The sequence below is a fragment of the Nostoc sp. MS1 genome (assembly GCF_019976755.1).
GTDB lineage: Bacteria > Cyanobacteriota > Cyanobacteriia > Cyanobacteriales > Nostocaceae > Trichormus.
The window spans coordinates 576,714-634,384 of sequence record NZ_AP023441.1; the positions used below are offsets into that span (position 1 = coordinate 576,714).

The 57,671-nt window shown below is 40.8% G+C and carries 53 protein-coding genes, 1 other RNA gene and 2 pseudogenes (2 of these 56 cut by a window edge); 20 read left to right on the top strand and 36 right to left on the bottom strand.

Annotated features, from left to right (window positions below):
- Together NSMS1_RS02450 and NSMS1_RS02455 are read right to left on the bottom strand one after the other, a co-directional pair.
- A protein-coding gene (locus tag NSMS1_RS02450) for a prohibitin family protein (RefSeq protein ID WP_224090653.1) crosses the window boundary here: on the bottom strand, positions 1-748 show its 5' portion. Its footprint begins 62 nt before the window's first position; 748 of the gene's 810 nt are visible here — the first part of the coding sequence; it begins with the start codon at positions 746-748; the stop codon falls past the left edge of the window.
- Between the two features lie 133 nt (positions 749-881).
- Entirely contained in the window at positions 882-1,616 is a 735-nt protein-coding gene (locus tag NSMS1_RS02455) for a hypothetical protein (protein WP_224090655.1), read from the bottom strand.
- 395 nt (positions 1,617-2,011) lie between these two features.
- On the opposite strand from NSMS1_RS02455, the gene mnmA reads away from it, so the two are divergent.
- A complete protein-coding gene (mnmA, locus tag NSMS1_RS02460) occupies positions 2,012-3,067 on the top strand; it encodes a tRNA 2-thiouridine(34) synthase MnmA (RefSeq protein ID WP_224090657.1) in 1,056 nt (351 codons plus the stop codon).
- Between the two features lie 177 nt (positions 3,068-3,244).
- Here the strand turns inward: mnmA and NSMS1_RS02465 are convergent, their stop codons facing one another.
- The 3 genes from NSMS1_RS02465 to NSMS1_RS02475 all read right to left on the bottom strand — a co-directional run bounded on the left by NSMS1_RS02465 (position 3,245) and on the right by NSMS1_RS02475 (position 6,792).
- A complete protein-coding gene (locus tag NSMS1_RS02465) occupies positions 3,245-3,430 on the bottom strand; it encodes a hypothetical protein (RefSeq protein ID WP_224090659.1) in 186 nt (61 codons plus the stop codon).
- A gap of 843 nt (positions 3,431-4,273) precedes the next feature.
- Positions 4,274-5,245, bottom strand: coding sequence for a DUF362 domain-containing protein (locus NSMS1_RS02470; RefSeq protein ID WP_224090661.1), 972 nt, complete (start codon positions 5,243-5,245; stop codon positions 4,274-4,276).
- Positions 5,246-5,382: 137 nt separating this feature from the next.
- A complete protein-coding gene (locus NSMS1_RS02475) occupies positions 5,383-6,792 on the bottom strand; it encodes an aspartate ammonia-lyase (protein WP_224090663.1) in 1,410 nt (469 codons plus the stop codon).
- Between the two features lie 169 nt (positions 6,793-6,961).
- Here NSMS1_RS02475 and NSMS1_RS02480 point away from each other — a divergent pair, with 169 nt between their 5' ends.
- Positions 6,962-7,525, top strand: a complete 564-nt coding sequence (locus tag NSMS1_RS02480) for a Uma2 family endonuclease (protein WP_224090665.1) — start codon at positions 6,962-6,964, stop codon at positions 7,523-7,525.
- A 21-nt stretch (positions 7,526-7,546) separates the two neighbouring features.
- Entirely contained in the window at positions 7,547-8,065 is a 519-nt protein-coding gene (gene pgsA / locus NSMS1_RS02485) for a CDP-diacylglycerol--glycerol-3-phosphate 3-phosphatidyltransferase (RefSeq protein ID WP_224090666.1), read from the top strand.
- On the opposite strand, the gene rfbA is transcribed toward pgsA, so the two are convergent.
- The 10 genes from rfbA to NSMS1_RS02535 all read right to left on the bottom strand — a co-directional run bounded on the left by rfbA (position 8,012) and on the right by NSMS1_RS02535 (position 20,215).
- Positions 8,012-8,965, bottom strand: coding sequence for a glucose-1-phosphate thymidylyltransferase RfbA (gene rfbA / locus NSMS1_RS02490; protein WP_224090667.1), 954 nt, complete (start codon positions 8,963-8,965; stop codon positions 8,012-8,014). The genes pgsA and rfbA overlap by 54 nt on opposite strands.
- A gap of 42 nt (positions 8,966-9,007) precedes the next feature.
- Positions 9,008-9,430 (bottom strand): hypothetical protein, encoded by a 423-nt coding sequence (locus NSMS1_RS02495; protein ID WP_224090668.1) that lies wholly within the window; start codon positions 9,428-9,430, stop codon positions 9,008-9,010.
- A 1-nt stretch (position 9,431) separates the two neighbouring features.
- Positions 9,432-10,598 carry a GNAT family N-acetyltransferase gene (locus NSMS1_RS02500; RefSeq protein ID WP_224090669.1) on the bottom strand — a complete coding sequence of 389 codons (1,167 nt, stop codon included), beginning with the start codon at positions 10,596-10,598 and terminating at the stop codon, positions 9,432-9,434.
- A 229-nt stretch (positions 10,599-10,827) separates the two neighbouring features.
- On the bottom strand, positions 10,828-12,618 hold the full coding sequence (locus tag NSMS1_RS02505; protein WP_224090670.1) for an HTTM domain-containing protein: 1,791 nt from the start codon (positions 12,616-12,618) through the stop codon (positions 10,828-10,830).
- 161 nt (positions 12,619-12,779) lie between these two features.
- Positions 12,780-13,712 (bottom strand): hypothetical protein, encoded by a 933-nt coding sequence (locus NSMS1_RS02510; RefSeq protein ID WP_224090671.1) that lies wholly within the window; start codon positions 13,710-13,712, stop codon positions 12,780-12,782.
- Positions 13,712-15,175 (bottom strand): MBOAT family O-acyltransferase, encoded by a 1,464-nt coding sequence (locus NSMS1_RS02515; RefSeq protein WP_224090672.1) that lies wholly within the window; start codon positions 15,173-15,175, stop codon positions 13,712-13,714. Before NSMS1_RS02515 ends, NSMS1_RS02510 begins: the two co-directional genes overlap by 1 nt.
- A gap of 91 nt (positions 15,176-15,266) precedes the next feature.
- On the bottom strand, positions 15,267-15,653 hold the full coding sequence (locus tag NSMS1_RS02520) for an acyl carrier protein (protein ID WP_224090673.1): 387 nt from the start codon (positions 15,651-15,653) through the stop codon (positions 15,267-15,269).
- Positions 15,622-17,430, bottom strand: coding sequence for an acyl-CoA dehydrogenase (locus NSMS1_RS02525; protein WP_224090674.1), 1,809 nt, complete (start codon positions 17,428-17,430; stop codon positions 15,622-15,624). Before NSMS1_RS02525 ends, NSMS1_RS02520 begins: the two co-directional genes overlap by 32 nt.
- 10 nt (positions 17,431-17,440) lie before the next feature.
- The gene (locus NSMS1_RS02530) at positions 17,441-19,246 is read right to left on the bottom strand and encodes a fatty acyl-AMP ligase (protein ID WP_224090676.1); all 1,806 of its coding nucleotides are present in this window, start codon (positions 19,244-19,246) and stop codon (positions 17,441-17,443) included.
- 633 nt (positions 19,247-19,879) lie between these two features.
- Positions 19,880-20,215 carry a hypothetical protein gene (locus NSMS1_RS02535; RefSeq protein ID WP_224090678.1) on the bottom strand — a complete coding sequence of 112 codons (336 nt, stop codon included), beginning with the start codon at positions 20,213-20,215 and terminating at the stop codon, positions 19,880-19,882.
- 133 nt (positions 20,216-20,348) lie between these two features.
- Between NSMS1_RS02535 and NSMS1_RS02540 the strand changes: the two genes are divergently transcribed.
- Both NSMS1_RS02540 and NSMS1_RS02545 read left to right on the top strand, forming a co-directional pair.
- Positions 20,349-21,332, top strand: a complete 984-nt coding sequence (locus NSMS1_RS02540) for a YgfZ/GcvT domain-containing protein (RefSeq protein WP_224090679.1) — start codon at positions 20,349-20,351, stop codon at positions 21,330-21,332.
- A gap of 143 nt (positions 21,333-21,475) precedes the next feature.
- The gene (locus NSMS1_RS02545) at positions 21,476-23,161 is read left to right on the top strand and encodes a M14 family metallopeptidase (protein ID WP_224090680.1); all 1,686 of its coding nucleotides are present in this window, start codon (positions 21,476-21,478) and stop codon (positions 23,159-23,161) included.
- Between the two features lie 201 nt (positions 23,162-23,362).
- On the opposite strand, the gene NSMS1_RS02550 is transcribed toward NSMS1_RS02545, so the two are convergent.
- The 4 genes from NSMS1_RS02550 to NSMS1_RS02565 form a co-directional block, all read right to left on the bottom strand.
- Entirely contained in the window at positions 23,363-23,689 is a 327-nt protein-coding gene (locus NSMS1_RS02550; RefSeq protein ID WP_224095433.1) for a DUF952 domain-containing protein, read from the bottom strand.
- Between the two features lie 140 nt (positions 23,690-23,829).
- Complete coding sequence (locus NSMS1_RS02555) at positions 23,830-25,347, bottom strand: thioredoxin-like domain-containing protein (protein ID WP_224090681.1); 1,518 nt, start codon at positions 25,345-25,347, stop codon at positions 23,830-23,832.
- A gap of 157 nt (positions 25,348-25,504) precedes the next feature.
- Positions 25,505-25,987, bottom strand: a complete 483-nt coding sequence (locus tag NSMS1_RS02560) for a cupin domain-containing protein (RefSeq protein ID WP_224090683.1) — start codon at positions 25,985-25,987, stop codon at positions 25,505-25,507.
- A 152-nt stretch (positions 25,988-26,139) separates the two neighbouring features.
- Entirely contained in the window at positions 26,140-26,691 is a 552-nt protein-coding gene (locus NSMS1_RS02565; RefSeq protein ID WP_224090685.1) for a 2'-5' RNA ligase family protein, read from the bottom strand.
- A 79-nt stretch (positions 26,692-26,770) separates the two neighbouring features.
- On the opposite strand from NSMS1_RS02565, the gene NSMS1_RS02570 reads away from it, so the two are divergent.
- From NSMS1_RS02570 to acsF, 6 genes are all read left to right on the top strand, one after another.
- Positions 26,771-27,037 (top strand): YciI family protein, encoded by a 267-nt coding sequence (locus tag NSMS1_RS02570; protein WP_224090687.1) that lies wholly within the window; start codon positions 26,771-26,773, stop codon positions 27,035-27,037.
- 37 nt (positions 27,038-27,074) lie between these two features.
- An RNA gene (ffs, locus tag NSMS1_RS02575) (signal recognition particle sRNA small type) lies at positions 27,075-27,171 on the top strand.
- Positions 27,172-27,196: 25 nt separating this feature from the next.
- Entirely contained in the window at positions 27,197-27,610 is a 414-nt protein-coding gene (locus NSMS1_RS02580; protein ID WP_224090688.1) for a phasin family protein, read from the top strand.
- Between the two features lie 232 nt (positions 27,611-27,842).
- Positions 27,843-28,238 (top strand): hypothetical protein, encoded by a 396-nt coding sequence (locus NSMS1_RS02585; protein ID WP_224090689.1) that lies wholly within the window; start codon positions 27,843-27,845, stop codon positions 28,236-28,238.
- 115 nt (positions 28,239-28,353) lie between these two features.
- Complete coding sequence (queF, locus tag NSMS1_RS02590; RefSeq protein WP_224090690.1) at positions 28,354-28,764, top strand: preQ(1) synthase; 411 nt, start codon at positions 28,354-28,356, stop codon at positions 28,762-28,764.
- Positions 28,765-28,931: 167 nt separating this feature from the next.
- Entirely contained in the window at positions 28,932-30,008 is a 1,077-nt protein-coding gene (acsF, locus tag NSMS1_RS02595) for a magnesium-protoporphyrin IX monomethyl ester (oxidative) cyclase (RefSeq protein ID WP_224090691.1), read from the top strand.
- A 112-nt stretch (positions 30,009-30,120) separates the two neighbouring features.
- On the opposite strand, the gene glgA is transcribed toward acsF, so the two are convergent.
- Positions 30,121-31,539: a glycogen synthase GlgA gene (gene glgA, locus NSMS1_RS02600; protein ID WP_224090692.1), complete on the bottom strand. Its 1,419-nt coding sequence runs from the start codon at positions 31,537-31,539 to the stop codon at positions 30,121-30,123.
- 401 nt (positions 31,540-31,940) lie between these two features.
- Between glgA and NSMS1_RS02605 the strand changes: the two genes are divergently transcribed.
- Positions 31,941-32,804: a sulfurtransferase gene (locus NSMS1_RS02605; protein ID WP_224095039.1), complete on the top strand. Its 864-nt coding sequence runs from the start codon at positions 31,941-31,943 to the stop codon at positions 32,802-32,804.
- A gap of 89 nt (positions 32,805-32,893) precedes the next feature.
- Here the strand turns inward: NSMS1_RS02605 and NSMS1_RS02610 are convergent, their stop codons facing one another.
- Positions 32,894-34,132 (bottom strand): tetratricopeptide repeat protein, encoded by a 1,239-nt coding sequence (locus tag NSMS1_RS02610; protein WP_224090693.1) that lies wholly within the window; start codon positions 34,130-34,132, stop codon positions 32,894-32,896.
- Positions 34,133-34,623: 491 nt separating this feature from the next.
- Between NSMS1_RS02610 and NSMS1_RS02615 the strand changes: the two genes are divergently transcribed.
- The 7 genes and pseudogenes from NSMS1_RS02615 (at position 34,624) to NSMS1_RS02645 (ending at position 42,610) form a co-directional block, all read left to right on the top strand.
- On the top strand, positions 34,624-35,367 hold the full coding sequence (locus NSMS1_RS02615; protein ID WP_224090694.1) for a DsbA family protein: 744 nt from the start codon (positions 34,624-34,626) through the stop codon (positions 35,365-35,367).
- A gap of 433 nt (positions 35,368-35,800) precedes the next feature.
- A pseudogene (locus NSMS1_RS02620) lies at positions 35,801-36,124 on the top strand (heme NO-binding domain-containing protein); the annotation flags it as partial.
- 76 nt (positions 36,125-36,200) lie between these two features.
- Positions 36,201-37,255 (top strand): IS630 family transposase gene (locus NSMS1_RS02625; protein WP_224085966.1). Its coding sequence is split into 2 segments (ribosomal slippage): positions 36,201-36,593 and positions 36,596-37,255, totalling 1,053 coding nucleotides; the frame shifts between segments, so codons are not numbered across the junction.
- A gap of 21 nt (positions 37,256-37,276) precedes the next feature.
- A complete protein-coding gene (locus NSMS1_RS02630) occupies positions 37,277-37,528 on the top strand; it encodes a heme NO-binding domain-containing protein (protein ID WP_224095042.1) in 252 nt (83 codons plus the stop codon).
- 5 nt (positions 37,529-37,533) lie between these two features.
- Complete coding sequence (locus NSMS1_RS02635; RefSeq protein ID WP_224090695.1) at positions 37,534-40,281, top strand: ATP-binding protein; 2,748 nt, start codon at positions 37,534-37,536, stop codon at positions 40,279-40,281.
- 27 nt (positions 40,282-40,308) lie between these two features.
- Entirely contained in the window at positions 40,309-41,391 is a 1,083-nt protein-coding gene (locus NSMS1_RS02640) for a response regulator (RefSeq protein ID WP_224090696.1), read from the top strand.
- Between the two features lie 34 nt (positions 41,392-41,425).
- On the top strand, positions 41,426-42,610 hold the full coding sequence (locus tag NSMS1_RS02645) for a SpoIIE family protein phosphatase (RefSeq protein ID WP_224090698.1): 1,185 nt from the start codon (positions 41,426-41,428) through the stop codon (positions 42,608-42,610).
- A 66-nt stretch (positions 42,611-42,676) separates the two neighbouring features.
- On the opposite strand, the gene NSMS1_RS02650 is transcribed toward NSMS1_RS02645, so the two are convergent.
- From NSMS1_RS02650 to NSMS1_RS02700, 11 genes are all read right to left on the bottom strand, one after another.
- Positions 42,677-43,000: an STAS domain-containing protein gene (locus NSMS1_RS02650; protein ID WP_224090700.1), complete on the bottom strand. Its 324-nt coding sequence runs from the start codon at positions 42,998-43,000 to the stop codon at positions 42,677-42,679.
- 79 nt (positions 43,001-43,079) lie between these two features.
- The gene (locus tag NSMS1_RS02655; RefSeq protein ID WP_224090702.1) at positions 43,080-43,550 is read right to left on the bottom strand and encodes an ATP-binding protein; all 471 of its coding nucleotides are present in this window, start codon (positions 43,548-43,550) and stop codon (positions 43,080-43,082) included.
- On the bottom strand, positions 43,551-44,543 hold the full coding sequence (locus NSMS1_RS02660; protein ID WP_224090704.1) for a sugar transferase: 993 nt from the start codon (positions 44,541-44,543) through the stop codon (positions 43,551-43,553).
- Entirely contained in the window at positions 44,540-45,049 is a 510-nt protein-coding gene (locus NSMS1_RS02665) for a glycosyltransferase (protein WP_224090707.1), read from the bottom strand. The genes NSMS1_RS02660 and NSMS1_RS02665 overlap by 4 nt, the downstream gene beginning before the upstream one ends.
- Positions 45,046-45,501: a PssD/Cps14F family polysaccharide biosynthesis glycosyltransferase gene (gene pssD / locus NSMS1_RS02670; protein WP_224090708.1), complete on the bottom strand. Its 456-nt coding sequence runs from the start codon at positions 45,499-45,501 to the stop codon at positions 45,046-45,048. The genes NSMS1_RS02665 and pssD overlap by 4 nt, the downstream gene beginning before the upstream one ends.
- A gap of 22 nt (positions 45,502-45,523) precedes the next feature.
- Entirely contained in the window at positions 45,524-46,531 is a 1,008-nt protein-coding gene (locus NSMS1_RS02675) for a glycosyltransferase family 2 protein (protein WP_224090710.1), read from the bottom strand.
- A 26-nt stretch (positions 46,532-46,557) separates the two neighbouring features.
- Positions 46,558-47,556, bottom strand: coding sequence for a glycosyltransferase family 2 protein (locus tag NSMS1_RS02680; protein ID WP_224090712.1), 999 nt, complete (start codon positions 47,554-47,556; stop codon positions 46,558-46,560).
- Complete coding sequence (locus NSMS1_RS02685) at positions 47,553-48,830, bottom strand: lipopolysaccharide biosynthesis protein (protein ID WP_224090721.1); 1,278 nt, start codon at positions 48,828-48,830, stop codon at positions 47,553-47,555. The genes NSMS1_RS02680 and NSMS1_RS02685 overlap by 4 nt, the downstream gene beginning before the upstream one ends.
- The gene (locus NSMS1_RS02690; RefSeq protein WP_224090722.1) at positions 48,827-49,699 is read right to left on the bottom strand and encodes a glycosyltransferase family 4 protein; all 873 of its coding nucleotides are present in this window, start codon (positions 49,697-49,699) and stop codon (positions 48,827-48,829) included. The genes NSMS1_RS02685 and NSMS1_RS02690 overlap by 4 nt, the downstream gene beginning before the upstream one ends.
- A gap of 113 nt (positions 49,700-49,812) precedes the next feature.
- On the bottom strand, positions 49,813-50,982 hold the full coding sequence (locus NSMS1_RS02695; RefSeq protein ID WP_224090724.1) for a glycosyltransferase: 1,170 nt from the start codon (positions 50,980-50,982) through the stop codon (positions 49,813-49,815).
- Position 50,983: 1 nt separating this feature from the next.
- Positions 50,984-52,042, bottom strand: a complete 1,059-nt coding sequence (locus tag NSMS1_RS02700) for a polysaccharide pyruvyl transferase family protein (RefSeq protein ID WP_224090733.1) — start codon at positions 52,040-52,042, stop codon at positions 50,984-50,986.
- 434 nt (positions 52,043-52,476) lie between these two features.
- On the opposite strand from NSMS1_RS02700, the gene NSMS1_RS02705 reads away from it, so the two are divergent.
- The gene (locus NSMS1_RS02705) at positions 52,477-53,505 is read left to right on the top strand and encodes a polysaccharide biosynthesis/export family protein (protein WP_224090734.1); all 1,029 of its coding nucleotides are present in this window, start codon (positions 52,477-52,479) and stop codon (positions 53,503-53,505) included.
- A 73-nt stretch (positions 53,506-53,578) separates the two neighbouring features.
- On the opposite strand, the gene NSMS1_RS02710 is transcribed toward NSMS1_RS02705, so the two are convergent.
- The 4 genes and pseudogenes from NSMS1_RS02710 to NSMS1_RS02725 form a co-directional block, all read right to left on the bottom strand.
- Positions 53,579-54,690, bottom strand: a protein-coding gene (locus NSMS1_RS02710; RefSeq protein WP_411908649.1) for an IS630 family transposase whose coding sequence is annotated in 2 segments (ribosomal slippage) — positions 53,579-54,270 and positions 54,270-54,690 — 1,113 coding nt in all. Because the reading frame shifts where the segments join, the coding sequence is not laid out codon by codon here.
- Positions 54,691-54,762: 72 nt separating this feature from the next.
- Positions 54,763-56,487, bottom strand: a pseudogene (locus NSMS1_RS02715) (polynucleotide kinase-phosphatase); the annotation flags it as partial.
- Positions 56,488-56,531: 44 nt separating this feature from the next.
- On the bottom strand, positions 56,532-57,290 hold the full coding sequence (locus tag NSMS1_RS02720; protein ID WP_224090737.1) for a tRNA(His) guanylyltransferase Thg1 family protein: 759 nt from the start codon (positions 57,288-57,290) through the stop codon (positions 56,532-56,534).
- On the bottom strand, positions 57,280-57,671 hold the 3' portion of the coding sequence (locus tag NSMS1_RS02725; protein ID WP_224090739.1) for an ATP-binding protein. Its footprint extends 58 nt past the window's final position; the window shows 392 of its 450 coding nt (coding positions 59-450); its start codon lies off the right edge, out of view; the stop codon is at positions 57,280-57,282. The genes NSMS1_RS02720 and NSMS1_RS02725 overlap by 11 nt, the downstream gene beginning before the upstream one ends.

Genomic DNA, 57,671 nt, shown 5'->3' on the forward strand with positions numbered 1-57,671 from the left:
TAATTAAAGGTAAACTGCCATTCCATTTTTCTATAGCTTGTTTTTGCAGCAACTCCGGTGTTAAACCATCACGTAACAAACCATAAGCCTCAGCCTCACCCTTAGCGATATTCACCTTAGCCTCAGCCTCTTTTGCTGCCTTCAAAGCAATAAATTCAGCGCGTTTTGCCTCTTGTTCTGCAATCTGTTTTGCTTCCACAGCTTCCCCAAATCTTTCGGAAAAATGTACATGAACTAGAGAAATATCATCCACAGCAATATGATAACTCCCAAGTCTTGTAGAGATTGCTGCATCTACATTGGATTTTACCTCTCCTCTTTTGGTGATAATTTCTTCTGCTGTATATTGAGCTATCACAGCCTTGAGAACTTCTTCTACGGCTGGGTTAATAATTCGCTCAACTATATTTGGTAAATCTCCAATTTGTTGAAAAATTAAATTTACTTCTTGGGGGATAATATGCCAATTAAGAGCTACATCAGTGAATACATCTTGCAAATCTTTAGAAGATGCTTCCGCAGATATTTGTTGCTTTTGGACGCGCACACTTAATTTTTCTACTGTATTAACTACAGGAATAATCATGTGCAGACCTTCTCCTAATATTTCCTCCTGAACTTTGCCAAACTCCATTAATACACCGCGTTCCCCTGCGTTGACAATAACAAAAGGTGTGAGAAATATAGTAATCAAACATAAAAATGCAGTGAGTTTACCAGCATTATTCAAGGTTCTATTTTTATTCATAACTAGCTCAAATATAGAGGCTAGGGGCTAGAGAAAAACCAGATATTTTGATATAACCACTAAGGTTATGCTCAAGAGAATAGATATAATTTACCTTCACCAGCCTCTAGCCTTTACTCTCTGTTCCCTTAAATTACTTCCCGTAGTAAACCCTAGCATTACTAAATCCCATATTTCGCAGATAGCTGTTCCATTGGTCTGCTTGCGTCCGTTGTGCAAAAGGCCCTACTGCTACGTGTGGCCCTAGTGGTTGGCTTCTTTCTCTAACGAAACCATATCTTCCTACGGCTACTCTAATTCTGCTGGCAATTCCCGGAAGTTCTTCCGCTTTCGCCGGAATCGTCACATAATACCTAGAGCGATCGCTGCTAGAATTATCTCCACCAGGATAGTTTGGTGTTCCATCCCCATCACCGCCGATTCTAGCACCATAAATTCCCGCGTATTGTAATTCTCTGACTCGTTGTTCAGCATTCGCCTGTCTGGAAAATACTCCCGCCTGGACGACAGAACGACCGTTATATTGCCGGATATAAGCACTAGGTTCAATTCGTTTTACTTGTCGTAGAGTCTGGTAACTATTATTTTCTACATAGACAAAATAACGTTGAAAGTTTTGCCCATTTTGATACTGTACTGGTTGTTGATAGGGCTGATAATCTTGTTGATATTGGTTAAATTCTATTCCCTGCGTTTGGGCGTTGGGAGGTGGCGGTAAAGTTTCAAATACTGCTTGAGTTAGCAAAAGTCGCTCATCATTTTTAATTTGTGCTTGCGCTGGACTACTACCAGCAACTAGTGTTAGCCAACTGCCTAATAATAAAGGCATTATAGGTAAGGCGATATATTTTCCAATCTGATTGAGCATAGTAGATACAAAATTTATAGATGATTAACCAACACAATTAATTATCTTTAGCTAGATTATCGCGCCTTGGTGCGAAACAAAATTTATCCCATCAATCAGCAACACCGATGATAATTCTCTTATAACTCTTTTGCTGAGTTGCCAATGCTATGGTTTCCGACCAAAGCGCTTAACTAATAAGGCTTTGAAGGAATATGTGCTACAATTGAGCAGTTAAAAATTTACTAAGGTATGGGTGGAAAGTAAAACTGTAAGAAATTGGTATAAATCCTGTTGGGGAATAGCCATAATCTACAGTTTGGTTATCTGCTAAAGAAAAAAGCAAAATTATTATATAGCGTAGATTTTTAAATTGGAAATTCCGCAAAGCGGTATCTTGTGCAAAGTTCAAAACTATGAAAAAAGTTGTCGTCGGTCTTTCTGGTGGCGTTGACAGTTCCACAGCCGCCGCTATTCTCCATAATCAGGGCTATGATGTGATTGGTTTGACTCTTTGGCTAATGAAAGGCAAGGGTCAATGTTGTTCTGAAGGGATGATCGACGCGGCTTCTATCTGTGAACAGTTGGGCATTCCCCATGAAGTTGTGGATATGCGGGATGTGTTTCAAACTCATATTGTCGATTATTTAGTAACTGGTTATGGTGCGGGGATCACGCCGTTACCTTGTTCTCAGTGCAATAAAACGGTGAAGTTCGGCCCAATGGTAGAATATGCCAGGGAAAAATTAGGGTGCGATCGCATCGCTACAGGTCATTATGCCCGTATTAGCTACGACGAAGCAAGCGGACGTTACCAACTGTTAAGGGCTGTTGACCGCAACAAAGACCAGACTTATTTCCTATATGATTTGTCTCAGGATTTACTCGCAGCGTCCCTATTTCCTCTAGGGGAAATGGAAAAGGCTGATACTCGCCGCATTGCTGCGGAATATGGTCTAAAAACAGCCGATAAGCCAGAAAGCCAAGACTTATGCTTAGTAGAAAGCAATGGTTCCATGCGAGCTTTCCTAGACAAGTATATCAGCCCCAAAAAAGGCGATATCGTTGACACCACAGGTAAAGTTATAGGTCAGCATGATGGTGTTCATCATTACACCATTGGGCAACGTAAAGGCTTAGGTATTGCGGCGGCTGAACCACTTTATGTTATTGCCTTGGATGCAGTTAATAATAAAGTAGTTGTAGGCGATCGTACTAAAGCAACTCAACCAGAGTGTACAGTCAGCCGCGTCAATTGGGTTTCCATTGCTGAACCATCAACCCCAATTCGCGCAGCCGTGCAAATTCGCTATCGTTCCGCACCTGAACCTGTGACAATAATTCCTCTAGAAAACTCCCGCGTTCGGTTGGTGTTTGATGAACCCCAGTTCAGCATTACCCCAGGACAAGCGGCTGTATGGTATGACGGCGATAACGTTCTAGGTGGGGGAATTATTGACCAGTTTAGTTGAATCTCACCTGGTTTTGCCTGATCCCTTGATTCATCATTAGATTCGCAAAAGATATTTGGGTAGGAGCGTACATCTGTACACCCCTACCCAAATATAGTATGCAGACTTGTTGAAATTAGCTGAGTACTGGGTAAATTACAAGTTTTTTACTCGTAAACTTTCATAATTCCACTAGGTTTAATCCTCCCCTTGTGGGATTTTATAAGTCACGGGTTGTCGATTATTTGAGACATCGGTTGAATAGTGTGCAATCACAAACACAGGTAGGGTTAGAGTGATTAAAGCGATTAATGTTCCCACAATATCTGCCAAACGATGGGAGTACGTATCGGAAGGACTGGCAGCCTGGCTATCTGAGTTCATACAAAGTTTAGAATCAATCACGTCTCTTAATTAAATTTGCTCTCTTGTGGAGAGTCTCTATACTATTTTAACGATTTTTTACTGTCAAAGGTATAGGCGTTAAAAACATGAACCGATTTGCTAGGCATCATATTTGTCGTTTCTTACCTGCTAATTTCGACACAAAGTTGATGATAAACATTTTCTAGTTATTCTAGTGACCGATTTGTTATGATTCCTAGATATAAATTGTTGTCATTGAGTTAATTTTTGGTTAAAGAACCAGAATCGAAAGTGATTTACAAGATATTTATACATATTAATTATTAACCTCAATATTAAATAATTGTCAATATTGTAACATCTCGAAATAGTCTATTTAAGGTCTGTCTAGCGATTTCACTTATTAGGAATATATAATAAAAATACGAAATCCTACTGAAGATATAAAGTGAGTTTTCAGTACTAAACCGATACACAACTAAAGATATAGGAAAATTTAACTAATTAAATGGGTATGATTTGCATTATTATTTTGCTAATTAGAAAAAACACAGATAAATTCGTCAATTTTACTGGTAATTATTTAGCGATCCCTCCAAAAAGTTTGCGTTCTCAAATTAATTAATGTTCAACGGTAATTGTCAATCTGTATAAAGATAGATATTAGAAAAAATAATAACTAATGACTAATGACTAATGACCAATAACTAAAAAAACCGCCACTAGGTTAGGGCGGTCTGGTTAAGCAATCGGAGGGTAATCTATAGCCTACTTCGCTAATCCAAATATTGTTGTAACAGGCTTTGCAGTTGTTTTTGCTCAAAAGCTCAGGATAAACTAAGCTGTCACACAGCTTATAGCTTACTGTCTACCATAAGCACTCATTGGCTCTTTAATAAAGCGGATATAAAAATGCTTAAACGTAGATTTAATTACACGGGGCATAGCAAAATCGATAGGCATCAACTTGTCTGGAAGTCGCCAATCATCAATTTTTAATAAATCAGGATGTAAGTTAGGAAACTCGATATCTGCAAGTTCTGGGCAAACCCCTAATCTTTGAGATGCAGCAACAGTAGGTACTTGATGGGGTGGGACGTTAAGAATCTCAACCATTGCCCTATCTAGGGCGAATACATCTGATGCCGCCGCCAATACACCCAAAGGACGAGGTTCGCCACCACTAGGCCCATTACCTTCGTGACCGATGATCCCATCTAATATAGTTAAGTCTGGGTTAATTGCCCTAGCTGTTTCCACCAACATTTCCCCAAAACGGTTAGCATCTTTGCCTGCTTCCATGTGCCACCATGCCTTCATCTTGCCAGGAACGCAACCAAAAAGATTTTTTACCCCAAGAGTTAAAGTTAACTGCATATGCGATTTAACTTTGGGTAAGTTAATTACCACATCGGCTTCTATGGCCTCCTTACTCAGCAGCAGGTGATTAAAGTTTTCGCTGACAGTTTGGTAACGCTTGCCGTGAAAATCGATGATTGGTAAATTCAGTTCTTGGATAAGCGGTTGATAACCATTAGCAATAGCAACACCTTTGGCACTACCAAAAGCTGGACTATCGCCCAAGAAAGGCTGTCCACCAGCCTCTAGTACCATCTGGGCAACCGCATACACTAGTTCGGCACGGGTAGTACATTCCTTAGTTGGGCGTGAGCCTGTAAGTAAATTAGGCTTAAGTAAAACACGCTGTCCTGGTTTGACAAAAGCACTCATTCCCCCAAAAGGTTCTAGCAAGGTAACTAGAGATTCCCGCAAAGCCTGCCGTTCGTAGGAAGTAGCCCGGATGAGGCTGACAGATGATTTTTGATTCTGCATGAGTGATAGATAGCGAGTGATGAAAATGGGATCAAAACTATTTTCTATCTTTGTATCTCATATGAGGGAGTAGAGGGAGATGAGGGAGATGAGGAAGTGGAGGGAGTAAGGGGAGAATAACAACTGTCAACTGTCAACTAACTAAGCGGCAAAATACTACTCATCTGCTCTAAATTTAATACTGTGGCTAATTCGGCTTCCGTCATTAGTCCTTTTTCTAAAACAATTTGTCGCAGAGATTTCCCTGTTTTTAATGATTCTTTGGCGACATCTGCCGCGTTGAGATAACCGATGTGGGTATTGAGTGCGGTGACTAGGGCTAAACTTCCTTCTGCATAGGCTAAACATCGTTCCTCATTGGCGGTAATTCCTTGAATACAGCGTTCTGTGAGAGCGGCAATAGTATTACCAAGAATTTCGATGCTGTGAATCAAATCATAAGCGATTAATGGCATCATCACGTTTAATTCTAATTGTCCAGCTTGGGCAGCAAATGCGATCGCCTGATCATACCCCATCACCTGAAAACACACCATTGATGTCATCTCTGCCATCACTGGGTTATACTTACCCGGCATAATTGAGGAACCGGGTTGTACGGGTGGTAGTTGAATTTCTTTTAAGCCGGTTTTTGGCCCGGAGTCCATTAGCCGCAAGTCATGAGAGATTTTCGCTAAATCTTGGGCTAAGTTGCGTAACGAGCCGGAAACGTTAACAAAAGGCGACATACTCTGCATTGCAGCCATGAGATGAGGTGCGGGTTGCAGTGGGAAATTAAGTAATTCTCCCAATACTTCCACCACACGGGCGCGGTATTTTGGATGGGTATTTAAGCCTGTTCCCGCCGCACTACCACCTAAACCTAACACCATTAAGTCTCCAGAGGCGGTATAGATGCGGTTTTGGTGTTCTGCTAAGATTTGCGCCCAAGCCGCGAAATTATCGCCCAAACGCACAGGAACGGCATCTTGGAGATGGGTTCTACCAGATTTGACGATATTTTGAAATTGTACAGCTTTGCTTTCTAAAGCTGCGATCGCTTTTTCTAAAGCTGGTTGTAATGTGTTAGTCAGTGCCAGTAAACCACCGATGCGAATTGCTGTGGGAATGACATCGTTGGTGGACTGACCGTAGTTTACATGATCATTTGGGCTAACTCGTTTGTAATTGCCCTTCTCCTCACCTAAAATTTCTAAAGCCCGATTTGCTAAGACTTCGTTAACGTTCATGTGGTGAGAAGTCCCAGCACCAGCTTGATAGACATCAACAACAAACTGATCTCTTAATTTTCCTGCCAGAATTTCATCAATTGCTTGGACAATTGCCTGACTAATATCTTGGGGAATGCACCCTAGTTCTCCGTTAACAATAGCTGTAGCTTTTTTAATCCAAATACAAGCATCTACGTAAGTAGGTAAGGGCTTAAGTCCACTAATGGGGAAGTTTTCGATAGCGCGGAGAGTTTGAATACCGTAATATACATCACTAGCGATTTGGCGATCGCCCATTGAATCGCGTTCAATACGAAAATTTGTAGTGTTAGTCATAATTTTGGTTTAGATCATTCCAAGATCCAGATCATGCCATGCAGGCAGACTAAAGACAAATTCGTAATGGGCTAACGCCCCGCTCCGCTAACGTAATTAACAAAGCTAGTATAGTCTGACTTTTCGATTTAGGCTAAACTTAGGGGTAAATACGAGCAGGGAAAATATTATGATAAAAACACTAACTCGCCGTATCACTTTAGAAGAATTTTTACAGTTACCGGAAACAAAACCAGCAAGTGAATATAGCAACGGCGAAATTATTCAGAAACCTATGCCTCAAGGTAAACATAGTAGACTACAAATTCAATCAGCTAATGCAATTAACAATGTAGTAGAAAGTCGTAAAATTGCCTTAGCTTTACCAGAATTACGCTGCACTTTTGGAGGACGTTCTATTGTGCCAAATGTGGCGGTGTTTGCTTGGCAGAGGATTCCCGTTGATGAAAAAGGTAATATTGCCAATGCGTTTAATACATATCCAGATTGGACAATTGAAATATTATCACCTGAACAAAGTACAACCAGAGTCATTCGTAATATTTTACATTGTTTAAATCATGGTTCTAGTTTAGGATGGTTAATTGACCCAGAAGAATCTAGCGTTTTGGTTTATCCTCCAAATCAACAACCAATATATTTAGAAAATGAACAGGATATATTACCTGTACCCGATTTAGTTAAAGATTTACATTTGACATTGGGGCAATTATTTGATTGGTTGAAATTATAGAAACTTTCTCAACCCAAATTCATGACTTTACCAAACTGGATTACCTTCTCTCGCCTTCTTGGTGTACCATTTTTACTATACGGTTTATACGACTCTACACCGCAGGCTAGGTGGGTGTGTTTGGCTATTTTTTTAGTTGCGGCATTAACTGATTGGTTAGATGGTTATTTGGCAAGAAAGCTCAACCAAATTAGTGATTTAGGCAAATTTCTTGACCCATTAGTAGATAAATTTTTAGTATTAGCGCCGTTGTTGGTTTTGGTGGAACTGGGGAAAATTCCAGCTTGGGGAGTGTTTTTGATTTTAGCGCGGGAATTGGCGATCGCCGGTTGGCGAGTCAATCAAACGCAGATTACCGGGGCGAACATTTGGGGTAAGCTGAAAACCGTAAGTCAGATAGTTGCGATCGCACTACTAATTGCACCCTTATCATCAGAGTGGCAAATCGCATCTTTGATCGCCTTTTGGGTTTCTGTTGCTTTAACTTTAATTTCTGGGGTAATTTATCTTTGGCCGCAGAAAGTCAGCACTGTGGAGTAATTTATCAGGAGGGAATTTTCTCCCACCAAAATAGTCATCTTCTAAAATTGACATTAAGTAATGACCATAGCTACTCTTTGCCATTGGGACAATTAATTGCTGTAACTGTGCAGAGTCAATATAAGCATAATTATAGGCAATTTCTTCAATACAAGCTATTTTTAATCCCTGTCTTTCTTCCAAAGTTTGGATAAAATTACTTGCTTGATGCAAAGATTCATGAGTACCCGCATCAAGCCAAGCGTAACCTCTACCTAAAATCTCTACTTGCAATTCCCCTTGTTGTAAATAAGCTAAATTCACATCAGTAATTTCTAATTCATTACGTGCAGATGGTTGTAGACGGGATGCAATTTCTACTACCTGATAATCATAAAAATAAATTCCAGGAATAACATATTTAGATTTGGGAAATTGAGGTTTTTCCTCTATACTAATTACTTTACCATTAGTATCAAATTCTATCACTCCATAGGGTCGGGGATCTTTTACCTGATAACCAAATACCAAACCCCCTTTATCTAAAGTTGCGGAACGCAATAATACTTCTATTAAGCCATTACCATAAAAAATGTTATCACCCAAAATTAAGCACACTGGCTCGTTAGCAATAAATTCTTTACCTAACATGAAAGCTTGAGCCACTCCCTCTGGTTGTGGTTGAGCAATATAACTAAACTTTAAACCCCATTGACTACCATCTTTTAAAAGTTGTTCTAATAAAGGTAAATCATGGGGTGTAGAAATAATGAGAATTTCTCTAATTCCAGCCAACATTAATACAGACAAGGGATAGTAAATCATCGGCTTGTCATAAATTGGCATTAATTGCTTACCCACAACATTCGTGATTGGATAAAGACGTGTGCCAGCACCACCAGCTAAAATAATACCTTTCATTTTGCTATGTTTTTAAACAACCATAAATTCAAAATAGTCTAATTATTGTATAAGTTGATTGCTGTTGGGATTTTCTATTTGAGTCTGAGGCGTGAGTCCGAAGTAGACTTGAGCCAGTTGAAATAATGGCGCGATCGCATATATTAAAACGATAATAACGGCAATGCTAATCAATTTTCTAATACGTAGGGGTTGAATTTTTAGATTCGTACGTTGAGATACTATCGTTTGCGCAGAAGAACTAGATTCTAGACTTTGAGCTAATTTTACAAATAATTCGGCAGCCGTTTGGGTTGACAGCTTTAGAGGTATTTGATTACTAAACTGAAGAATTTTTAATTCCCAAGGTAGCTCTTGGCGGCTAGCTGGCGTAAATCCCAGATTAATATAAAAATCTCTAGCAATACGAGGACAATGAAAGTATAAAGGTAATGTGATTTTCCGACTGAGATAGGCTAACAACAACCTACTTACTTACTTCTTGTTGCTGATATTGCGGTTCTATATGGATATTGTATAATACAGAGCATTTTCCTTGGTTGGAGAAATGTACGTAAGCGATCGCATTACCATCCTGTTCCACCACCAACTCCTTCCAGCACACAGCAAACGAAGGCAGAAAGTAAGACAAACATACCAACCATACGGCGATACTAATTCCAGACAGAGGCATACCTAATAGGGAAAAATCGAATCTAGCTAACCAAGTTAAACTAAAGATAGCGCTGATAGTAGCAACGATGATATTTACCAAAATAAACGTACTACTTGAGATTAAAGCGACTAATGTGAAAACATAAAGCCGAGATACTCTAAATCGCTTCCTGTGCCAAAATTGTCTGTAAACCTGCCATTGCTCATGCAAGTTTCGGAAGGGGTGAATTGAAATACCCGGTGGCAGAGGTAAAGTAGTTAATGGTTGATTAGTAGTTGATATAGATTGATTGAATAAACCCATCCCAAGTAATTTATAGGATTGAAATTCTCTAGGCATTTGCTGCTGAGAAAGAGGAATAAACCCAAATCGCGCGTAAAATTCTTTTAAATGAGAATCACAGATAAGAAGATAGATTGGTCGTTTAATATTCTGGAGACAATGCCAGAGTAAATGTGAACCAACTCCTTGCGATCGATGCTTAGGAGTGATGTAGAGTATATTAATTATGCTGTAGTTTTTATGTAGCGAAAGCACTGCCCAGCCAGCAATTTTCTGTTGATATTCAGCAACCCAAACAACGTTATTAGGAGGTTCTGGTACTAACCAAGATAAGATATGTTGCATTCCTACAGGAATTACGCCTGCAAGGCCAACCATAGCACCAAATGTGAAAATTAGCGGCAACTCAGATTGGCTTAAACTTGGCAAAATATGCTTTAAATCTTCCAAGAAGAGATTGTTAGGTAACTTGCCATACTCATATAAATATGCTTGATGGAGAGTAGGCAGTCTGTTTAGCCATGCTTTCACAACTATGCGGATACTAATGATTGCCCAAAAGGTTCGTATAACAATATTAATCCAACGTGAAAGCTGAAGGTTATGTGATTGGATCTCTGATAAAGTGCCACGCCGCAATGAGTATCCTGAAGGGGGATGTTGATATTTAACAGGTGGTTCTTCCGATGAGGACATTGATTAATTAGTATATTGGTGTAGCAAAAGCACAAGTGTTTGCTTATACTCTCAGCTTTTCATGAGGCGCAGATTCTTGATAACCGTAATGACACTGAAAAAATTGGTGTTGCTTAATAAGGGAATAATTCTTGTAAGACAGATATTTTCTCTATCCCATAAACATAAAGGATGGGTATTTTGCCCATCCTCCAAAATCATCTAATAAGTATAGAGCGTCTGTACAAAATTATGAAGAACAAGACTGTTGCCAAGTCTGCTTCTTCTCAACTGTTTGCTGCTGACCAGGAGGTACAGTACGCTCACTCATAAAATAGATATCAAAGCTTTTCAGCTTCTTACCATCAGTATGTTGAGCGTTCCAAGTGCGGCAAAGATATTGAGCATAAAATGGATAAAGCTTTTTACCTATTGCTCTATTCAAGTTAATGAAATAAGTCCGCCATTGCATATTCTTGTAAATGGCACTGCGTAAACCCAAGTCTGGTTTATCCCAGTTGACTGGACTGCCTCCTCTAAAGATATCTACTTCTTTGCCATCTTCTAGGCGACCAGGAATTACATACCAGCCATCATCTCTAGGTGGTGCAGGTGCAAAAATACTCCAAGACTGGTCTAGGCGTGTAGCTTGTCCTATGAATTGTGTACGTTCCCAAGCTTTGCGTTTGAAGGCATCAGGCGAATAACTGCTAATATTCCAAACAAAAGTATATAACAGCAATACAAGTGCCAGAATATTGAGGATTCGTGATGAGCGAATCTGTATAGGTCGAAATTTAAAGGGTTTGGTGAAATTACCAGCGATTTTGCGATTAGAAGCTATTGTTTCATAAAACTTTGTACCCACTGCCATAACTGGCTGCCATCTCAAAACAGGAACGAGAAAGCGAAATACAGGAGAAAGACTAACTATATAAGCAATTCCCTCAAATTTGAAATGTCGATTTCCCTGCCAGTCTTCCACCACCCAGGAATTGTAGGTTTGCATATCAGTGTGGATATCTGGATACTCTTGTGCCATGAGTAAGGGTGTTCCCGGCAAAATCAATAGTGTCCGCAACAGATGCACTACTTTTTTACAGAAGCCACAGTCAGCGTCGAAGTAAATTGTTAAGCCTTGACGTTCTGGTGTTTCTAAAAGCTTGTGCAAACCATTCCAAAAGGAACTGGGGAGGAAAGCTAACCAACTAAAAATACTTAAGAATGGGAAAATACCCAAGTTCAACGTCAAACCAAATCCGGCGTGCAGCGAAATGAAGGTAATGATAGCGCACATCCGAAAGAAGCTATTACGGAAGGGAACGAACAGTAACAAAGGCCCTACCCATTCTAGCACCAGAGTAACGTGGGTAAAAAGGGTTAAAAGTGGTGAGAAGTTGAGTAAAAAATGACCGAAAGGCGTGACGTACTGGTCAAAACTGAGGGAATAGTAAACTGCACTCCCATCACCCCATATAGGACTTTTGGTTTTGAAGGCGGCGGAAAATATATAGATAAAGCATTGCTGGCACATCAAGGCAAAAGTCGCCCCAGACACCACTCTTTCCGGTAACTTACGAGTGGCAGTATTAAGAGAGCTTTCAATGGAGTAGCTAGCACCCCAAGGTAAAAACATTGCCCAAAACATCAGCGCCCGTAATACGTCATCGGCAGCAAAAATTAGTGCTGGGTTGCGGTTATGGAGAGAGATAAGTAATACCCAAGAGGCGATGGTTACTATGCGGGTACGATATCCCACCAGCATGAGAAGCGCCATAACAGCCGCAATGCCAAACAACACAGCTTGGAAGGTGGGTTCTCCGCTTAGGGCGTGGAGTGACCAATGCCAAGGTTTGCTGATGTCTTTTAGTAGGGCGAGGGGCATAACGCCTGCATCGGTGTAGTGGGCGATGTAGTCACCAAAGCGAATACCCAAATCAGCCAACAGCACCAACGATATACCGATGCGAAAAGCTGCTAGCGATCGCAAATCCAGCCCTAATACATCATCTAGTTGCTTTGTCAATATTTTTCTAACCATAAGAATTAAAAAGGGAGTAGGGAGTGGGGAGATGGGGAAAAAGTTCTCTCTACATTCAGCTCACTCATCCCCCTAATGTTTTTTTGAATTTTGTAGCTTGCTTCTCCGAAGGAGTATTTTGAATTTTTAATTTTCTGTCTCCCTCATCTCCTGACCTCTGGCTAATTACGAATAATATTGAGTGCTTTGAGTTGTTCTACTAACTCCGTCGTACGGGTGCGACGACCTGATGAATTGAGATGATAGTGGGTGTCGGCAAATAAACTAGAGTCTGTCTTTACGTTCAAGGTTTGTTTGTCATAAAGTACAGGGGCAATTTCACTTAACTTTTCAGCAGTTTTACTGATATTACCAAGGGTTTGACTATCTGTACTCGCATAAATCCAAGAAAGCCCCAAAACTAAAGTTGCGCCTTTGGCTTCGACTTCTTTTTTAAATTGCCGAATACGTCGTAAGGCATGAGGAGAAACTGGATCTTTAATTTTTAGTTGCCACCAAGCTGACTTGAGGCGCTTTTTCAGGACGGTGGGATCTCCATTAGCAGTGATGGGATCGGAGTAGTACCCAGTAAAGCGCCCTTTCTCTACTAAATCTACAGATGACTTGGTGACAGCTTTTAAAGTGGGAACACCAAGTAACATAATATCTTGGGCTAGTTGTTTGGCGGGTACACCCCCAAGTCCGGGTTTACCTATAGCAACACCAAACTGACCGGAGCGATCGCCAAATCCATCTTTTGCTTGTAATATTAGATACTCTGGAATCAGGACAACTATATCGCCTTTCTTAATAGCACTACTAACGCTGGGTAGGATAACATCTAAGCCTACTGGGCCATCCGTGGCCATGTTAATGGTTGGGATGCCTAGTTGTTGCTGCATCAATCCTGCATCTACAGTGTAGTGCGCCCCAGAACCGCCAAGAATCAAAACACGTTTGGGAGCTTGAACTTCACTGGCGAGCGCCATTTTCTGTTCATACATGATTCGCAGCCAACTGAGTTCGCCCCCATAACGGGCATTGTACAAGTAACCAACACCCCAAGCTAAAGCAGCGATCGCAAACCAACTAGAGAATCTCAAAAACTTGTGCATTAGAACTCAAAGTAGATGAATGGAGAAGGTTGATTAGCAGCTAACAAGATAGTGAGTGCAAGCAGCGTCCGTGCTATCCAGGGAGAGCGCAACAAATCATACTCTGATTCACACTTTCGCCAAATAGCAATGTGTTCCATTAGTAAAAAACCTATGGCTAGTACCAGCGTCACCGCCAGGGCAACTCCACTATTGCCATTAAATAGGCTAATTGTATTAAATAAATTCGATGGTGAATAAGCCCAAGGAGTTACTAATGTTTGCAGTTTGCTTACTAGACGTTCTGTGTTATTTTCCATGAAAAACAGACATCCAAAAACTACCGAGGTAAAAGTTAATGCCCAAGAAATAAACTGTGGCATGAAAAATTTTTCACCTACAAAACGGTAGAAAGGTCTTCCTGCATAACGTAGCACTAGTAGCAAAAACCCATGATAAGCTCCCCAAAGAATAAAATTCCAAGCAGCCCCATGCCAAAAACCGGAAAGAGTAAAAGTCACAAATAAATAGAAAGGAGCTAACTGATTTTTGGAACCCATCAAAGGCAAAAATACATAGTCGCGGAACCAATTACTAAGAGTAACGTGCCACCTGCGCCAAAACTCATTAATACTTTGAGATGTGTAAGGAGCAACAAAATTGAGTGTTAGCCTTACACCCATACACCTTGCCAATCCCAAAGCAACAAAACTGTATCCGGCAAAGTCAAAATAAATTCTTAAAGTAAATAAAAAAGCATTGAACCATACAGTCCAAGCATTACTAAATTCTTCTAATGAGATAAAAGGGGTAATATTATCTGCTAGGACAAACTTCATGAATAGCCCTAACGACAACCAACGAAAACCTTCATCTAAATTTTCTAAGGTAAACTTAAAACGAAACGATTCCATTTGAGGGAACAAGCTAGACTTGCGCTCAATTGGGCCAGCAACAACGTGTGGGAAAAAAGAAACAAAGTTTAAATAGTCAAGAGCTTTAATTGGTTTTTTCTTGCGGCTTTTATATGAATCTACTACAAACGACACCATTTCGAAAGTGTAAAAGGATAAACCAGGAGGAATCGCACTGCTTCCAGGGGCTTCTCCGTTGGCAATCCAAGCCTTTGACACTGTTGGAAATGCCATTCCTATAACGTTTTCTACAAAGAAATTGATGTATTTAAAGTATGCCAATATAGCCACATCAATAACAATTACGATAGTGGCGATCGCTTTAGCTTTCCATCCTTCTTGCCGCAGCATCCACCACACCATTACATAATTGAAGATGATTTCACAAATAAAGATGGCAAAACTAGAACGAGAAGCATTGACAAATAACAGCAAAGACATCGCCGCCAAGCCGACAGCATCAAAAGAACCTCTCCAGAGATTCAACGACTTGGCAATATAACGGACGGAAAAATAAGGGATGCTAAATAGTAGCAATACCCACCAGAACCCAAAATCTGAAAAGTTCAATTCACCACCCTCATGATAATTAATAATTACTAATTCGTAACTCGTAATTGAGCCTAGAATTACGAATTACGAATTACGAATTACGAATTAATTAACTGCCACTAATTTTGTTCCACAAACCGCCCCAAGCTTTTTCTTTAGGTGCTTCTTGAGGCTTGGTTGTAACTTCTGTTGCTTGAGTTGCTGTTTCCGCAGGGGTGACACCAACTTCATTCACTAGATATTGAGAGGCTTTTTCGATGGTGGGGTAGTCCCAGAGTAGGGTGGGGGGCAATTCTGCATCGAGCCAGTCTTCTAATTCACCGACGATAGTAACTGAATCGATAGAATCTAGCCCGTAGCGAGTTAAGGGTTCGGTAATTTTGATGGTTTGGGCATTAATTCCCAATTGTTTGGCAATTTGATTAACTAACCATCCTTGAATGGTGTCAACGGCGTTGCTGCTGCTAGGCTTGGAGTTGGAGTCTTTGAGTTGCATCGGTCGTAATCTCTTCTTGCTGAGGTTGTGCTAATTGGAATGGAACGATAGAAAACATCCGATTGTGGTTGTACAACCGGACTAACTCTTGGCTAACTGCCTCGTCGCTTAGGCGCGTTGGCAATGCTTTGGCAGGGCGGAAGGTTAGCAGCAGTTTGCGGAGGCTTAGAGCCAACCACTCACCGCTAGCAAAGAAGTCTCCTAAATGATGACGGTTGTAAAGCCACATATAAACACAGCTAGAAGCCGCGTGCAGAACGCAGTATTGTTTTGCTATGTCGAAGACTTCTGGTGCTTGTTCATGCCCAAACTGGAAGGTAGACTCTGTAATCTGATGATCAAGAGTCTTCAACTCTTCCTGCACCATCTGGAGCAGTTGGATAATTTGCTGCAACACCTCACTATTGAGGTGGGAGTCTGTTTGTAAATCAGATAGGGATGTCAGCGCTAGTTCTAGTCCTTGCAGCACATCATCTCCACCCCGGTTGACTAGTTCCAGTTTCTTCCCATCAAAAGCAGGTAGGGGCTGGGTTAAATCAAAGGTGGCTTGTAAACGTGCTTGTAAGGTGTCTTGGTTGCGTCCCGCGTTTTTGACGCGGGACTTGGTTAGCTGACGTAGTTGCAGCAACAGGGCATGGAGGTTAACTACAGTACTGCCATCAAACATACTGATGATGGCGTTATCCCGCAGTACTTTTTGGAAAATGCCCCAGTCGTGTTCCTCACGCATGTAAAAGCGTGACCCCAAAACGACAGAGACATTCTGCACGACTGTTTCTAAGGTGGTGGTGACGAAGTATTTCACCACGGCTGACCAAACGCTGATTTGCTCTGGCATGGTGTTAAAGCCACGGGCAACGCCAATGGTTGCACAGTCACAAATCAGGATATCTAGAAACGCATCTGTCAATGTGCGTTTGGGTTGGGGCATATCAAAGACGGTTTTCCCATATAACTGTCTTCCCAAAGCAAACTTGAGGGTAGTCCGCAGGGCGGTATCAGCAGCTCCTTGGGAAAAGGCAGCACACAAGGCGCGAGTGATTTGGAAGCCTTTGAGTGCCAGTTCTAACCCTACACCTTCTGCACCTAACCGCATAGATTCGGGGATGAAGCAGTTCTCAAAGCGGATACCGCTCATATCAGAACCGCGAATGCCGTGGGTGTAGATTTTTGGTAGGTGGGTGTAGTTGGCGGGGTCAATTTTGCTCTTTTCTACCATGAATAGAGAAAGGCTACGCGCACCGCCTGCTTCGTCGGTTTTGGCTAAGACGAAGGTAACACCGGAGATGGTGGCGCGGTTAATGGGCCATTTTTCGCCGTTGAGGATGTAGCCACCGGGAACTTTTTTGGCGCGGACATCACTAGCTAGCAAATCGCTACCGTGGGCTTTTTCTGAGTAGGCGAGGCACATTGCCCCGTTAGCATCTTTCATAAAGCTGGCCAAGGTGCGCTTCTGCTCGTCTGTGCCTGCCATCCATGTCAGGTATGACCAGAACATGGTGGTAAAGGCGATCGCACTTGTTTGGTCACGACGGGAAAGCACCCGCACAAAGGCGATAAACTCATCGAAGGAGGTAAATTCACCACCGCACTCTGCGGGAATGTAGTAGTGCTGGAGTTTCCAGTTGTAGAGCCAGTTGATGATCTCATGGGGAAACTCTTCTTTTTCATCCAGGTCAATTACCTGTTTGAATGACATTACACTATCTGGGTTGGTGGGGTCGCCTAAGTCCTTCTCTAATGCTTCAGCGATCCAATATTGCTTGAGTGGCTGCATAATTTCCTCCTTAGTGAGCAACTTGCACTTTTTGGAGCAAGGAATCTACTTCCCCTTGTAGTCGCCGATAACTGGCTGTATATTTGGGGTTTTCACTCCAGTCAGCTAAAACTTCCAACTCACCACCGAGGAAGCTGGCTTTGCAAGCCCGTCGTTGAATTTTGCCACTGGAAGTCTTGAGGACATTACCGGCCTTGACAAGCACTACAGCATATGCTTGTAATTCATGAATTTCGGCGATCGCTTGCTTAATATTGGTCAAAACCTCGTCTGGATTAAACTCTTCGGCATTGCGTTTCACTTCTTGAACAACTACCAGTTGTTCGACTCCATCCACATCGATAGAGAAGGCTGCGCCGTAGTCTGGGCGTAGGGCTGGGTGAATTTGCTGTACAGTCCACTCCAAATCTTGGGGATAGTGGTTAGTACCCCGGATAATAATTAAGTCTTTGATCCGTCCGGTAATAAATAACTCGCCACCCCACATAAAGCCTAAATCACCTGTACGCAGGAAGGGGCCTGCTTGTGTATCGGCAATCTGAGCGCGGAAGGTGCTTTCGCTTTCTTGTGGGCGTTGCCAATAACCACCTGCCACGCTGGGGTCTGCTACCCATACTTCACCGACTTCATCAGGCGCACAACGTTGTAAAGTATCTGGGTTAACAATTGCTACCTGTGTTTCACAAACTAAACGACCGCATCCAGGTATAGCCCGGACTCCATCATGCCAGTGAGTCGCTTCCACAATTTTGTTCTGCTCAATTTGCGATTTTTCTACCAAGCAGAGAACAGGTGGTTTGTTTCTGGAGCTTGTGGACACCAACAGGGTATTTTCTGCCAAACCATAAGCAGGGGCGAAGGTTTCCCACTTAAAGCCACAGGGGGCAAACTTCTCAAAAAATTCTTCCAAAACTTTGGGGTTAATTGGTTCTGCGGCGTTACCAGCTGCCACCCAACTGCTCAAATCGAGGGTAGCTAATTGTTGATCGCTGACGCGGCGAATACACTGTTCATAAGCGAAGTTCGGCGCTTGGCTATGAGTACCACGATAGCGAGAAATTGCTTGTAACCAACGTACTGGCTGTTTCACAAAGGACATGGGAGACATGACATAGCAGGGATGTCCGTTGTAGATTGGCACGGTCAGCCCTTCTACCAGTCCGTAATCATGGAAGTATGGCATCCAGGTGATGGAAACACTCTCATCATCATAACCACAGGCTTTTTGTAGGCAGGAGCAGTGGTGCATGATGTTGTGGTGACTAATCATCACACCTTTGGGTGTAGAAGTGGAGCCGGAGGTATATTGCAAATATGCCAAAGTATCCGGCTTAATATCTGGGTATTGCCATTGGTCTGCTAGTTCTAAGTCGATTTCTTCACTGGCAAACCAAGTCATTTCCTCAAATTCGGGAAAGTCTAGTTTGGCTGCTTGCAGAACACTCAATAAGTGCTGGTTGGTGAAAACAAATTTGGCATTTGCATCCTTGACAATTGCCCTTAACCGAGGCAAAGCACGTTTTAATCTACCAGCATCAGGAGGGGGGGCTGGTATAGCGATGACTCCGCCGTAAAGACTTCCCAGAAATGCTGCCATGACATCTAATCCCTGTGGATAAAGCAGCAAAATACGTTCTCCTTGGGCATGATGTTTCTGCAACAATGCACCAATGGCACGGGCTAGACGATCCAGTTCTTGGTATGTTAATTTGGGGCCTTCTGTTTTCCCGTCAACGAGGAACGTATAGGCGAGCTTGTCCGGCTGATGAGTAGCACGAGCGCGTAGTAGTTCAACGAGGGTAGAGACGTTTGTCATTGGCAACTCTAGGGATAGTTAGGCGGTGAGTCATTTACTGTTTCTGAAGGATTTTCAGAAACTAGGTCATCTTATACCTGAATCTTTTGGCAGATTCGCTGCTTCAGATATAAGCTAGCCAGGGATTTTTTTACCTATTAATTCAGTAATATTGACACAACCAATCTCTATATAGGAAGATGTTTTCGGTATTTTCACTAAAAAAATAAATTTACACTGTCACTCAATCTACCCTATTAAGTATCATACTGTTACCAAAAGTCTTGATTTAATCAGCTTTTAAATTACTTGTTAGGATGTAGTACTGTGAGGGGATTATAAATTTCTTATGAAAATTTTTAATTATTTAGTACTACTCATTAGTTATTTTGTAGTGTAGTGATCAAAAATTTAAAAGCGCGGAGTTACGTCGAGGATGATCTGAGAACGGAATGTTATAGTTATGTAACCAAGTAAGCTGTTATTATTGTGCTATTCGCGTGTCATCATTTTGATTTCATTAATGTCCTGTTTCTTTATAAGCAATTTAAAAAAATCAAAAGCCCCTGACAATTGACAATTGGCAGGAGTTTCATTCACTTCATTCACAAGGTATGGAGTTTTTTATTTCGCACTCACTAGCAAGTTTTGCTACTAAGCATTTTGCGAAATATTCTGGTGACAAAAGTAGCGTTTGTGCAGAATTACAGAGACGAAGTTAGTTAGCAAACAAGTAATGGCTAAAGCTAACAAAATATACGTAGGGAGCATAACTACGCCAATCATAAACCATGTATATACGTGGTAAATCATGAATGTAGCAAAAATACTTGCAAGGCTGACACTCCGCCAAATTTGATGACTTGAGCGACCAAGTATAGCCAGAATAACTGTCAACAATGTAGTGAGGAGGTTGGCTGGTACAAGAAACGCACAAATACCAATACAGTTGGTACGGGAGAACTCAGCGAAAGTGGAAAAATCGAGCATTAATTTTTTGGGGATAATGTTAGCATTTAATGGAAAAAATATGTTTTGCGATATGTCAACATAACATAGGATATATCTAAAGCAATTACTTCTAGAGTTATTTAACATAAATTAAATTTAACGCTTGACTATCATGCCAACATCTGCAATTGACGGTAAAGACGCAGCCGCTATCCAAGCTGCAACAGCAGGAGTTGCTGTATGCGATCGCTCTCATTGGGGACGTATCCGTGTTGGGGATGATGAGCGTCTGCGGTTTTTACACAATCAAAGCACTAATGATTTCCAAAAGCTGAAACCAGGACAAGGCTGTGATACGGTGATGGTGACATCAACAGCCCGGACTATAGATTTAGTAAGTGGCTATGTTCTCGATGATGCAGTATTATTGTTAGTTTCACCAAATCGCCGCGAATTTCTGCTGCAATGGTTAGACCGTTACATCTTCTTTGCTGATAAGGTGCAGTTAACAGATATTACAGAGGAAACTGCAACCTTCAGTATTATTGGGGCTGGTAGTGATGCGGTAATGGAAAAGTTAGGTGCTGGCGCAATTATTGATCAAGCATACGGCAATCACATTACCCTTGATGGGGGCGTTATCGTTGCTGTGGGTAGTGGTTTGGCTTCTCCTGGATATACATTAATTTTACCAGTAGACCAAAAGCAGCAAGTGTGGCAAAAAATTCTAGAACTAGGCGCGGTAGAATTGAGCGATCGCGCTTGGGATACCCTACGTATATTACAAGGAAGACCAGCACCAGATGCAGAATTAACTGATGATTACAATCCCTTGGAAGTAGGATTATGGCAGACTATTTCTTTTAACAAGGGTTGTTATATTGGGCAAGAAACTATCGCCAGATTAAATACATACAAAGGTGTCAAACAATATCTCTGGGGTATTCGCCTCAATGCCCCAGCACAAGTAGGTGATACTATTACTATTGGTGAGGAAAAAGCAGGTAAACTCACCAGTTATACAGAAACTCCCGATGGTCATTTTGGGCTAGGATATATTCGCTCTAAAGCTGGTGGTGTAGGTTTAAAAGTACAAGTAGGAAATGTTGAGGGAGAAATAGTAGAAATTCCTTTTGTTTCTCATGAGTATCCATAGAAAGGTTAGTTGACAATTGACAATTGACAGTTGACAGTTGACATTTGTTTATCTCCTTTGTCTTCCCCCTCTCCCCCACTCCCTCATCTCCAACAACAGTGGTATTGTAGATTGATGACAACGGGTGGAGCAGAGAGTTCATTATGCCAGATGTTCGCTTTGATAAATATTACCGTTACGAGGAACTGACAACAATTCTGCATGGATATGCACAGGAGTTTCCTCAACTCATCAAGATTGATAGTATCGGTAAGAGTTATGAAGGTCGGGACATTTGGTTGTTAACAGTTACCAACTTTGCTACAGGTGCGGATGAAGAAAAACCAGGATTATGGGTTGATGGTAATATTCATGCGATTGAACTCGCACCTTCCAGCGTTTGTCTCTATTTTTTGCAAACTTTAGTTACAGCCTACGGTACACACCCAGATATTACTCGTTGTTTAGATAGTCGCGTTTTCTATATTTGTCCCCGCGTTAACCCCGATGGTGCGGAGTTGGCGTTAGCGGATAAACCAAGGTTTCTGCGTTCTTCTACCCGTCCCTATCCCCATGATGATGATTACAACGAGGGGTTAGTGATGGAAGATATGGATGGTGATGGTCGGGTTTTACTGATGCGTATTCCCGATGATAATGGAGCTTGGAAAATATGTCCTAGTGAACCGCGTTTATTGGTGCGTCGTGAACCTACAGAAACGGGTGGTCAATATTACCGGGTGTTACCGGAAGGATGGATAGAGAATTACGATGGGGTAGAAATTAAGGTACAGCGTCCCAAGGAAGGGCTAGATTTGAACCGCAATTTCCCAGCTTTGTGGCGACAAGAATCTGAGCAGCCTGGTTCTGGGCCTTATCCTACATCTGAATCGGAAGTGCGATCGCTCGTCCAATTTGTAACCACTCATCATAACATAACCGGGGCTATCACTTTTCATACTTATAGCGGCGTTCTCATCCGTCCTTACACAGATAGGAGTGATGATGAGTTTCCAGTCAATGACATCCGCACTTATCAAAAAATTGGTGACAAGGGTACAGAAATTACTGGCTATCCGGCTATCTCTGCGTTTCATGATTTCCGCTACAATCCCAAAGATTGTATTACAGGTACATTCGATGATTGGGCTTATGAGTATCAAGGTTTATTTGCTTGGACTGTAGAAGTGTGGAGTCCGCAGCGCCAAGCTGGAATTACTGATTACAAGTATACAGACTGGCAACGAGAACATCCTTTAGAAGATGACTTGAAATTATTGCGTTGGAATGATGAACAGCTTGGGGGTAAAGGTTATGTTGATTGGTTTCCTTTTGAACATCCCCAACTTGGTAAAATCGAATTGGGTGGATGGGATACCATGTATGCTTGGGCAAATCCACCTTCAGATTTTTTAGAGAAAGAGATAGCCACTTTTCCTGAGTGGTTGGTTTGGCATTTGTTAATCTCTCCGCGCTTGGAAATTTACGATGCTAGTTACCAAGGTTTGGGGAACGATTTGTATCGTGTGCGTTTAGTTGTGCAAAATACAGGTTGGCTACCTAGTTACATCACCCAGAAAGCTTTAGAGAAGAAACTTGTGCGGGGTTGTATTTTTGAGATTGAATTACCAAATGGCGCTAGTTTGGAAGTAGGTAAAGCACAAGAGGAACTAGGCCAATTAGAAGGGCGTGCTTACAAACCCTCAACCCCTACCAGAAGACAAAGTGATCCAACAAGCGATCGCCTCAAGGTAGAGTGGGTAGTACGAGCGTCTTTGGGTACAAAAGTAAAACTCTTAGCCCGTCATCAACGCGCTGGCGTTGTCCGTACTGAATTGATATTAGTTTAGCTACTGGCTACAAAGACTCACATTATCTTCGGGTAATAACTTACAATTTCTAAGTGTTGGAACTGTTTTTTAAAAGGCGATCGCTAATATATAAATTGAGGCTATATTAATAAGCATCATTCAAAGTAACTTATTTCAACAAGCACAATCATTAAACTTTAATCTCTGTGCCTCCGTGCCTCTGTGGTTATTTTAAAACCCTCATTGCAACTCAAACAACCCATCTTCTCCTGGCTCAAAGTCAATCACTTGATACACAGAATCAAGATTTAATTCACCATAAATGTGAGGAAACAATTCTCCATCAGCCATCTCATAACGGATTTCAGATTTAACTTTATCAGAATCTATAAAAAGTAATATGACTTCTGTTTGATTCTGAAAAAATCTATTAGCAACCTTAGTTATTTGCGTTGCGTTAGAACAGTGAATAAATCCCTCAGTCTCAAGTGATTCAGCACGATAAATACCAATATTTTTGGCTTGTTCCCATTGTTGGCGTTTGGTAATGTGGAGGATGGTATTCATTAAGTAATGACTTTTAATATTTTGTAGGGTGGGCATTGCCCATCACTTCTTTAAGGAAAACTGCCATATATATCTCAACAAAATTTCCTTTGCGTCTTTGCGCCTACCCTGCGGGTTTCGCTTTAGGGGTATACGTAAGCTTAAAAACCTTTCGGAATACAAATATCAGGCGAACACAAACCATTAAATTCTACTGTTTTTACCTCCAACGTCTGCAAATCCACACGCCGAATTACATGATTATTTGTATCAGCAATAAATAAGTAGGAATCTATCGCACTCAAGCCTGATGGTTCAAAAAAGCTAGTATTTTTCCCTTGACCATCTTGTAACCCAGCAGAACCATTTCCCAAGACTGTTTGACAATTACCACTGTGAGGATTAACCATTTTGATTTTGTGGTTATATGTATCTGCTACCCACAAATAATTTTGAAAATATTCAACTCCTAAACAATGCTGTAACCGGACATTTTCCCCTTGTCCATCCACATCACCAAAACCAAATAAATCACCGCTACCACAAACAGTCCTGACTTGTTGAGGTTCTACCAGCCCTACACCACGAATAGAACTAATTTCACTATCAGCAATGTACAATTCATTTCCATTAGTAGTAATGCCACTAGGTTGAGCAAAAGCTGATTCTGTTAAGGAACCATCAAAACAGCCTTCTGCACCAGTACCAGCATAAGTTTTGATTATGCCGCTTGCTAAATCCATTTGCCAGATTTGATGCGGCCCAGCCATTGCAATATACAAGGTATTTTCTACCTTTACCAAATCCCAAGGGGAATTTAAAGCGGTTGTTAAACCAGCACCCCCATGTGGACGAATATTACGACTTTGTTCGCCTGTTCCTGCAATGGTTTCTACTGTTTGCTGCTTGATGTCTACTCGTCGCAAAGCATGATTTTCAGTATCAGCGACGTAAAGAATTTGCTTCTCCTCATCAAACGCCATACCTTGGGGTGCAGAAAATTGGGCTTCCTCAAAATTACCGTCAGTTAAGCCTGATTTTCCATTACCAATTAAATGCAGAATATCACCGTTGAAGTTACTGAAGACTATGCGGTGATGTCCAGAGTCAGCGACGAATAACCCGGCTGGAGTAGCTAAGACTTTACCGGGAAAGGCTAGAGGAGTGATTAATGGTTGATGTTGTTTTTCTAAAGTTAGGCTAAGTTCTTGAAAATTAATTGTGCCTTGGTTTTTATGTTCCTGAATTATTTGGGTGATGAGTTCGTCTAAAACATCTCGATTTCCTTCACCAGAGACGGAACCAACTACATAGCCTTTTGGGTCAATAACCATTAATGTAGGCCAAGCACGCACAGCATACTCTTGCCAAATACGAAAACCCTGATCTACTACTACAGGATGTTCGATATCGTAGCGTAATATAGCTTGGCGGATATTTTCGGTTTCCTGTTCATTGGCAAATTTGCCAGAATGGACACCAATAACTGTCAAACTGTCTTTATATTTTTGTTCTAGATACTTCAATTCTGGTAAGACATGCAGACAATTGATACAACAGTAAGTCCAAAAGTCTAAAATCACGACTCTACCCTTTAATTGCTTCATAGATAAGGGATGGTCAGTGTTTAGCCAAGGATAATTTTGTGGTAGTTCTGGCGCTCTTACACGAGGAGTCATAGATATTTTTAGTTGATTAAACTGGCTATCAACAGCTAGAGCTTTAATATCCTTGATTTGCTTGCTGTTTTAATTATATGTAGATAAAATTTGCAAGAATAACAATCCCTAGAATGTGGGTTTTACTCATGACAAAAGTCGAAGTTCTTCATCAACTTTACCTATTTTGAGGATTGCTTAAAATAGCTTTTGGTTGATTGGCATCAAATAGAGAAGCTGACAAAAGAATGACTGGTTTATTTGTCTGGTTTTCTCCGTAATGAATCATGCCAGCAGGTTCAACAAAGGAATCTCCTACAGTTAGTTGTGTAGTTTTTCCTTTTTTAAGAATTAATTTTGTACCGTTAGCTTTTGTAACTTGAGCTTCTCCTTCTACAACAGTATAAGCTAAAGTTCCTGCCTCTACTCTTACAATCTGCATCCCAGGATGAGTATGAGTAGGCAATTTTGTTCTGGGTGCGATCGCATATCGTACCAGTTCCATAATCTGTTTTTGATCTTGAGTGGGATAACCACTGGCTAAAACATCACGGGTAACAGATTGAGTATAAGTGTTGGGTGAGGAAGTTTGCTGGCTATTAGCAACTACGCTGCCAAAAGCTAACATTGCTAAAGTGAGCAGCAGAGACATCTTTTTCATAGGAAGATTTATATAGTATGTAATAAATATTACTTGTAATGTAAACTAATAAATAGATAAGCATGGGATTTGTAAATAAAATAGTCAAATTTGCTCATCTATTGCTAATAAAAGGCAGAGTGTAGATCAAAATCTGCGATCGCATTATCAATCTATTGAAAATCTAACTCTGATTGAATCTGCCAACGTCTACCATCGTGAATCAACAATGTGAGTTTGTTGGCGGTAAACTCAAAATTTAGCTGACGCTGGGCAAATTCTGGCCAAGCAGCGTGAAAGTTTTGTTTTTTTAAGTCTCGAAATGCCACAGTCATGTGTGGGGCAAAAGGTCGTTGCTTGCCAACTCGGTCTACAATTTGTAAGTTAGCTTCCATCTGTGCAGATAAATTTGCTTGCAAACTCAGCAATTTTGGACTCCTCACCACATTAATATAGATGACGCGAGGCGCAAAAGCAGCGAAATTATTAAGTGTAACTGGTATTGAATGTTGCTGGCTGGCAAACTCTCTCAAGGATGTTTCTAAAACTGATAAGTTATTATTTGCCCACTCAAAAGGCGGTTGCAGCGTAATATGTGGTGGCGACTTTTGCGCGTGGCTACTAGCGTAGTTGTCGGCAAAATATTGTTTGATTTGGTTAGCGTAGTCTTGGATATCTTGCGGCGGTAGCAAGGCGACGAAAAAACGGCTGTGGGAATGGTTCAAGATTTCATCAGGGGAAACTAGTTAAATTAGTTGGTAATCCACCCTATAGAACATATCATTTCCAAAGGTTGTAAGTAAAATGCCGATTTTCGTCAAAATAGAAGAGGGTAAGGTTGACAAATCTATTTTTGATCAATACGTACCTGCTCACCACGCCTACGTAAAAGATTTAATTGCCAAAGGACACAAAGCTAAAACAGGTTATTGGGCGCAATTTGGCGGCGGGATGTTGCTATTTGAGGCAGAATCAATGGCAGAAGCCCAGGCAATTATTGCGGCTGATCCTTTGGTCAAGAACGGTTGTGTTAACTATAAACTTTACGAATGGAAAATTGTGGTTGAGTAACACCCAGTTACAGAAAATTGGTGTTATACTATAAACAGACCTGGATCTATGCGGCTGCAACGCCTAAACCTTGTCAGGACCGGAAGGTAGCAGCAACACGGGATGCTTGTGGTAGGCGTAGTCTCCGGGTCGCCCTATTTCTAGGAGCTATCAGCAGCAATGCCTGGTTTTGGAGATATTGTTCAAAAAGCTTTTTACCTTGGTGTCGGGTTAGCTTCTTACGCAGGTGAGAAAGCTGTTTCTGCATCTGGTAAACTAAGTGAAATTAAATTAAGTGAACTGCGATCGCAAATCCAAAAACTGGCAGATGACATGGTTGCCAAGGGTGAGATGACCACAGAAGAAGCTCGTCGCTTCGTGGAAGACATGATGAAGCAAGCCCAACAACCACCAGCACCAGCTGAATCTCCAGAAAACTCACCAGCTTCTGAACCTCGTCGCATCGAAATTTTAGAGGAAGACGAAGAACCAACGGTGAGAGAGGCATCAACAGACAATGTAGAAAATGTAGATCAACTCCGTCAACAAGTGCTAGAACTGCAAGAAGAGTTGAAAAGATTGCAAAAAGATTAACTGAGTGTTGGGTGCTGAGTAATGAGTGCTGAGTGAAAAATTATTGCTTTTTCCTCTGTGCTTCCTCTACTCTTACTACTTCCCAGACAGGAATTAGCATCAGCACAATGTTAGCTTGATGTGCTACTACTAAGTTAAAAATCTATAATATATGTGATCTAGGGTGTACTTTAGTGCTTTCAGCCAAGCAGCACTAAGCGTCCTATTTTATTTAAGCCAGGGCGTTAAGTTTATGGATCAATGGCAAAAAGATTTGATGGAAATGGTAGAAACCGTGGCCGATGAAGTAGAACGCTTCCTCTTGGGAATGGGTGAAATGGTAGATGCCTTTTTTGAGCTAACAGAAGACTTTACCGAACAAGTGCAAAACACTTTCGCTAATGAAGTAGACCAGTATTTACAGGATATCACTGAGCCAATTCTGGATATTTACTGGGAACTAGAGGATGTTGTAGCAGATGTTGATCCAGGATTTCCTTACTCTGTGGAAGCTACAGCAGAAAAAAATGCCGCCTGTATAGGTTGTAGTAATTACCACGGTCATGTTTATGGTGGTAACTTATTAGTCTGTGGAATCCATCCTCATGGGTGGGATGATGGGAATTGCCCTGATTGGGAAAAGGAGTAGTAAGTGATGAGTGCTGAGTGCTGTTAGCGCAAGCGGCACGTTTAGCACGTGCTGCGTGAGGGGTGGTGAATGTTAAGTTATTAGTAGTAGTATTTACATTTTGGACTAATAATTTATGAGTAATTCTTCACCAGAGATTGTATCTCAGCCTAACCAAGAGCTTAAGTACGGCGAACGTAACATTGCGGAAGGGCAACTAATTACTTTTCCTAATCCGCGTGTAGGTAGAAGATACAATATTGAGATCAGTTTGCCGGAATTTACCTGTAAGTGTCCATTTTCCGGTTATCCTGACTTCGCAACAATTCATATTAACTATGTGCCTGATGAGCGTGTTGTGGAGTTGAAGGCGCTTAAGCTTTACATTAACAGTTACCGCGATCGCTATATTTCCCACGAAGAATCTGCTAACCAAATTCTCGATGATTTTGTTGCAGCGTGTGATCCCTTGGATGTGACTGTCAAAGCCGATTTTTCTCCCCGTGGAAACGTTCACACAGTCGTAGAAGTGCGACATAGTAAATAACAGGGAGTAGTGAGTAGGGAGTGGGGAGTAGGAACTAAAACGCCATTACCCATTACCCATTACCAAATTTCCAATTTTTATTTTGTTTTAAATTATTTAACTGTTTTGCTAAATAGGTTTTATATGATTATATAACTATAGAGAGATTTAATACGTAAAGGAGTCTCATGGTTAATTCGCTTGCAACTCCAGAACCGCAAACGCTAAAGCCGGGTGTGAAAGCGCCAGTGCAGGAGACATTACTCACGCCTCGGTTTTACACCACCGACTTTGATGCAGTGGCGAATTTAGATATTTCCGCCAATGAGACTGAGATTAGAGCGATAGTTGATGAATTGCGTGCTGACTACAACCGCCATCACTTCGTGCGTGATGAAGAATTTAAACAATCTTGGGATCATATTACCGGGGAAAAGCGCCGCGCCTTTATTGACTTTTTGGAGCGTTCTTGTACCTCGGAGTTTTCGGGATTTCTGTTATTTAAGGAGTTATCTCGCCGCATTAAATCGCGTAACCCTTTGTTAGCGGAAGCTTTTGAATATATGGCACGGGATGAAGCACGCCATGCGGGATTCTTGAATAAATCAATGTCCGATATGCGGCTGTCCCTAGACTTAAATTACCTCACCAAAAGTCGCACATATACCTTTTTTCCGCCGGAGTGGATTATTTATACAGTCTACCTATCGGAAAAAATAGGCTACTGGCGTTATATTTTGGTGCATCAACACATGCAGGAACATCCTGAATATCAGTTTTATCCACTGTTTAGGAAGTTTGAAAGCTGGTGTCAGGATGAAAACCGACATGGGGATTTCTTTAAAGCATTATTGCGATCGCAGTCTTCCCTATGGAAAACTTGGAAAGCACGGCTATGGGTACGCTTCTTCCTGTTGACTGTGTTCGCTACCCATACCATGACAGTATTTGAACGCGCTTCATTTTACGAATCGATTGGTATTCATCCGCGCAAATACAACAACAGAGTGATTCAAGAGACAAATAACACCTCAGCTAGAGCCTTTCCTATCATCTTGAATACCAACCACCCGGAATTTTTCTGGCGCTTAGAACAGTGTTCAGTCAATAACCTCAAACTGGCAGCTATTAACAATAACAAGCTACCCAACTTTATCAAATTTTTCCAGAGAATACCGCCGGCGATCGCTATTTTCTGGAATATGCTGAAGCTTTACCTCATCAAACCTATCGACACCGAAGCCACACGCGGCACAGTCCTTTAATTCTCTTTAGTCGGTAATGGGTAACAGGTAATCGTCGGTAATTGCCTGTTACCATTACCAATTACCAATTACCAACCCCCAAGATATGATAAGTGTTTAAGCAGACATAATATTATTGAGTTAAGGCTAACTCTGGTTGTGAGGTTTCTGGTTCTTCTGGTAAGCCGAAAATGGAACGATAGAGTTTATCGTATTCCTTAGCAGATTTGTACCAGCTAAAGTCTTGACTCATCCCCCGCTTTTGTAGTTCTTGCCATTGGGGTTTAAAGCGGAAACCTTCCCAAGCGCGAATCATACAGGTAAATAAGTCTAGAGGTTCGTAGCGGTCGAAGCAATAGCCTGTACCTGCGCCGTTGGTGGGGTCGTGGTGGGTTACAGTGTCTACTAAGCCACCTGTACGGCGGACAATGGGTACGGAACCGTAACGTAAAGCCATCATTTGGCTAATACCGCATGGTTCAAAGCGGCTAGGCATGAGGAAGGCATCGGAACCAGCGTAGATACGGCGGGATAAGGCATCGTTATAGAGGAGATAGGTAGCCATGCGTCCAGGAAAGCGGGAGGCTAGTTGCCACATCTGGGTTTCGTAATAGCGATCGCCTGTTCCCAACAGCACAAACTGAGCATCAGTATAAGCCATGAAGCGATCAAGCATTTGGATGACTAAATCCAAACCTTTTTGCTCGACTAGCCTTGTCACCATGCCGATTACAAAGGCATTGCGGTTAACTTCTAACCCCATTTCGTCTTGCAAAGCGATTTTGTTGGCTTTGCGTTTATCTAAAGTATCACTCGTAAAAGTTTGTGGAATATATTTATCTGTTTCTGGATCGTAGACTTCCGTATCTATACCGTTAACAATTCCCGATAATTTGCCACTGATAAAAGACAACAACCCTTCAATTTCTTCACCGTAAGCTGGAGTCTTGATTTGCTCGGCGTATGTGGGGGATACTGTATTTACTCTGTCAGCAAACTGCACAGCCGCAGCCATCGTATTATGCCCCTGCATATACCAAGGACACCAAGTGATTTTCTCTAAATACCAACGCCAAGGGCCTTGATAAGCTAAGTTGTGAATTGTAAAAACTGTACTAATATCCGGTGATTGGTGCATCCATACAGGAATCATTCCTGTGTGCCAATCGTGACAGTGAATAATCTCTGGTTTCCAGTAATTCCAGCAGAACTCAGCCGCACCGTTGGCAAAGAAGGTGAACCGCCAGTCTTCATCATCTCCCCCATAAATCTTGCGGGGGTCGAAAGCTGGATGCCCAAATAAATACAAGGGAACATCAGTACCAGGCAGAACTGTTTCGTAAACTGCAAAGTCCTGAAACATGGCGTATCCCTTCCAAATCGGTTCTTGGGGAATTTCCATCTTGTCTGGCAAAAAGCCGTAATAGGGCAAGAAAATTCTCACATCATGCCCCATTTTTCTCAAGACTTTAGGTAATGCACCCACAACATCACCCATTCCCCCTACTTTGGCAATGGGTGCTGCTTCTGCTGCTACAAATAGAATCCGCATGGTATTTTTTGTTTCCCCGATTCTGCTTAATTCGTAATTTATAATTCTTAGTTCGTAACTAATTATAGGTTACATCTTTTACTATTTTTTCATGTTTTGCAGCAATATTTTCAGCCCTCCTGATTTTATGTGTTAGTCTCCGTGGATGTTTGGAAATCTGATAAGTATAGGGAAAGGAAGCCTCAAGAGCTTGGGGTTTTCAAATTCTAATGTTAGCAATAATACTTTTAAAACATTTCTTAAGTACAAAATTTCCAGTTTAAGTATAGTTCAAAAGTTAAGTATGAATCCTCTAACTAATTCGTTAACCTTAATATTTACGTTTCTGTAATCTTCACTTCAAAGTAAAAAATCTCTCAAGGCGATAATGATGAATGAGACGATTACAAAAATATGAAAGCGTGAAAACAAAACTCCTCATTTCTCCTCAAGAACTCACGTCTTTATTAGCAGAAAAATCATTAAGAACAGCCATTATCGATACGCGCAGTCCTGAAAATTATGCTGTTGCTCACATTCCGCAATCTATAAATATTCGAGATTTTTTCACCTATCTTTTAGAAGATTCTTCACCTATAGGTTTAAAGAACTTGCAAGAGCATTTTGCAGAGATTATGAGCAAGTTAGGAATATTTAGTGGGGAAAAGATTATTGTCTATGAAGATGCCATAAATAACGGTTATGGGCAATCTTGTCGAGCCGCTTTTTTACTCAAGTATTTGGGTTGCGCTCAAGTTTCGATTCTGCATGGAGGATATCAAGCTTGGTTGGCGGCTGGTTTACCCACTACAGATGAAGTTCCTGAAAGAGAAAGCTGCATTTTTAGATTGCGTCCTCAAGCTGAAATGATGGTGACTACGAGCGAGATGTTAGCAGCACTTGATAACCCAGCAATTATAAAATTAGATGTGCGCGATCGCAACGAATGGCAAGGGCTAATTTCTTCTCCTTACGGTACTGATTTTTGCCCCCGCAAAGGCAGGATACCCAATGCTATCTGGATAGAATGGCATCGGTTTATGAAAACTGATTCTGGCATACCTATGTTCCGTTCGCCAGTAGAAATTTTAGAGATTTGTCAATCAGTTGGTATTACTTCTGAGTCTACAGTGTATGTATACTGCTTTAAAGGTTCTAGAGCAGCTAACACACTAATTGCTCTGCAAGAAGCTGGAATAAACGCTAGAAATTATTTTGGTTCTTGGAATGAATGGTCACGCGATTTTACTTTACCCGTTGATAGTAATGTAATTAGTAATGTATAACAAAAATTATCAAACTCAAATGTTACATTTGGTAATTCTTGAGATCAAAATAGATATACCTATGCTTTTCTTAAAAGTAAATAAGAAAGTTATGACATACCAAAATGGTTTGTTTTCTTTAAAACATGGTCGAATAATAGTTTATATTCGCTAGACTTCAAGTCTTTATTATTAATAATTTTTTGCCAATATTTTTGAGATTGCTTTTTATCACCTTTAAGATAGTAAGCATAGGCTAAATATAAAAAACCCATCACCGAATTTGTAGTTTCATTAACGGCTCGATTAAGATTAACCCGCCCTTTTAAAAGTTTAATGCCTTCATCAACTTCTCCAAGCTCAATTAACACGCAAGCTCTAGTGCCAACAACATACGCAGATTGATTACTAATCTTAATGGCTTTTTCAGAATACTCATTAGCTAAATTAAGAAGCTCTGGTTGATTTAAACCTTTTAAGAGATAAATCCAAGCTAAATTATTAAAGATGAATAACTGAAATGGATTTTTTTCTAAATCTTTAAGCAGAGCAGATAGCAAGGTGATCGCCTCATCTAATTTTTGTTGGCGGATGAGTGCAACGGAAAGATTTATTTTAGGGATTAAATATGTAGAATTACTAGCAATACATTCACGGAAAAGTAATTCTGCCTGGGTAAATTTCTTTTCTTCTATATATTCTAATCCTTCTAAAATCTTGCCAGACAATAAAATTTCTTGGATTTTCTGTTGATTCATGAAAAAGATTGTTAGAAGCTGTAACCCATCGGTAGGCATGGGAACACCCATCATATTTGCCTTGAAAGGAAGCAGGTTGATAACAATCAATATCCAATTAGAAACGAAGAAACTATCTACTATCGACGAAAGCAAGGAATCATTACTTAAAGCCTGGGGATAAATGCTTTCTATTGCTGAAGTTATAGCCATCACTAAACCCATTGCGATCGCCTGCAATCCAACTCCACCTAAAATGAAGAAAAAGTAACGCAATCGCAAGAAATCAGGGGAAATTGTCCCAGGATGAGTTAAACCACCTTGTAGCCCTTGATTAACTACTAAAGTTGTTTCTTTAAATTTATATTTAAAGAGATTATGTCCTAAACCAATGGTAATTTTTTTGATTGGGAATTTGACAATCCAACCCGCGATCGCGTGACCAAACTCATGAATAATAATATCAATATAGAGGAATAACCAGAAGCATAAAAGATTGATTAAAAAGCCTAAAAATCTTAATGATAAATAAAAATCATTTGTTAACAAAAAAGCAGTTAGACTTGCAAATACTATGGTAATAGTTATATATTGTGTAAAATTATTTCTCATTGCTATTTTGCTTTATAAACTTTTAGATAATCGTTGATAATAGGCAAAAAAATTATTCTGTTTTAACTGGCTTAAAATACAAGTTATAGCACACTTGTAAAAAATGTCACACAAGTTATCAAGTTTTATTTAATACGCAATACTTTAAATCTTTCTCAATAACTCACTATTTGCTTTGGTCAACAAACTCTGGAATACTTAACAATTCAAAATTCAAAATTCAAAATTCAAAATTAAAGACATTTTCAGTCGGGGCTTAAATCCCCGACTGAAAATATACTACGTATAGACGTAGGGGTCTTAAACCCTCGGATTTACGATAAACCAAGAAGGAATTTGAATACTTACAACTCTATACCTTTGTTCAAACCCTTGATTTTAGTAGTCATGTGACAGCCTACGAATTTAGAGACTTTGGATTTTTGCAACAAGTTTATCGCTTTGATAAATTCCAGGGAATACTAGTGAGGTGTTGTTTACTCACAGTTTCTATGCGTCAATTATTTCGACATCTACGTAATTGGATGATATTCAGCTTACTGTGCTTAGTTTTAACTTGGTCTTTACCAGCACAAGCAGCCAGTAGCAATTCCCAACTAGAAAAGCAAGTCATACAAATTCTTCGAGAACACCCGGAAGTAATTATCGAATCTGTCCAGGCCTATCAGCAGCAACAACAACAAAAAGTAAACGAAGCCAGGGAAGAATTTTTACAAAAACTGAAAACCGATGCCAAAGGTGTCATAGGTAATTCCCCTGTGACTGGTGCATCTGAATCAAAAGCAGTATTAGTAGAATTTTCTGATTTTCAGTGTCCCTACTGTGCTGAGGCGCATAAAACATTGAAACAACTAATAGCAAAACATCAGGGTGAAGTCACACTGGTTTACAAAAACCTACCTTTGATACCCATTCATGACCAAGCTATGCCAGCAGCAAGAGCAGCTTGGGCGGCAAACCAGCAAGGTAAGTTTTGGGAATATCATGATGCTTTGTTTACCAATCAAAAACAACTTGGTGAAACTTTATATTTAGATATTGCCAAAAAACTCAACCTTGATTTAGAGAAGTTTAACAGCGATCGCCGTCTTGCTGATGCGGCAATTAGTGAAGATATCCAATTAGCTCAAAATTTAGGTGTTGCTGGCACACCTTTCTTCGTGATGAACAGCAAAACTTTCTCTGGTGGCATACAGCTATCAGATATAGAAAGTAAATTAGCTGAGGCTAGTTAACTATTGGTTGAGGGTGTAAGGGTATAGAAAACTTGCACATTTCTACCCTTACACCCCTACACCCTCAAAGCAAACACGCCTTAAACCAGACCCTATAATCGAGCGCAGTAAGCTATTGTTCTCCATCTCCTGCGTAAAAATCACTCTACCAACTGTAGCGATGAATGTAAAGAAATATTTAGGCAAAAATATCTCTCCAAATTTTATCCTGATATTCTATTAGCTAAAAGTAATATATATTACACAATATCAAATGAGCTTGTCATTTTAATCCAAAATTTATACTAAGTTAAATGATGTGTACGGTGAATATAATTCAAGCCAAAAAATACTTTATTAAACTAATCTGAGTAATTTTTCATATTAAAACAAGTTAAAAACAAAAAAGTATTTAAGTGATAACACTAGTATTATTTATTAAGGAGTTAAGACAATGTATGGACTAGTTAACAAAGCAATTCAAGACATGATTAGCAAGTACCACGGGGAAGATACTTGGGAAGCTATCAAACAAAAGGCTGGGCTAGAGGATATCGACTTTTTCGTGGGAATGGATGCTTATAACGATGATGTTACTTATAGTTTGGTGAGTGCGGCTAGTGAAGTATTAAATACACCTGCTGATGAGCTTCTCAAAGCCTTTGGAGAATACTGGGTAACATACACAGCGCAAGAAGGTTATGGAGAATTATTGGCTAGTGTTGGGGATTGTTTACCACAGTTTATAGAAAACCTCGATAATCTCCATGCCAGAGTAAGTAGAACAAGGTGAAAAAACCAAAGTGTGTAAAGATAAGTAAATACATAAATGTGTCTACCAAGGTAACAGGGATATGGGCAGCCGTTTAAGGGTATTTCTGACTCCTAAGCAAGATAAAATTTTGTTCAACCTGAGAACGGCAGATGTACCCCAGAAAGTGAAAGACCGAGCCGAAGTGATCAGATTAAGCGCACATGGTTGGTACGTAGAGAAGATAGCAGATCACTTTGACTGGACTGCCCAAACAGTAAGAGAAGTTTTGCATAGATGGGAAAAACAAGGTCTAGAAGGACTGTGGGAGAAAGCAGGGCGGGGAGGAAAATCAAGGTGGGCAGAAGCTGACATGGCGTTCTTAGAAAAATGCTTGGAGCAAGAACCACGTACATATAATAGTGTTCAATTAGCCCAAAAATTAGAGCAAGAACGCTCCGTGAAATTGAGTCCTGACTGGTTAAGGCAGGTACTCAAAAAAAGGGGGTCATTTGGAAGCGAACTAGAAAAAGCCACAAAGGAAAGCAAGACAAAGTATTGCAGCAAATCAAACAGGCAGACTTAGAGATGTTGGAATTATCTGCTGCTGCTGGAGAAATCGATTTAAAGTATATGGATGAATCAGGGTTTTGTGCCTGGAGTGAACCCAGTTACAGTTACTACTTCCGAGGTCAGCAAAAACGCCTGGAGCAGAGTAAGCGTCGGGGTCGAAGGTTAAGTATTATTGGGTTTCTTCAACCCCTAATTAGTTTTGTGTACGGTCTAGTGATTGGTGGCGTTTCACGCAAATCCTATATTCAAATGATGGAGCTTGAAGCACTTGAAGCCCAAAAAGCAGGTCGTATCAGAGTCATCGTTCAGGACAACGGCCCGATACATCGGTGCAAAGAAGTTCAGCAATTATGGACAAAGTGGGAAGAGATGGGTTTGTACATCTTCTTTTTACCTAAATATTGCTCAGAGATGAATCCAATTGAATTGGAGTGGCAACACCTGAAAAAAAATGAACTAGCTTCTCAAAGTTTTGAGGATGAATTAGACCTTGCCTATGCTGTCATTGATGGAGTTCAAAATAGAGGAGAAAAGGGAAACTACAGTACGCAACGTGTAAAATTTAACTCTTATTCTTCTGCTTAATTCTTTGTTACATACTTATAAATTTTCTCCACGACTTACTTAGGTTTAAGTTTTCCTCAACTTCGTCCTCCCTCTTTTGACTGTCACCACACCGATAAAAAATCGATGGAACTCCACTATCAATCTAGTCGCTGTGGTTTAGCGCCGATGGTAATTGGTTTAATTCATGGACTGGGAAAACGCTTTGAGACAAAAGTTGATATTACTCAAACTAGTTTTCGTGATCAAGGTGAGCATCACGATATCTTTTCCATCCAATACGAAGATTCGTAATGATTATGACAATTGAGCAGAATACTCAGTTGAAACAATTTGGTCTTAGTGCCGAACAATTTGCCGCTTTGTTTCCTTTTCATTTGGTAATTAATCGAGAACTGAATATAGTCCAATCGGGTGAAGCTATTGCCCGTATTCTTCAACCTGAGATTCTTCTTGATAGTTCTCTAACAGAGCATTTTCATATCTATCGTCCCAAATGCCTAGCGAACTTTGAAGCGCTTTGCCAGCAAACGCGATCGCTATTTCTTCTGCAATCCCAACATCAAGAAATAGGGCTTAAGGGACAGATGGTATATTTGGAGCCTTGGGATCATTTGGTTTTTCTTGGCTCTCCTTGGATTACCGATATAGCCGATTTGCAAAAATTGGGACTGAGTATCAATGATTTTCCATTACATGACTCGGTTTCCGATTATTTGTTTCTTCTACAGGGTAAAAATGCTGCCCTCGCCGATGCACAAAAACTCACAGCCAAACTAAAACAACAAAGAACCCAATTACAAGCAACCGCCTTACGACTAACTACACTCATCGAAAGTTTACAGGTTGGTATACTGCTAGAAGATGAAAATCGGCATATTGCGCTAGTAAATCAGGAATTTTGCGATCAGTTTGGCATTCCTGTTGCGCCGCAGGCTTTACAAGGCATGGATTGTCAGCAAGCAGGGGAAGCTAGTAAACATTTATTTGTGGAACCAGAGAAATTTATTCGCCGCTTGGATGAGATTATTCGTCAAGGGCAAATAGTTCGCAATCAAGAATGGGAACTGACAGATGGGCGTATCTTAGAACAGGACTATATACCAATTGTAGTTGAGCAAAGACTATATGGTCATCTATGGAAATATACTGACATTACCCAACGCAAACAATCAGAAATTGCTCTGAGGTTAAGTGAAGAACGATTAAAACTAGCTGTAGATGCTGTGGAGGAAGGGCTTTGGGACTGGAATTTAGTCACGGGGAAAATTTATCGTAGCCGACGCTGGTTTACCATGCTGGGTTACGCTCCTGAGGAACTAGAGAACCACATTAAACTGAGAAATAAATTGGTTCATCCAGAGGATCTTCCTTTGATGCAGCAACGGCTCATTTCCCACCTCAAGGGTGATACTCCTGTTTATGAAATGGAAATGCGTTTACTCACCAAATCTGGGGAATGGAAGTGGATTCTCGACCGAGGGAAATTAGTCAGCCGTGATTTCCAAGGTAGAGCAGTCAGAATGGTAGGAACCCATTTAGATATTACCGAACGCAAGCAAGCAGAACAAACCCTCAAACAGCAATATCAACAGGCGATATTGCTCAAGCAAATTACCGAAGAAATTCGCCAGTCTTTACAGTGGGAGAAAATTCTTCAGACTGCGGTGCAAGAAGTCCAGCGCATTTTGCAGGTTGATCGCGCTCTGGTCTTTCAAGTTGATGCTGATGGTTCCGGCAAAGTTGTACAAGAAGCGGTAATTTCTGGCTGGTCGATGACTTTAGGCCAGGATATTTATGATCCTTGTCTTCAAGATGGCTATCTTGATATGTATCGAGATGGGCGAATTACTGCCATTGGTGATGTGTATCAGGCTGGATTAAAACCTTGCTATGTAGACTTTTTGCAGCAGTTTCAGGTCAAAGCTAATCTGGTTGTACCCATTCGCGTCCGGCAAGATTTGTGGGGTTTATTAATTGTCCATCAGTGCGATCGCCCCAGGCAATGGACTCAATTAGAGTTAGACCTACTCAAACATCTAGCCGATCAAATGGGTATTGCTCTCACCCAATCGCAATTGTTGGTTCAAGAAACACGCCAAGCTCATCTATTAGCCCTACAAAATGAAGAATTGAGCATTGCTAAACAAGTGGCAGAGGCGGCAAATATGGCTAAGAGTAACTTCTTAGCCATGATGAGTCATGAAATCCGCACTCCCATGAATGCCATCATTGGTATGACTGGACTAATGTTAGATACTCCCCTCAAACCTGAGCAATTGGATTATGTAGAAACCATCCATAACAGTGGTCACGCCTTACTTACCATCATCAATGACATCCTCGACTTTTCTAAGATTGAGTCTGGCAACTTAGAACTAGAAGAACAACCCTTCGATTTGCGCGTTTGTGTAGAAGAAGCCTTGGATTTGTTGGCTCCGCAAGCAGCCTCCAAGGGCATTGAACTTATGTATCAATTGGAACCGCATACACCAACTTTGATTGTTGGTGACATTACTCGTATACGGCAAATTCTCTGGAATTTAATTAGTAATGCTGTCAAGTTTACAGATTTTGGGGAAATTGTTGTCACGATAGGAGCAAAAGCTAAGATTCACAAGCAAGCAACCACTCCTCGCTACGAGTTTCAATTTGCAGTTAAGGATACAGGTATCGGCATAGCGAGCGATCGCCTACATCGACTGTTCAAGCCTTTTAGTCAAGTCGATGCTTCCATGACTAGACGCTATGGCGGTACAGGCTTGGGGCTGGCCATCAGTAAACGTCTTAGTGAAATTATGGGCGGGAGAATGTGGGTGGAAAGTCAACCAGGTAAAGGTTCTAGTTTTTCTTTCACAGCGACCTTACAAGTTCATTCCTCAGCGATAGATAGCTCTACCACTATCGAACCAGAATTACTAGGTAAGCGATTACTATTAGCATTAGGTAATGCTAGTTTACGCAGATGCTTAAGCACGCAACTCCAAGGTTTAGGTTTTGATGTCCAGTCCGTGGAATCCAATATGACCGCGTTACGTTGTCTTTAGCAACAAACTCCTTTTGACCTAGCTGTCTTGGATCTTGATAACCCGCAAATTAATTGTCTCGACCTCACAAATAAAATCCGTGCCATACCCAAATACCAAGATTTACCTCTAGTAATGTTGAGTGCCAAGAGCAAGCAAAGTGTGGAGGTAAAACAAATAGCATCGGAGTTTACTGCCTTTTTGCATAAACCCTTGCGCCATTACCAATTACACAAAACACTTTTACAAATTGTGCGTGGTCAATGGTTAATCGATGCCCCTCAAGCGATAATTCCTTCTTACTCGCGGTTGTCTAAATCCCATCTTCCCGCTATTGATGACCAGCTGTCCGAGAATTTACCACTGAAAATTTTATTGGCAGAAGATGTGTTGGTAAATCAGAAAATTGCTCTGAAGATGCTACAAAAATTGGGGTATCGTGCTGATGTTGCCAATGATGGCTTAGAGGCTTTGGAAGCAGTGCAAAGACAGACTTATGATGTGGTGTTTATGGATGTGCAGATGCCGGAAATGGATGGTTGGGAAACTACCCGCCGGATTCGCCAGGAAGTAGCGGCTAGTAGTCAACCTTGGATTATCGCCATGACCGCCCACGCTCGTCCAGAGGATCGCCAGCAGTGCTTGGCGGCTGGGATGGATGACTACATCACTAAGCCTATTAATTTAGAAGAAATTACAGCAGTTTTGAAAAAATTAGGTGCGCAAGCAGCCTCACAACCGCAGCCATTAGCATCTGTACCACAAACAGCATCGGCAATTGACGAAAGTATTCTCCAGCAGTTGCGAGACATGATGGGGGATGATGGCGATCGCATGATTGCTGAACTCATCGAGCTTTACCTAGAGGATACGCCAAAGATGATCGAGACGATGCAAGATGCGATCGCCAAAGCAGATATAACCCAACTTAAGAAAACTGCTCATGCTTTGCGCTCTCCTACTGTCAGTATTGGTGCGGTTAACCTGGGTAAACTCTGTGAAACTTTAGAAGATATTGCGGCTACTCAATCAATCGATGAAGTTTCTACTGTGGTCAATGAATTAAATAACGAATATCATAATGTCGTCATAACATTGCAACATTTATATCCTCGAAAAATGGCAAATTAAAAACCATTTTCAGGGTTAATATTACATTCAAGTCATGAGCAAGAATAATATTGTATTACCTAATAAAACAAAGATTTTAATAATTGATGATGACCGCATTATACAATTAATTCTCAAACACGCATTACAAGAACAAGGTTATGAAATTATACTTGCTACAAATGGTTTACAAGGAATTGAGCAAGCTTATAAACACAGTCCTGCATTAATCATTTGTGATTGGCAAATGGATGATGTAAATGGCTTAGAAGTATGTTGCAAAATTAAGTCCGAGCCATCCTTGGCTACTACTTTTTTTATTCTCTTAACTTCACGCAAAGCTGTTGAAGATAGAGTTGAAGGTTTAGATACAGGTGCAGATGATTTTTTGAGTAAACCAATTGAAATTAGCGAATTAAATGCCAGAGTAAGAGCCGGACTAAGATTATATCAAATGAATCAACAACTTCAGAACTTAGCCCAAGATTTACAATTACAAAAACATCTCCTAGAAGCAGAATTGAGCGAGGCGGCTGATTATGTAAAATCTCTGCTTCCTAAACCAATATCAGGATTAATTAGTATCAATTCTCGATTTTTACCATCACGTCAACTAGGTGGGGATTGCTTTGATTACTACTGGTTAGATGATAATCATTTAGTTATCTATTTATTAGATGTATCTGGACATGGATTAGCGGCTGCATTGCCTTCTATTTCAGTGCATAATTTATTGCGATCGCACTCTCTCCCCGATGCTAATCTCTATAATCCATCTGAAGTGCTTCAAGGCTTAAATAATGTCTTTCAAATGGATCAGCAAAACTCACAATATTTTACCATTTGGTATGGTGTTTTTAATCGTATCTCTAATAAATTAACTTACGCTAGTGCAGGACATCCTCCAGCTTTACTCATGTCTCCATCAAGTGAGTCTGGTTTAGAAGTAAAGCAATTAGTCACACGCAGTTTACCCATTGGCGCATTTGCCGAAGCTGAATATCAAAATGTTGTATGTGATATTCAGCCTGGAAGTAGGCTTTATGTATTTAGCGATGGAGTTTATGAAGTTGAAAAGTCTGATGGTACTATGTGGAATCTAAGCGGCTTCATCAATTTACTCAGTCAATCATCGTCAACTGATTTAGACGAGATTTTAACAGCCATCAAAAATTTAACAGGTAGTCAAAGTTTTCATGATGACTGTTCTTTATTAGAAATCAACTTTGGTGCAAAGTAGTACAACTAACCAAATTGAGCAATGATATAAGCTCTCAAACGCTTGTAAGATATATTTTTAGGACTTTTACACTGGTATAAATTCTCGCATAAATAATTCTTGATTAGGAAATACTTCAAAAACATCGGCTGTATTACTAATATCCAAAATCATTTTAATTTGCTCGTTTATTCCACAAATTATTAGGCGGCACTGTTTTTGCTTCACTGTTTTTAGTAGTAAAAGCAAAGTTCCAAAACCAGAACTATCCATAAAACTAACAGATTGAAAATCAATCAAAAAGGTTTTAACACCTGAAGCAATGAATTGGCTGATTTGTTCGTGAATCTGTCTACCCTTTCTACCATCGAAAATTCCAGAGGGTTGAATAATTTTCAATTTTTTCTCCATAATTTGATTGCAGTAAATGATAATAAGTGAGTTTTACGTGTAGATTCTAGTTATTCAATTGCTAAAAACTATTTAATTTTTAATTAAAAATAGCTTTCTTGAGTAATAAGCAATTCCTGTCTTCTGCTTCACGTATGTAACTAACAGTCCATCCGTAATCTATTCTGAGTTTGAGCAGAAAGATACAGCCCCAATGTGCCTCATGTTCTAAGGGATTAAAATTGCGATCGCTTGTTTCTTGACTGAAATTTTCTAACGCTGCTTCTAAATCAAAAATCTCCCCTCGATCCCAAATACAAATTTGAAAATGGTTATGGTCAATTGTCACTGCTATATCAACAAGAGTTTGTGGATTTAGGTGTTGATGGGCATGGCGGACTGCATTCGTAAAACCCTCAATCAATGCGGTTTGACCTTCTATCCACATTTGGGAAGGTAACTGTTGACAGTTGAATTGTTCAAACCATTCGACTACGGTTGCCATTTCATCTAAATCACTGGCAACTTGTAAGGTAGAATGATGAATCAGTAAATCTGTTTGCAGTGACATTTAAACTGCCCCTGAATCTTTATTAAGAATAACAAAAATGGTCTTAAAAATTAACTTCAAATCATAAAGCAAGCTCCAATTATTCTGATAACGTAAATCGAGTTCAATCACATCCTCAAAGTTACGGATTTTTGAGCGCCCGTTAACTTGCCACTCACCACTAAGTCCTGGCTTAACATCGAGTCTTTGCCAATTACTTACTTCATATTTTTCTAATTCGTCGGGCGTTGGTGGACGAGTTCCAACTAAACTCATATCGCCCTGAAGCACATTCCAAAATTGGGGTAATTCATCTAAGCTGGTTTTACGCAGAAAGCGCCCAACACGGGTAATTCTGGGGTCATTGTCATTCTTAAAAAAAGCCCCGGAAGCTTGGTTGGTGATAGTGGCTTTGAGTGCTTCAGCATTTGTTACCATCGAGCGAAACTTCCAAATACGAAACCGCCTTCCCATCCAACCGCAGCGAATTTGGCTAAATAGTATAGGCCCTGGACTTTCAAGTTTAATTGCGATCGCAATTGGTACAAATATTACGGCTGTAATACTCAAACCGACAATCGCCCCGACAATATCAATAGCACGTTTCATTGGCGATCGCACAGAAGCATGGGTTAAGGGTGGACGCTGTTCTACTTTGCGAGTTGCAGTAGGGACAATAGCTTCGGTATTGGTTTCGATGTGAAATATTTTATCCAAACCTACCAAAGAAAAAGCTAAATTTACTTGTGGATGAACACTCCAAAAAACTAATTGAATATTCTTTGCCTGTGCTGATTTATGATTACTAATTAGTGAGCCTACACCGCTACTATCAATAATCGTAGTTTGACCAAAATCTAAAATAATTTTTGTTAAACCAGGTGCTTCTACCCATGTTTGGAAATATTCTCGAAAAGACACTGCCTCTACTACAGTTAATCGTGGCGGTAACTGCACTAATAAAGTGCTATTAATGCGAGTAGTAACTAGAGATATTTTAGCTTTCAGACTCATCTGGAAACACCTACTGTTAAATCTGTGGCGGTTTGTTCAAAACGGCTTTGTAAACTGTGGCAAAGTGCGATCGCTGTAGCTTGAGAAACATCAGAAACAGAAACTTTTCTCGGCTCATGAATAAATCGCACTAAATCCCCAGGCGACCAAGCTACAGGAACATTTATTTGCGATAAAGATAAACCTAGTTCTACTTGATGATTATCAACGTGTTCTTGATACTTATGACTGCGAGAAACCAAAATATAAGGCTTATCTAGAGAATCTAGCAGTAATAAAGTACCTTCCCCACAATGAGCAATCACAATTCGCGCTTGATTAATTAACTCTTGAAACTTCTCTTCTTTGAGGAAACGATAAACCCTAGCACCAGCAGGCAAAATTGTAGAATTACCATACTGCACAACCACTTCTTCTTGAATTATTTCGGTCTGTAATAAGACTTCAACCCAAGACATGAGGCGATTAAAAGGATATTGTTCTGTTCCAACTGTTACCAAAATCATAGGGTTTCCTGGGGAATAATCAATTCGGCTTGAGGATAACGAGCTTGTAGTTGCGGCCACTGCACATATAGAACGCTCAAAAAAGGTAAAATTAACCTAGCGGATAAACTCAAAGTTTGAATCCGAGTTACTGATTCGACAAAGGCGGTTTGACTACCAAAAAGTTTGCCGATAATTAAAAAAGGCACAGCAACACCAGCACCAGTAGATAAAATTAAATCTGGTCTAGTTTTATTGATGACCTGAAAAGCCAAAAGGAGATTTCTACACAAATTAGGTAGATGACGATTTGTGGGACTATAAGCCCAATAAACCCTCTCCCCAGTTAAAGCTGATTCTGTTGTAGCGGTGCGAAAACTTACCCAAACCCGTTCATGATTCTCCCAAAAAGGATGCAGTTGTTGGAGTCCTTTAAAATGTCCTCCAGAGGAACAAACAAGTAATACTTTCATCAAGAATTTCCTTTTACATTGATTACTGTTGAATACGTAATTTCTGACTAATTCCAGTAATTTGCATCATTAATTTCTCTAACAGTTGGTAGACAAATTGCGGTAGAATCCACAATAAATATGCTGCACCGAAAGTAATTAAAGTCCGATGGGGTTCTTCTAAAATAATGCGCCAATAAGTTTTGATAGCTTTGTGTAGGAGACTAACCGCAATTTGTGGCGATCGCGCTCTTGTTGCTCGGCGTGCTAAATATCGTAGTTGATAGGCTCTGGCTTTATTTCCCCACTGTTCCACAAACTCAGGATTATACGTTTGGGTTTTTTCCAAAATCCTTTCCCAAGACTCATACTGCTTGAGAGTATTAGCCGACAACCCCCCCATATTTACCCGATATAATGTCAGAGCTTCCGGTATTCCGGCGATTTTCCAACTAGTTTGTAAAGCAATCCGTAGCCAACATTCAATATCTTCCGATTGGCGAAAACTATCATCAAAATAAAAATCTTCCACTTCTCCGTAGAGATTAACTGAAAACTTGATATCTTCTAAAACAGCACGACGAATTACTACTGATGAACCATTACTAATAGGATTACGACAGAATAAATACTCCGGCGTAATTTCTGTTAGTTTTGGCATCTGATAAATGCCTAGTGGCTTACCTTGGTCATCGATGAAACTGGAGCGCGAAAAACTCACCCCAACTTCAGGCGATCGCTCAAAATGTTGCATGTGTTTTGCTAATTTTTCTGGTAGCCACAAATCATCACTATCAATGAAAGCTAAATATTCTCCTTGTGCATGACGAATCCCTGTATTTCTCGCCCCTGCTAACCCTCGATTTTGCTGATGAATAATCTTAATTCTTGCGTCATGAAATTGCTGGCAAATATCAATACTTTTATCTGTCGAACCATCATCAACAATAATAATTTCAAAGTCATGATATGTTTGTGATAGAACAGATTTTAGTGTTTGTGCAATATAATTTTCGGAATTATAAACAGGAATAATTACGGATAATTTCATAATTAATAAGTTTGGACATCGCTAATTTAGTGAGGTTTAATGTTTTTAAACGCGGAGAAGCGCGGAGGAAGGCGCAGAGGTACGCAGAGGTTTTTTAATGCAGAGATTGGAAAAACTCTCTCTATTACCCAAACCCCAAATACTGCAATCAGAGTGAATAGAGTACGCTGTGGTTGATGAAATAACAACCGCCAATCAGAACACAAAGCACGAGTGATAAAGTCTACGCCCACCTCAGCAGGTAATTGCAAACGAAAAGCGCGACGAGCTAGATAACGTAAATGTAAAGCTTGAGCTAAGGCAAAATGTTTTTCTACGAGTTGCGGTGCATAAATTCTGGCTTTATCTACCAGTTGATTCCAGCCTGCTTCCATAGAGTACAAGTTGGCGGAAAGCCCGCTAGAACTTGTACGATATCGAGTTAAAACTTGGTTGATACCTGCAATTTGCCAATCGGTAGTGCAATTTACCCTGAGTAGCCATTCCAAATCTTCGGAATAGCTCATTTCTGCACAGAAACCCCCTACTTGGATGAAAACTTCTTTGCGGATGACCCAATTAGAAGTTGTGGTGGTAGGATTTTCTGAGAGGAAATATTCTGGTTTGAGATTAGTTAAACGAGAGGTAGATACTTGTCCTGTTGGTTCGCCAGCCTGATTTAGTATCTCTACTTGAGCAAAACTGACTCCTAAAAGAGAGTTGGACTGGAAATGCTCTAAGTGTTGACTAAGCTTCTCTGGTAGCCATTGGTCGTCAGCATCCAAAAAAGCAATAATTGAACCCTGGCTATGAGCTACACCCTGATTACGAGCTACAGACACCCCTTGATTGGACTGATTAATTAGATGTATGCGTTCGTCCTTTTTCTTATATTCGCTGACGATTGTTACTGTGTCATCCGTAGAACCATCATTAATAATCAATAATTCCCAATCAGAAAAGGTTTGTGCTTGTATAGAGGCGATCGCATCTGGTAAAAATTGAGCAGCGTTATAAGCTGGGATAATCACTGATACTATTGTCATCCCTTCACCTCTGGTAAAAATCTATTCATAGTTTGGCGAGTTGCCCAAATGGTGTACAAAGGCTGTAAAGTTAGGTGAGTTGCTGTAACTGCGATCGCCGCTCCAAAAATCCCCCATTGCGTACCTACCCAAATTGCTGTCGCCAAACAAAAAGTAAACACGATATTCCAACGTAATTCGATTTGTGGTTGACCAAAGGCGCGAAACATCAAGGAAGCAGCATCAGCAAAGGGACGCGAGAGAGCCGAACAACAAATTAAAATTAAGATGGGTATGGCTCCCCTTTCTACCCATTTATGCCCAAATATGAGGGGAACATAAAAGGGTGCTAAACTCGCTTGCAATAGCACTAATGGCACAATCATCAAAGCGATTTTGCGTAGACTTTGCATATAGCGTTGCATAAATAATGTGGCTTGAGAATTAAGGTCACATAGGTCAGAAAATAGTGAGACTCTGATAGCATTGATGACGCTCAAACTCAAACCCAGCCCGGCATTGAAAGTGAAATAATAGACCCCTAAAGCCTGGACACCTACAAACTTTCCTATGAGTAAATAATCGACATTCTCCCGAAAGATAGTCAGTAATTCAATTCCTAAAATGCGGGAAGCAAAAGAGGTAATCTTGCGCCCTTGGGTGAAGGTGAAAGATTTAGTCATCCGCCAAGGATGATATTTAAAAGTGAGGATGATCCAAATAGGCGCGACTAAAAATTTAGGTAATACTATCGCCCACATTCCTAAGCCTGATAGGGCAAATATAGCTGTTAAAATGTTATCGGTGGAGACTTGCACCGAAGTAATTAAAGCTAGTATGTTTAGGCGATTCTCCCTTCTGATTAAAGCTGTTTGCACCATTGCCAAGGGATAGATCAAATAGGTAATGGCAATTAAACAGATAGGAACGATGAGATGAGAATTATTGTAGAATTTAGCGATCGCTAATGATGCCAAACACTGCACGGTAAATAACACACCAGCTATCAGCCAGTTCAACCCATAAGCAGTCCGGCATAACTCCTCCACCTCAGCAGCATCAGCTTGGACAATTTTATCGGCTATACCGTTACGGGTGAAAACGCGGATAAATTCGTAAGTCATCAAGACAATGGCTGCTAGTCCATAATCTTCCGCACTGAGAAACCGCGCCAAAATCACGGTAGTTACTAGCCTAAAAACTCTGATAACTAATTCCGCCGCTCCCATCCAGCCAATATTGCGGATAAAACGGTCTTGTAACAGATGTTTGTGTAGAGTTTGTATCCAGTTCATTTCAACTCCTTCAACACCTGTTCCCAAGCATTTACATAATCATCCCAAGCATGGGTGGCGCTTAATCTACCTTGTCTTCCCCAAAACTGCCGTTGTTCAAAAGAGGTATTCATCATTTGCCGAATACCATCCGCCAAAGCTTCGCAACTACCAGACTCAAAGCTAATACCGCAATTTTGCGCCTGTTCACTCAAACCATCAACATCGCTCACCAAAACTGGTCTAGCTGCTGCACGCGCTTCTAAACATACGTTACCCCAAGGTTCCCAACGTGAAGGAATCACAACAGCATCACAACGGTTTAAAAAACTTGGTACATCATCAATTTTGCCGAGAAAGTGGATATGAGGATGATTTAGGGCTTTAGCCTTGAGTAATGCCTCATCTTGTCCCTGCCCTCCTAAAAGCAACTGTACCGAACCTACAGGTAATAACTGCACCGCTTCAATCAAGCAATCAAACCCTTTTTGATGAGTAAAGCGACCGTAAGCAGCTAGGGTAAATAATGTTTCAGGTTTGGTCTTTTCTGGTATTAGAAAAAATTGGTCTAAATGCCGACTAGAACGAATTAACCGCACTTTCTCCTGTCCAACTAATTCACTAGACTGCATCCAATACTGTTGTCCTTGGGAGATAGTTACAACCCTATCCATTAACCCATAGTTGAGGCGTAACATCGTGCGGAAACGCCAAGCTGATGGCACTTGATACTTTTCAAATCCAGCGCTGTAATGATGTTCTACTAAAATTCTGGCTCTAGCTTTCCAAGTAAACACATCTGGTATATTCCGCCAAGATGATGCACTATTTATTACTAGTAAATCTGGTTGCCAAGTTTGGATAGTTGCTTTAACCTGTTCTTGAGTCACCAACTTAAACTCTACCTAAGATGACAACCGCGTCTGCGCTAGACTAGCCAAGGTGGCGTGAATCCCACCAGTCCAACCCATACCATGAGAACCAAGGATATGCAGCACTTTCATCAAGCAAAAACCTCTAGTGGTTGTTGGGTGGTCATCTGGGGCAGAATGCGTTCTTGGTAAGCTTGGGCAATAGTTGCCGCATGGGCTGACCAAGTATATTTACTAACATGCTGTAACCGCATTGCTCGTTCTGGTGCTGCTTCTGGGTGATTTAGTATGTGGTGAATAGTATTAGCCCACACATCCGGCTGGCCTACTGGACAGTAAACAGCAGCGTTACCTCCTACTTCTTGCAGTACGGGAATATCGCTAACTACGGCGACGCTACCACAGGCTAAGGCTTCAATTAGAGGCATCCCGAATCCTTCGGCTTCGCTGGTCATTAATACTACTGCTGCCCGTCGATAGAGTTCTACTAAATCGTTTTGTTCTAGACGGTGAAATAAGCGGATACCATGACGAATACCCAAGCGCTCAATTCGTACCTGCATGTTGGGTTCCCATTCTGGCCCGACTCTGACTAGTAGTAATTCGGGGTGATGATAGCGTAGACGGGCATAGGTTTCTAGGAGAACATCAAGGCGTTTGCGTTGCAGATTCCCACTAATATTCAAAATAAAAGGACGATCGCCTATTTGCTGCGCGATCGCATCTGTCAATCTGGAACTACCAGGAGAAAATTCCGGTGCAATCCCCAAAGGCACTTGAACTAACTTATCAGGGCTAACGAGTTGATAGTGGAGAATTTCATCTCTGACGGATTGAGTTGTATAAAACACCACCACAGCCTGACGAAAACCATTTAACGCATAACGCTGTATCGTGTTGTAACGGATGGAACGGGGATATTTGTCCGGTTGTAGGATGGAGCGGAAGACATCTAAATCGTGGCAAAAAACTCCTGTGCGTTCTGGAGGTAATATATGCACCAATGAGGCATAGCTTTGATCGCAGATGTGGAATATATCATGTTGGGAAATCTGGGGCTTGAGATGTTGGGGATAATCCCAGAAACGGTTCAACATTTTGTCAGTTCCCAAGGCAAAGCCCATTTTCCCCAGCCGAGGTAAGCGCCGCAACCGATAAGTATAGTCTGGTTGGATACGAGTGGTTTTTATATCTGGATGTTCGGCACAGAGATAATCATAGAGGCGATCGCCGCACACTAGCATACTAGGTGAGGCTTCATCCCGAAGGTTACTAATTAAAGCTAGACGTAGACTATTCATATTAATCTTTGATAAGTTCTAAACATTGATTAAAGCTGTGCTGTACTTGCGTGCGAATGGCTGTATGGTCAAATGTCTGTTGGGATGTTTGGGCGATCGCATCTATATAGACATCCACATCAAACTGATCGAGGCTACATCCAGAGATTCCTAAGCGTTGGCTTAAGTCTCGTCCTTTGTTGGAGTAGTACAAGTTAAAGGGAACTCGCCCAGCAGCCAGGGCTAAGACGGCCGTGTGATAGCGGATGGCGACAATTACAGGTGCTATACTCAGTGCGCCCATCACCAATTCCCACTTAGGTAAGTCGCTGCTGACTGTAAAGGGATTAAATATTTTCAGTTGAGGTACTTCCTGAGAAATCTGTTTGGCTACAGCTAAATCATTATCTGCACCGTAGGCTTGGGATTGAATTAATAACACTGGTTGATATTGACGTTCTCCAAGTCGGCGACACAAACTAATTAATTGCTGTTGAAATTGTTGATTGTCATGGCTATACATCGAGTCAAAGGCTCGTAATGAAATTAGTGCTGCTGACTCTGGCTGGATTTCTAGAGCCTGAAATATCTGTTGTGCTTGGGTTTGTGCTGGAGAACTAACTGCGAGGCTAAAAGCTGCATCATAAGACAGAATTGCTTTCACTCCCGCTTGAGTTAAACGCTTGTGGCTTTCCTCATCCCGCACACAAACAGCAGCTAACCGCCGTAGACAAAAAGCTAGAGCCTGGAAACTCAAGCCGTGACAAGACCTGGGAATTGATTGCCCAAAGAGGAATGTTTTCTTAGGCGATCGCCTTAACTGGAGTAAGTTCTGGATAAAAGCTTTTGTGATCAACCCTTCACGGGCATTATTGAAAATATCCCCCCCAACGCTGATATAAGCATCACAGCGCCCAACCTCTGGCACAATTTGCAATCCGGGTATGTACTCTGGTTGCGTGTCTTGGAATTTTGCCACCACTTTAGCCTCAGATGCCAGGGCTGTCAGAGCGCTATAAATGGCAGCATCACCAATATTTAAAGTTGAATAGGCATTTATTAAACCGATGGTAAGTCCCATATTTGATTAATTGGGTGATATGCCAAGAGACACATAAATTCAAAACTTCTTAGTCATAGCTCAATGCCTTGCTTTCGCTAACAGCACTCATGACTATGAATTATGTATTAGATTTATTACTCTTTTCTTAGGTCTTGAATCTTGTTCAGTATAAAAAATGTATTTTTTGAAATAAAGTTTCTGTTTGAGTGTACGGATAAGAAGTTACGTACTCATAAATATTTCAATGTCAGTTAGACCGAATAATTACGTAATTTCAACGTTTTTATTTTCTTGATAACGTATTTAATGTGGTGTGAAAATTGTTCTGATCTAGAAATACATTATAGAAATATGTATATATTTGCACTAAAAATCGAACTAATTTAGCGTCAGTAATTATTAGTAATAGTAAAACAAATTGATTACAGAAATGTAGAAGAATACTGAGAACCATGCTCAAACGTTTAATTTTGAACACAATTATTATCACCTTGAGCTTGTCTACACCCTGTTTCGCTTTACCTTTGTCTCCTGGCGATCGCCTGAAAGTAACTATCCCGGAAGGAGAAGAATTTAGCGGCATTTTTGAGGTGAATTTGGAAGGGAAACTGGAAATACCTTATCTACAACCTTTATTAGTTGCAGGTTTAGAACCAGGGGAAGTACAGATGAACCTGACTCAAGCTTTGATTGATGGCGGGTTTTTTCAAGCTTCCTTTTTACGGGTAAATGTCAGTGTAGTACAGTGGTCGCCGATTGTGGTGTTTGTGAGTGGGGCAACATTTTTACCTGGACGGGTATTTATTAATGAACTCTCTCCCGGAGAAAAAACCCAACCCCCTGTACCTATCACTGGACAATATCCGCCTAATCGTTATTTAGCCGCCGCCATTCGTGATGCTGGGGGAGTTACACCCACAGCCGATATTAAAAATGTGCAGTTAATCCGTAATGGAGAAACTCGCAGCATTGATCTATCTGGTATTTTGACTGGTGAACCTTTTGAAGACATCCCACTTATTGCAGGCGATCGCATTATTATTCCTGATTCTGGCAAAATGAACAATGAGCTTATTCGCCCTTCGCAAATCACACCTACAGGTGTCAAAGTCTTCCTCTCTAATTTGACTGTACCAGCTACAGGTAATGCTGTTTCTGGTATTGGTCGTGATGCCACATCATTTCCATACGGTTCTCGTTTTTCTCATGCGGTGGTTGCGGCTAACTGTGCTGGGGGTACACGGGGTACAAATGCTGGTCGTCGCGCTGTGCTGGTAACTACTGAACAGTTGACGGGGAAAACTACTTACCTAGAGCGTGGGGTTAACGATATTCTCATGCGTTCTACTAACGATGTTAACAATCCCTTCCTCAAGGCTAACGATAGTGTAGTTTGCTATGACTCAAAAGTTGTTCAATTTCGAGAGATTATCCAGACTATTTTATCCCCGATTCCGATTTTGCGAGATTTGTTCAAATAAATGATAATACAGCGTTTGAGCGTCCCGCTCATCAAATTGAAAAGTATACTAGTAGTCTGCCAAGACAACTTTGCTAGGTTAGAGTTGGATATAAACGCTGCATTTTTCGGCGAGCATCTTTGGTTTGGAAACCCCAATAGACACTGGCTTTTTGCTGATTACGTTGTTTCTCCCAAGCGGCAATCTCAGAAGTTAATGTTTCTGCATTAGGAATACGCCGTTCTAAACATTGGCGGGATAAAACAGATAATTCAATTTCTACTTGATTCAACCAAGAAGCGTGCTTAGGAGTATAGTGAAACTCTAATTTTTGAATAATTCGACGTGCTTCTTCTGGTGGAAAAACTTCATATAATGCGCTGGGAGTATGAATATTCAGGTTATCAACTACCAAACGAATAACATCAGCATCTTGGTAGCAAACATCTACTAAATTTTTCATCTGTTTAGCAAAATCGACTTTAGTTCGACGTTCTGTAACTTCGATATGCCGCCAACCTGCCAAGGGTTGAAAACACGCAAATAAATTTACTGTCCCGTTACGTTTATACTCGAAATCATAACGTTCAGGCTGCTCCGGCTCTGGTGGCAAAGGAAGTCTTACTTCTTCTACTAGTTGGTAGGGACGTTCATCAAAGCAGACTACAGGACGTTTAGGATCATAAGGCTCATTGTATAAATCCAACACATCTTCCATTCGGAAAACATATTCTGCGTTAACTTCAGGAATGCACCACTGTTGTTTTAACCACGGTTTGATTTCATTTTTTTTAAAGTTTGACGCACTGTTTCGTCCGAAATTGAATCTATGATACCAACGTTCACTAAATGATCCGCTAATAATTGCATTGTCCAACGTACTCTTCCAACTGGTGGATTGGAACAAGCAGTGGCAATTAAAAATGCTTCTTGTTTTTCATCTAACTTTTTAGGTTTTGGTGGATGAACTTCATCCTTTAAAGCAAAATCTAACCCCCCAATGACAAATTTTTCTCGTATTCGTTGCACTGTTGCAACATGCGCTCTAACTATGCTAGCGATCGCTTGATCCGTTTCTCCTTCAGAAGCCATTAGAAGAATGTTTGCACGGGTTATGGTTCTTGCTTTGTGTTTACCTTTTTTAATTATTGCTTGTAGCTGAGAAACTTCCTCTTCATTCAAGTCAACAATGTACTTTTTCGCCATGTTACACCCCGTTTTTGGCTATTTTACCAATTAGAGGTTTTACTTAGCAAAGTTACCTTGGCAGACTACTAGCTCGTCAAAGAACTTCCTGCCTGTGCGGGTGTAGCAAATACCGATACCTTCATCCACCACACCAAACCGTTTCTCGGCTGCTGCTTCATCCCGACAAACAACGACAACCGCCCGTGAACCCATGTGCTTTTCTTCGCATACTAACTCTGTAATTTCTTGGTTTTGGTAGTAGGCGAAGGCTTGAGCGGGATGTTCCAAATATCCGGGAACTGAGGATGTCTCAACAGGCGACATGGTAGGGGGTAGGTAAATCAACCATTTGGGATTTGCGGCGAAACGGCTCATAATTTCTAAAGCTGCGATCGCATTTTCTTCTCTAATGGTGATATTTGGTTGGAGTTTGGTATTGATGATGCGCTTACCTAACACATCTGCGATATTGAGAACATCATCAAATTCCTGTTGAGATGTACGATTAAAGCTATTGTCCACCAAAGGTTTCGCAGGTTCGCAATACACACGCGCCGCCGGGACACTCACCAATTCCTTTTCGGGATAACGCAGCGCAGTAAGTTTCCCACCAAACACGCAACCTGTATCAATATCAATCGTATTATTCAACCATTCCGCCTCCGGGACGGGTGTATGTCCGTAGACTACCAGCGCCTCACCCCGATAATCTCCCGCCCAGTTATAGCGGACTGGTAAGCCAAACTCGTCAATTTCCCCCGTACTTTCACCATACAAAGCAAATTCCCGCACCGCACCAGAACCCCGCCCCTGCATTTCCTGCTTCATCCCTGCGTGCGCCACTACTAAGCGTCCATCATCAAGTAGATAGTGGCTGACAAGGGAATCTAAAAACTCTGTAAGTTCTTTGGTAAATGGTTCACGAATTTCCTCTGGTAAGGCTGCAATTTCCTCAAGAGTTTGCTCTAACCCATGATTTACCTTGACATTCTTACCTCGTAGTTTCCGCAATAATTTGTTTTCATGATTACCAGGAACACAGATGGCTGTCCCGGCTGCAACCATGTTCCGTACTAGCTTGACTGTATCTAGGATACGTATACCTCTATCTACTAAATCACCAAGAAAGATGGCTTTACGTCCTTGAGGATGGTGATAAGTTGGAGCGTCCCAGAGTGTATATTCTACTTCTGTACTTTTTTCGTAGCCTAATTGTTGGAGTAAAGTTTCTAGTTCGTCGCAACAGCCATGAATATCGCCGATGATATCAAAGGGGCCGTGTTCGTGTTTTTTGTTGTTCCATAGGGGTTGGAGTTCGAGTTCGACGTTAGCGATTTCTTCTGGTGATTTGAGGGTATAGACGTAACGGAAACCCTCTTTTTCTAAACCACGCAGAGAACGCCGCAACATTTGAGTATGACGACGGACTACATGGGGGCCAAAATTGCGATCGCTCCTTTGCTGGTTTCTTTCATGACATAATTCTTCTGGTAGGTCAAAAACTATGGCAACAGCAAAGCAATGATATTGTCTCGCCATTTGTAGTAAAGTCTTGCGGTCTTCTGGCTGGACGTTGGTAGCATCTATGACAGTTAGCTTACCTGCGGCTAGGCGCTTGGCTGTAATGTAGTGGAGAACATCGAAAGCATCCCCAGAAGCAGACTGATTATTTTCATCGTTAGAAACTAACCCGCGACAAAAATCAGAAGATATCACTTCATAAGGTTGAAAGTGTTGACGCGCAAACGTAGATTTACCTGCGCCAGAAGCGCCAATAAGGACAACTAAGGAAAGTTCAGGAATAGTTATTTTCATAATTGTTAGTCATTAGTCATTGGTCAACAGTCAACAGTCAACGGTTAACTGTTAACTAATTCAAAAATAAATTTGCTGTATTCATCCTTCATAGGTAAATCGATATCTTTTTTGATGCGTCGCCTCAATGCGGGAACAGTTTCACCTGTGATTGGATTAAATCCTTCTTTTTGATATTCTTCCCAATAAAGCCCGATACCTCGCTTTTGCCAGTTAGGAAGTTGATTAAAATTAATCCCATGTTGAAATAACAATTCGTTTTTATCAGCTACAGATAATCCTGTCATCATGGTAGTTGCTTGGGTTGCAGTTTTACCATCACGACGCAAGCACCAATAGCAATGAGCATTTAAAGCGTTTCTGTGAGCGTCTTCATGTCGCCAACGAAAATAATTTACTACTACTTCTATATTAGGAAGCTGGGAAATGCGACAGTCGAAACAAGCAACATCACCCAATAACAAAGAAAATTTAGCGCTTGCTTCTCCCGCTAGAACTGAGTTAAGTTTTCTGAGTTTGCGGTTAAAAGTAGTTTCGTTGTAGGCAAACAGCAAAGAGATTTCATCACTTTGAGTATAAGCATATTTAATATCTATGCCGCAATTCATTAAATGCTCTATTGTTACCAGCATCATGTCTCGAAAGCGTGCATCATAAGGAGATTCAAATTGATGTACTTCTTTTGTCAGGCGAGTAAAACTGCGTCCATCTAACCTAGCGACTATATAGATTCCGGGAATTACACAATAATCATGGGCTGTTTCAAATACCCGCATTTTACTATCTAGTTCATCAAACTTCATGTTGACATTCCTCAATAATAAATGAATAATCTAATTCAGATTTAACTGTATAAATTGCGTCAAATCCTTCTTGCAATTTGGGTATAACTAACTTTTTATATGTTCCTAATAACCCCACAAGTGGCACGACTTGTTTAGTTGGTCTTTGGTTATTCCTTTGCTTGCATTGTTCTAAATCTGCTTGAAAGTAATAAGCTATAACTCGAAATTTATGATTTTTTGCTGGTATAATATAATGTAGTCTTTCTTCAACACTTGGGTTAGTGTTATCTACTACAAAAGGTTGTTTGCCTTCTAGACAAGCTTGCAGGAGAATCTGCTCTCGATGACGAGTTTTGAGCATATCTAAGTTAAGGCGGATATGGGTGTTGAAAAAGTAAT

What these genes read in the sequence shown, in the direction of transcription:
- NSMS1_RS02705 (WP_224090734.1), top strand. Translation starts at nt 52,477, where the DNA reads ATGCTCAAACGTTTAATTTTGAACACAATTATTATCACCTTGAGCTTG.
- NSMS1_RS02635 (WP_224090695.1), top strand. Translation starts at nt 37,534, where the DNA reads ATGACAATTGAGCAGAATACTCAGTTGAAACAATTTGGTCTTAGTGCC.
- NSMS1_RS02720 (WP_224090737.1), bottom strand. Translation starts at nt 57,290, where the DNA reads ATGAAGTTTGATGAACTAGATAGTAAAATGCGGGTATTTGAAACAGCC.
- pgsA (WP_224090666.1), top strand. Translation starts at nt 7,547, where the DNA reads ATGACTTTACCAAACTGGATTACCTTCTCTCGCCTTCTTGGTGTACCA.
- glgA (WP_224090692.1), bottom strand. Translation starts at nt 31,539, where the DNA reads ATGCGGATTCTATTTGTAGCAGCAGAAGCAGCACCCATTGCCAAAGTA.
- NSMS1_RS02530 (WP_224090676.1), bottom strand. Translation starts at nt 19,246, where the DNA reads ATGACAAACGTCTCTACCCTCGTTGAACTACTACGCGCTCGTGCTACT.
- NSMS1_RS02570 (WP_224090687.1), top strand. Translation starts at nt 26,771, where the DNA reads ATGCCGATTTTCGTCAAAATAGAAGAGGGTAAGGTTGACAAATCTATT.
- NSMS1_RS02665 (WP_224090707.1), bottom strand. Translation starts at nt 45,049, where the DNA reads ATGATTTTGGTAACAGTTGGAACAGAACAATATCCTTTTAATCGCCTC.
- NSMS1_RS02610 (WP_224090693.1), bottom strand. Translation starts at nt 34,132, where the DNA reads ATGAGAAATAATTTTACACAATATATAACTATTACCATAGTATTTGCA.
- rfbA (WP_224090667.1), bottom strand. Translation starts at nt 8,965, where the DNA reads ATGAAAGGTATTATTTTAGCTGGTGGTGCTGGCACACGTCTTTATCCA.
- NSMS1_RS02585 (WP_224090689.1), top strand. Translation starts at nt 27,843, where the DNA reads ATGGATCAATGGCAAAAAGATTTGATGGAAATGGTAGAAACCGTGGCC.
- pssD (WP_224090708.1), bottom strand. Translation starts at nt 45,501, where the DNA reads ATGAAAGTATTACTTGTTTGTTCCTCTGGAGGACATTTTAAAGGACTC.
- NSMS1_RS02580 (WP_224090688.1), top strand. Translation starts at nt 27,197, where the DNA reads ATGCCTGGTTTTGGAGATATTGTTCAAAAAGCTTTTTACCTTGGTGTC.
- NSMS1_RS02700 (WP_224090733.1), bottom strand. Translation starts at nt 52,042, where the DNA reads ATGGGACTTACCATCGGTTTAATAAATGCCTATTCAACTTTAAATATT.
- mnmA (WP_224090657.1), top strand. Translation starts at nt 2,012, where the DNA reads ATGAAAAAAGTTGTCGTCGGTCTTTCTGGTGGCGTTGACAGTTCCACA.
- NSMS1_RS02675 (WP_224090710.1), bottom strand. Translation starts at nt 46,531, where the DNA reads ATGAAATTATCCGTAATTATTCCTGTTTATAATTCCGAAAATTATATT.
- NSMS1_RS02520 (WP_224090673.1), bottom strand. Translation starts at nt 15,653, where the DNA reads ATGCAACTCAAAGACTCCAACTCCAAGCCTAGCAGCAGCAACGCCGTT.
- NSMS1_RS02525 (WP_224090674.1), bottom strand. Translation starts at nt 17,430, where the DNA reads ATGCAGCCACTCAAGCAATATTGGATCGCTGAAGCATTAGAGAAGGAC.
- NSMS1_RS02650 (WP_224090700.1), bottom strand. Translation starts at nt 43,000, where the DNA reads ATGGAGAAAAAATTGAAAATTATTCAACCCTCTGGAATTTTCGATGGT.
- NSMS1_RS02540 (WP_224090679.1), top strand. Translation starts at nt 20,349, where the DNA reads ATGCCAACATCTGCAATTGACGGTAAAGACGCAGCCGCTATCCAAGCT.
- NSMS1_RS02555 (WP_224090681.1), bottom strand. Translation starts at nt 25,347, where the DNA reads ATGACTCCTCGTGTAAGAGCGCCAGAACTACCACAAAATTATCCTTGG.
- NSMS1_RS02455 (WP_224090655.1), bottom strand. Translation starts at nt 1,616, where the DNA reads ATGCTCAATCAGATTGGAAAATATATCGCCTTACCTATAATGCCTTTA.
- NSMS1_RS02470 (WP_224090661.1), bottom strand. Translation starts at nt 5,245, where the DNA reads ATGCAGAATCAAAAATCATCTGTCAGCCTCATCCGGGCTACTTCCTAC.
- NSMS1_RS02545 (WP_224090680.1), top strand. Translation starts at nt 21,476, where the DNA reads ATGCCAGATGTTCGCTTTGATAAATATTACCGTTACGAGGAACTGACA.
- NSMS1_RS02475 (WP_224090663.1), bottom strand. Translation starts at nt 6,792, where the DNA reads ATGACTAACACTACAAATTTTCGTATTGAACGCGATTCAATGGGCGAT.
- acsF (WP_224090691.1), top strand. Translation starts at nt 28,932, where the DNA reads ATGGTTAATTCGCTTGCAACTCCAGAACCGCAAACGCTAAAGCCGGGT.
- NSMS1_RS02615 (WP_224090694.1), top strand. Translation starts at nt 34,624, where the DNA reads ATGCGTCAATTATTTCGACATCTACGTAATTGGATGATATTCAGCTTA.
- NSMS1_RS02510 (WP_224090671.1), bottom strand. Translation starts at nt 13,712, where the DNA reads ATGCACAAGTTTTTGAGATTCTCTAGTTGGTTTGCGATCGCTGCTTTA.
- NSMS1_RS02645 (WP_224090698.1), top strand. Translation starts at nt 41,426, where the DNA reads ATGAGCAAGAATAATATTGTATTACCTAATAAAACAAAGATTTTAATA.
- NSMS1_RS02560 (WP_224090683.1), bottom strand. Translation starts at nt 25,987, where the DNA reads ATGAAAAAGATGTCTCTGCTGCTCACTTTAGCAATGTTAGCTTTTGGC.
- NSMS1_RS02505 (WP_224090670.1), bottom strand. Translation starts at nt 12,618, where the DNA reads ATGGTTAGAAAAATATTGACAAAGCAACTAGATGATGTATTAGGGCTG.
- NSMS1_RS02500 (WP_224090669.1), bottom strand. Translation starts at nt 10,598, where the DNA reads ATGTCCTCATCGGAAGAACCACCTGTTAAATATCAACATCCCCCTTCA.
- NSMS1_RS02480 (WP_224090665.1), top strand. Translation starts at nt 6,962, where the DNA reads ATGATAAAAACACTAACTCGCCGTATCACTTTAGAAGAATTTTTACAG.
- NSMS1_RS02550 (WP_224095433.1), bottom strand. Translation starts at nt 23,689, where the DNA reads ATGAATACCATCCTCCACATTACCAAACGCCAACAATGGGAACAAGCC.
- NSMS1_RS02695 (WP_224090724.1), bottom strand. Translation starts at nt 50,982, where the DNA reads ATGAATAGTCTACGTCTAGCTTTAATTAGTAACCTTCGGGATGAAGCC.
- queF (WP_224090690.1), top strand. Translation starts at nt 28,354, where the DNA reads ATGAGTAATTCTTCACCAGAGATTGTATCTCAGCCTAACCAAGAGCTT.
- NSMS1_RS02655 (WP_224090702.1), bottom strand. Translation starts at nt 43,550, where the DNA reads ATGTCACTGCAAACAGATTTACTGATTCATCATTCTACCTTACAAGTT.
- NSMS1_RS02685 (WP_224090721.1), bottom strand. Translation starts at nt 48,830, where the DNA reads ATGAACTGGATACAAACTCTACACAAACATCTGTTACAAGACCGTTTT.
- NSMS1_RS02680 (WP_224090712.1), bottom strand. Translation starts at nt 47,556, where the DNA reads ATGACAATAGTATCAGTGATTATCCCAGCTTATAACGCTGCTCAATTT.
- NSMS1_RS02465 (WP_224090659.1), bottom strand. Translation starts at nt 3,430, where the DNA reads ATGAACTCAGATAGCCAGGCTGCCAGTCCTTCCGATACGTACTCCCAT.
- NSMS1_RS02660 (WP_224090704.1), bottom strand. Translation starts at nt 44,543, where the DNA reads ATGAGTCTGAAAGCTAAAATATCTCTAGTTACTACTCGCATTAATAGC.
- NSMS1_RS02535 (WP_224090678.1), bottom strand. Translation starts at nt 20,215, where the DNA reads ATGCTCGATTTTTCCACTTTCGCTGAGTTCTCCCGTACCAACTGTATT.